Annotated in this window: 47 protein-coding genes; 12 read left to right on the forward strand and 35 right to left on the reverse strand. The window is 54.1% G+C overall.

The genetic code is table 11. The features are described from left to right. Positions 1 to 115: 115 nt before the first annotated feature. Together C812_RS19130 and C812_RS19135 are read right to left on the reverse strand one after the other, a co-directional pair. The gene (locus C812_RS19130; RefSeq protein WP_016314291.1) at positions 116 to 847 is read right to left on the reverse strand and encodes an AAA family ATPase; all 732 of its coding nucleotides are present in this window, start codon (positions 845 to 847) and stop codon (positions 116 to 118) included. Between the two features lie 16 nt (positions 848 to 863). Further along, complete coding sequence (locus C812_RS19135; protein ID WP_016314292.1) at positions 864 to 2,462, reverse strand: glycoside hydrolase family 43 protein; 1,599 nt, start codon at positions 2,460 to 2,462, stop codon at positions 864 to 866. Positions 2,463 to 2,584: 122 nt separating this feature from the next. Between C812_RS19135 and C812_RS19140 the strand changes: the two genes are divergently transcribed. Beyond that, positions 2,585 to 3,625, forward strand: coding sequence for an LLM class flavin-dependent oxidoreductase (locus tag C812_RS19140; RefSeq protein WP_016314293.1), 1,041 nt, complete (start codon positions 2,585 to 2,587; stop codon positions 3,623 to 3,625). Here the strand turns inward: C812_RS19140 and C812_RS19145 are convergent. Further along, positions 3,580 to 5,109 (reverse strand): response regulator transcription factor, encoded by a 1,530-nt coding sequence (locus tag C812_RS19145; protein ID WP_016314294.1) that lies wholly within the window; start codon positions 5,107 to 5,109, stop codon positions 3,580 to 3,582. The two genes, C812_RS19140 and C812_RS19145, sit on opposite strands and share 46 nt — an antisense overlap. A gap of 16 nt (positions 5,110 to 5,125) precedes the next feature. Continuing rightward, entirely contained in the window at positions 5,126 to 6,883 is a 1,758-nt protein-coding gene (locus C812_RS19150) for a sensor histidine kinase (RefSeq protein ID WP_016314295.1), read from the reverse strand. 205 nt (positions 6,884 to 7,088) lie between these two features. Between C812_RS19150 and C812_RS19155 the strand changes: the two genes are divergently transcribed. From C812_RS19155 to C812_RS19165, 3 genes are all read left to right on the forward strand, one after another. Further along, the gene (locus C812_RS19155; RefSeq protein WP_016314296.1) at positions 7,089 to 8,414 is read left to right on the forward strand and encodes an ABC transporter substrate-binding protein; all 1,326 of its coding nucleotides are present in this window, start codon (positions 7,089 to 7,091) and stop codon (positions 8,412 to 8,414) included. A gap of 73 nt (positions 8,415 to 8,487) precedes the next feature. After that, entirely contained in the window at positions 8,488 to 9,369 is an 882-nt protein-coding gene (locus C812_RS19160; RefSeq protein WP_016314297.1) for a carbohydrate ABC transporter permease, read from the forward strand. Continuing rightward, a complete protein-coding gene (locus C812_RS19165; RefSeq protein ID WP_016314298.1) occupies positions 9,369 to 10,199 on the forward strand; it encodes a carbohydrate ABC transporter permease in 831 nt (276 codons plus the stop codon). Before C812_RS19160 ends, C812_RS19165 begins: the two co-directional genes overlap by 1 nt. Positions 10,200 to 10,892: 693 nt before the next feature. Here C812_RS19165 and C812_RS19170 read toward each other — a convergent pair. The 9 genes from C812_RS19170 to C812_RS19210 all read right to left on the reverse strand — a co-directional run bounded on the left by C812_RS19170 (position 10,893) and on the right by C812_RS19210 (position 20,285). Further along, entirely contained in the window at positions 10,893 to 12,011 is a 1,119-nt protein-coding gene (locus tag C812_RS19170) for an IS110 family RNA-guided transposase (protein WP_016310904.1), read from the reverse strand. 165 nt (positions 12,012 to 12,176) lie between these two features. Continuing rightward, on the reverse strand, positions 12,177 to 13,325 hold the full coding sequence (locus C812_RS19175) for a family 8 glycosyl hydrolase (protein WP_016314299.1): 1,149 nt from the start codon (positions 13,323 to 13,325) through the stop codon (positions 12,177 to 12,179). A gap of 177 nt (positions 13,326 to 13,502) precedes the next feature. After that, a complete protein-coding gene (locus C812_RS19180; RefSeq protein ID WP_036626132.1) occupies positions 13,503 to 14,237 on the reverse strand; it encodes an SIS domain-containing protein in 735 nt (244 codons plus the stop codon). Between the two features lie 6 nt (positions 14,238 to 14,243). After that, positions 14,244 to 14,990 (reverse strand): creatininase family protein, encoded by a 747-nt coding sequence (locus C812_RS19185; RefSeq protein WP_016314301.1) that lies wholly within the window; start codon positions 14,988 to 14,990, stop codon positions 14,244 to 14,246. A 13-nt stretch (positions 14,991 to 15,003) separates the two neighbouring features. After that, the gene (locus C812_RS19190; RefSeq protein ID WP_016314302.1) at positions 15,004 to 15,996 is read right to left on the reverse strand and encodes a phosphotriesterase family protein; all 993 of its coding nucleotides are present in this window, start codon (positions 15,994 to 15,996) and stop codon (positions 15,004 to 15,006) included. A 48-nt stretch (positions 15,997 to 16,044) separates the two neighbouring features. After that, a complete protein-coding gene (locus C812_RS19195; protein WP_016314303.1) occupies positions 16,045 to 17,343 on the reverse strand; it encodes a PTS ascorbate transporter subunit IIC in 1,299 nt (432 codons plus the stop codon). A 19-nt stretch (positions 17,344 to 17,362) separates the two neighbouring features. Continuing rightward, a complete protein-coding gene (locus tag C812_RS19200) occupies positions 17,363 to 17,626 on the reverse strand; it encodes a PTS sugar transporter subunit IIB (protein WP_016314304.1) in 264 nt (87 codons plus the stop codon). A gap of 20 nt (positions 17,627 to 17,646) precedes the next feature. After that, complete coding sequence (locus C812_RS19205) at positions 17,647 to 18,102, reverse strand: PTS sugar transporter subunit IIA (protein WP_016314305.1); 456 nt, start codon at positions 18,100 to 18,102, stop codon at positions 17,647 to 17,649. Between the two features lie 23 nt (positions 18,103 to 18,125). Next, positions 18,126 to 20,285 carry a BglG family transcription antiterminator gene (locus C812_RS19210; RefSeq protein ID WP_341860327.1) on the reverse strand — a complete coding sequence of 720 codons (2,160 nt, stop codon included), beginning with the start codon at positions 20,283 to 20,285 and terminating at the stop codon, positions 18,126 to 18,128. A gap of 256 nt (positions 20,286 to 20,541) precedes the next feature. On the opposite strand from C812_RS19210, the gene C812_RS19220 reads away from it, so the two are divergent. From C812_RS19220 to C812_RS19235, 4 genes are read left to right on the forward strand one after another with little or no spacing between them, the layout of a single operon-like run. After that, positions 20,542 to 21,225 (forward strand): GntR family transcriptional regulator, encoded by a 684-nt coding sequence (locus C812_RS19220; protein ID WP_016314307.1) that lies wholly within the window; start codon positions 20,542 to 20,544, stop codon positions 21,223 to 21,225. A 46-nt stretch (positions 21,226 to 21,271) separates the two neighbouring features. Then, entirely contained in the window at positions 21,272 to 22,345 is a 1,074-nt protein-coding gene (uxuA, locus tag C812_RS19225) for a mannonate dehydratase (RefSeq protein ID WP_016314308.1), read from the forward strand. Between the two features lie 22 nt (positions 22,346 to 22,367). Beyond that, positions 22,368 to 23,222 carry an SDR family oxidoreductase gene (locus C812_RS19230; protein ID WP_016314309.1) on the forward strand — a complete coding sequence of 285 codons (855 nt, stop codon included), beginning with the start codon at positions 22,368 to 22,370 and terminating at the stop codon, positions 23,220 to 23,222. Positions 23,223 to 23,276: 54 nt separating this feature from the next. Beyond that, the gene (locus C812_RS19235; RefSeq protein ID WP_016314310.1) at positions 23,277 to 23,912 is read left to right on the forward strand and encodes a polysaccharide deacetylase family protein; all 636 of its coding nucleotides are present in this window, start codon (positions 23,277 to 23,279) and stop codon (positions 23,910 to 23,912) included. 318 nt (positions 23,913 to 24,230) lie between these two features. On the opposite strand, the gene cobA is transcribed toward C812_RS19235, so the two are convergent. From cobA to nirB, 4 genes are read right to left on the reverse strand one after another with little or no spacing between them, the layout of a single operon-like run. Further along, the gene (gene cobA, locus C812_RS19240) at positions 24,231 to 25,004 is read right to left on the reverse strand and encodes a uroporphyrinogen-III C-methyltransferase (protein WP_016314311.1); all 774 of its coding nucleotides are present in this window, start codon (positions 25,002 to 25,004) and stop codon (positions 24,231 to 24,233) included. After that, entirely contained in the window at positions 25,001 to 25,873 is an 873-nt protein-coding gene (locus C812_RS19245; protein ID WP_016314312.1) for a formate/nitrite transporter family protein, read from the reverse strand. Before C812_RS19245 ends, cobA begins: the two co-directional genes overlap by 4 nt. 59 nt (positions 25,874 to 25,932) lie before the next feature. Continuing rightward, positions 25,933 to 26,247, reverse strand: a complete 315-nt coding sequence (nirD, locus tag C812_RS19250) for a nitrite reductase small subunit NirD (protein WP_016314313.1) — start codon at positions 26,245 to 26,247, stop codon at positions 25,933 to 25,935. A gap of 23 nt (positions 26,248 to 26,270) precedes the next feature. After that, positions 26,271 to 28,709, reverse strand: a complete 2,439-nt coding sequence (nirB, locus tag C812_RS19255) for a nitrite reductase large subunit NirB (RefSeq protein WP_016314314.1) — start codon at positions 28,707 to 28,709, stop codon at positions 26,271 to 26,273. Between the two features lie 488 nt (positions 28,710 to 29,197). Between nirB and C812_RS19260 the strand changes: the two genes are divergently transcribed. Both C812_RS19260 and C812_RS19265 read left to right on the forward strand, forming a co-directional pair. Then, a complete protein-coding gene (locus C812_RS19260) occupies positions 29,198 to 29,803 on the forward strand; it encodes an ANTAR domain-containing response regulator (protein ID WP_016314315.1) in 606 nt (201 codons plus the stop codon). 30 nt (positions 29,804 to 29,833) lie between these two features. After that, entirely contained in the window at positions 29,834 to 30,913 is a 1,080-nt protein-coding gene (locus tag C812_RS19265) for an anthranilate phosphoribosyltransferase (protein ID WP_016314316.1), read from the forward strand. 100 nt (positions 30,914 to 31,013) lie between these two features. Here C812_RS19265 and C812_RS19270 read toward each other — a convergent pair whose 3' ends face one another. The 16 genes from C812_RS19270 to C812_RS19345 form a co-directional block, all read right to left on the reverse strand. After that, positions 31,014 to 31,997 (reverse strand): aldo/keto reductase, encoded by a 984-nt coding sequence (locus C812_RS19270; protein WP_016314317.1) that lies wholly within the window; start codon positions 31,995 to 31,997, stop codon positions 31,014 to 31,016. Positions 31,998 to 32,158: 161 nt separating this feature from the next. Next, complete coding sequence (locus C812_RS19275; protein WP_016314318.1) at positions 32,159 to 33,181, reverse strand: endo-1,4-beta-xylanase; 1,023 nt, start codon at positions 33,179 to 33,181, stop codon at positions 32,159 to 32,161. Positions 33,182 to 33,244: 63 nt separating this feature from the next. After that, complete coding sequence (locus tag C812_RS19280; protein WP_009223576.1) at positions 33,245 to 34,204, reverse strand: carbohydrate ABC transporter permease; 960 nt, start codon at positions 34,202 to 34,204, stop codon at positions 33,245 to 33,247. A 2-nt stretch (positions 34,205 to 34,206) separates the two neighbouring features. Continuing rightward, positions 34,207 to 35,172, reverse strand: coding sequence for an ABC transporter permease (locus tag C812_RS19285; protein ID WP_009223575.1), 966 nt, complete (start codon positions 35,170 to 35,172; stop codon positions 34,207 to 34,209). 80 nt (positions 35,173 to 35,252) lie between these two features. Next, on the reverse strand, positions 35,253 to 36,953 hold the full coding sequence (locus tag C812_RS19290; protein ID WP_016314319.1) for a type 2 periplasmic-binding domain-containing protein: 1,701 nt from the start codon (positions 36,951 to 36,953) through the stop codon (positions 35,253 to 35,255). Positions 36,954 to 37,083: 130 nt separating this feature from the next. After that, positions 37,084 to 38,628 (reverse strand): response regulator, encoded by a 1,545-nt coding sequence (locus tag C812_RS19295; protein ID WP_016314320.1) that lies wholly within the window; start codon positions 38,626 to 38,628, stop codon positions 37,084 to 37,086. Between the two features lie 17 nt (positions 38,629 to 38,645). After that, positions 38,646 to 40,442 carry a sensor histidine kinase gene (locus tag C812_RS19300; RefSeq protein WP_009223572.1) on the reverse strand — a complete coding sequence of 599 codons (1,797 nt, stop codon included), beginning with the start codon at positions 40,440 to 40,442 and terminating at the stop codon, positions 38,646 to 38,648. Between the two features lie 18 nt (positions 40,443 to 40,460). Then, a complete protein-coding gene (locus C812_RS19305; protein WP_016314321.1) occupies positions 40,461 to 42,035 on the reverse strand; it encodes a response regulator transcription factor in 1,575 nt (524 codons plus the stop codon). A gap of 180 nt (positions 42,036 to 42,215) precedes the next feature. After that, a complete protein-coding gene (locus C812_RS19310; RefSeq protein ID WP_016314322.1) occupies positions 42,216 to 42,851 on the reverse strand; it encodes an alpha/beta hydrolase in 636 nt (211 codons plus the stop codon). Then, a complete protein-coding gene (locus tag C812_RS19315; protein WP_016314323.1) occupies positions 42,848 to 43,801 on the reverse strand; it encodes a ring-cleaving dioxygenase in 954 nt (317 codons plus the stop codon). Before C812_RS19315 ends, C812_RS19310 begins: the two co-directional genes overlap by 4 nt. A 36-nt stretch (positions 43,802 to 43,837) precedes the next feature. Next, complete coding sequence (locus C812_RS19320) at positions 43,838 to 44,476, reverse strand: nitroreductase family protein (protein WP_016314324.1); 639 nt, start codon at positions 44,474 to 44,476, stop codon at positions 43,838 to 43,840. Positions 44,477 to 44,532: 56 nt separating this feature from the next. Next, the gene (locus C812_RS19325; protein ID WP_016314325.1) at positions 44,533 to 44,931 is read right to left on the reverse strand and encodes a DoxX family protein; all 399 of its coding nucleotides are present in this window, start codon (positions 44,929 to 44,931) and stop codon (positions 44,533 to 44,535) included. Between the two features lie 215 nt (positions 44,932 to 45,146). Then, positions 45,147 to 45,590, reverse strand: a complete 444-nt coding sequence (locus C812_RS19330) for a MarR family winged helix-turn-helix transcriptional regulator (protein WP_016314326.1) — start codon at positions 45,588 to 45,590, stop codon at positions 45,147 to 45,149. Between the two features lie 211 nt (positions 45,591 to 45,801). Continuing rightward, a complete protein-coding gene (locus C812_RS19335; protein ID WP_016314327.1) occupies positions 45,802 to 46,191 on the reverse strand; it encodes a heme-copper oxidase family protein in 390 nt (129 codons plus the stop codon). 81 nt (positions 46,192 to 46,272) lie between these two features. Further along, the gene (locus C812_RS19340) at positions 46,273 to 48,597 is read right to left on the reverse strand and encodes an ATP-dependent DNA helicase (RefSeq protein WP_036626012.1); all 2,325 of its coding nucleotides are present in this window, start codon (positions 48,595 to 48,597) and stop codon (positions 46,273 to 46,275) included. Between the two features lie 110 nt (positions 48,598 to 48,707). After that, a complete protein-coding gene (locus tag C812_RS19345) occupies positions 48,708 to 49,262 on the reverse strand; it encodes a GNAT family N-acetyltransferase (RefSeq protein WP_016314329.1) in 555 nt (184 codons plus the stop codon). A gap of 165 nt (positions 49,263 to 49,427) precedes the next feature. On the opposite strand from C812_RS19345, the gene pdxR reads away from it, so the two are divergent. Continuing rightward, positions 49,428 to 50,942, forward strand: coding sequence for a MocR-like pyridoxine biosynthesis transcription factor PdxR (pdxR, locus tag C812_RS19350; RefSeq protein WP_244268365.1), 1,515 nt, complete (start codon positions 49,428 to 49,430; stop codon positions 50,940 to 50,942). Here pdxR and C812_RS19355 read toward each other — a convergent pair. Both C812_RS19355 and C812_RS19360 read right to left on the reverse strand, forming a co-directional pair. Further along, complete coding sequence (locus tag C812_RS19355) at positions 50,936 to 52,426, reverse strand: FAD-dependent oxidoreductase (RefSeq protein ID WP_016314331.1); 1,491 nt, start codon at positions 52,424 to 52,426, stop codon at positions 50,936 to 50,938. The two genes, pdxR and C812_RS19355, sit on opposite strands and share 7 nt — an antisense overlap. Positions 52,427 to 52,524: 98 nt before the next feature. Beyond that, a complete protein-coding gene (locus tag C812_RS19360) occupies positions 52,525 to 53,217 on the reverse strand; it encodes a copper homeostasis protein CutC (protein WP_016314332.1) in 693 nt (230 codons plus the stop codon). 100 nt (positions 53,218 to 53,317) lie between these two features. On the opposite strand from C812_RS19360, the gene C812_RS22980 reads away from it, so the two are divergent. Continuing rightward, positions 53,318 to 53,443, forward strand: coding sequence for a hypothetical protein (locus tag C812_RS22980; protein ID WP_279626235.1), 126 nt, complete (start codon positions 53,318 to 53,320; stop codon positions 53,441 to 53,443). Positions 53,444 to 53,728: the final 285 nt, after the last annotated feature.

Raw genomic sequence — 53,728 nt, forward strand, 5'->3', positions numbered from 1 at the left:
ACCAGCAAATAAGCTCTCTCATAAGCGTTAGATTCTCATCGCCCCCGTTTTCGGCCCAATAGCGTTTCTGGCAAGCGTTAGACCGCTGGTTCGCTGTTGCGCCCTAACTGCTACGCTAGGAGATGTCTTCGCCCTCGTCTTCATCCTCAAACAACGTGCGAAGGACACTGTTCCGGTTTTCGAGGAAACGGCGCGTAATTTGGTAGTGATCCGTATCCTCGTAACGTATCTGCTCCAGCTGATCGCCATCAAAACTTAAGATGTCCGCGTCCGGATACCCCATCAGAATCGGTGAATGCGTGGCGATAATGAACTGGGCGCGATCCGATAAGTCATGGATAATCCGCATCAAGGACAACTGCCGGGCTGGAGACAGGGCCGCCTCCGGTTCGTCCAGCAGATAAATGCCCCGGCTGCCAAATCGATACTTGAACAAGCTGAGGAACGACTCGCCATGCGATTGGCTGTGCAAGGACACCCCGCCGTAAGCCCGTGTTGCTGCGACATCATCGATATGCGAGGCAAACGAATAAAACGACTCCGCCCGCAAAAAGAAGCCATTCGTGACTTTCGGGTTCCAGGAGAGACGAAGGTAGTCTCCAAGCGCAGATTCAGATCGATCTACCTCGTAGACGTTGTTTCTCCCACCGCCAGCCGGATTAAACCCGCATTGGTAGGCAATCCCCTCCAGCAACGTGGATTTACCCGAACCGTTCTCCCCAACAAAAAAGGTAACTGGACGGCGGAGATACAGCTTGTTCATCTTTCGAACTAACGGGAGCGAGAAAGGGTATGCGTGGAAGGAGGGCATCTTCTCTTTAAGCAGCGTGATCTCTCGTAAATACACCCTCTTACACCCCCTCTCATTTTGAGAATGAATCAAGCTCCTTATAAATAAAATAGTCGAAATCGGCAGGCTTGCGCATCCCGCTTAGATCCTGGGCGCAGACGCCAATAAAGGTGCCGGTGAAGCGCAATCTCTCCGCCGGATCGTCGGACATGTGGCTTACGTCAACGGCTTCGCCTACTGCATGCCAGATCTCCCCGTCCAGGCTGTAGTAGAAACTTGCCAGCTCGCGTTCGATTACGACCCGCAGCCAGCAACGCGAAGCCCCTTCAATCGAGATATCTTCCGCCAGCAGTTCGTCGTAAACGCCGTATTTGGTCTGGATCAAATTCAGGCTCTTGCCCTTCGTCTCATCTCGGGAGATCCGCAGATATACATGATCGTTCGTGTCGTAGAACACGGTCAGGCCCGCCATCTGCTGGAACGTCTCCGGCTCGAACTCCACCACCGTCTCCGCCAGGCAATGGAACGATTGCTGCCGCCGCGCCACCAGGCTCTGCCGGAACAGCGAGTTCATCGACTCGCGGCCATACAAGCGCAGGAAGCCAGGACGCTCGCGCAGTGTCAGCCAATCCTCCGTGGCCGGAACACGCAGGGTGCTCCAATGTACCCCCAGCGTCTCCGCCTCGAAATCGTCCCGTTCCGCCTCCGGTTCAAACGGGTGCGGCGGCAAGGCGGGAGCAGGCACCTTCACTTGCGGCTCATTCCCACCGGTTTCCAACCGGAACCAGCCGTCTTCGGTCCAGACCCCGCGTTGAATCGCCGTTTCCCTGCCAAGCGTACAATAGATGTCCTTCGTCGGCCGTCCAGTCAGATGCACCATGTACCATTCCCCTGTCTGGGTCTCGACCAGCGAGGCATGTCCCGCCTTTTGCAGCTCCAGATGCGGTTTACCCGCCGAGGTGAGAATCGGATTGGTAGGGTCCACTTCATACGGTCCGTCGATCGTCCGCGATCGGGCCATCGTGACCGCATGTTCGTAATGCGTGCCGCCTTCCGCTGTCAGCAGGTAGTAGTAGCCATTTCTTTTATACAAATGCGGGCCTTCGGTTACTCTAAGGTCAGTGCCTAGGAAAATATTTTTCACTGGACCCACCAGCTTCTGCTGCTTCGGATCATATTCTTGAAGCACGATGCCAGCAAAGTGGTTCTTCCCTTTCCGGTGATCCCACAGCATGTTCACCAGCCACTTGCGCCCGTCATCATCATGGAACAACGAAGGGTCGAAGCCGCTGCTGTTCAAATAGATCGGATCCGACCAGGGGCCGCGAATATCCGGGGCAGTAACCAGATAGTTGGGCGTATCCTTGAACGCGCCGTGACGGCTTTTGACATCAGTGTAAATCAGGTAGAACAGCCCGTTATCATAGCTGAGGCAAGGGGCCCATATCCCGCAAGAGCCGGGGTTGCCCAGCATATCCAGCTGTGACACCCTCGTCAGCGGGTGGCCGATCAGTTGCCAGTTCACGAGATCCCGAGAATGATGAATTTGCACACCCGGGAACCATTCGAAGGTAGAAGTCGCGATGTAGTAGTCATCCCCAACTCGCAAGATTGAGGGATCAGGGTTAAAGCCGCGTAAAATCGGATTCGTGATCATTGGACGTTCGCTCATAAGTTCCTCCTATAAAAACTGTTATCGAATTGGTTATTGTTTTTCGCTCAAATCTTAAAATTTCGATTATAATAGAAATTAGGCTTTCGCATCTCATTTCCTGCCTAAGGAGGCTAGTTTTTATGCCTGATTCAAGTAAGACTAACGATTCATCGTATCGTTTATCCCATATTCCGGTCTCGATTCTCGACTTGGCGCCGATTACCGCCGGCAGCACGGCGGCCGAATCGCTGCGCAATTCGCTGGACCTTGCCCAGCATGCCGAGAACTGGGGCTACCACCGCTATTGGCTCGCAGAGCATCACGGCATGCCCGGCATTGCCAGCTCGGCGACCTCCGTCGTGATCGGACACATCGCCGGCGGTACGAAGAAGATCCGCGTTGGATCCGGCGGCATCATGCTGCCAAACCACGCGCCGCTTGTTATCGCGGAGCAGTTCGGCACGCTCGAGTCGCTGTACCCGGGGCGGATCGATCTCGGCCTGGGTCGGGCGCCCGGCTCCGACCCGCTGACTTCGCACGCGCTGCGCCGCGGGCCGGGCAGTGACGGGCAGGATTTTCCAGAGCGGCTCGCAGAGCTGCGGAATTATTTCCAGCCCGTCTCCGGCTCCTCGATGCGCGTGCGCGCGATTCCCGGCGAAGGCTTGCACATCCCGATCTGGCTGCTCGGCTCCAGCGGCTTCAGCGCGCAGCTGTCCGCCCAGCTCGGTCTGCCGTTCGCCTTCGCCAGCCATTTCGCGCCGGATTACTTGCTCCCGGCGCTCAATTTATACCGCACGCACTTCCGTCCGTCGGCGGAACTGGCGAAGCCTTATGCGATGATCGGCGTGAACGTGATCGTCGCCGATACCGATGCGGAGGCTCGTCGCTTGGCGACCTCCCAGCACCAGCAGTTCTTGAACTTGATCCGCCGGCGCACCTCACAGCTTAGCCCGCCAGTGGAGCATCTCGACTGGACGCCGCAGGAGCAAGCGGTGGTCGAACGCCAGCTCAGCTATTCGGCGATCGGCTCACCCGAGACGGTGCGGAACCGGCTGGAGCACCTGCTGGCCGAGACCGAAGCCGACGAGATCATCGTCGCTGCCCAGATCTACGACCACAAGGCCCGCTTGCGCTCTTACGAGCTGTTGTCCGGGTTGTTCGGAGGACAGCGCTCCTTGTAATCCGAAGGGCTGCAGCCCGTGTACTCCTTAAACACTTTGGAGAAATAGTGCTGATCGCTGAATGACAAAGCATCAGACACCTCTTTAATTCGCATTTCCGGCTTGCAGGCAATCAGCCTGCAGGCCTCTTTGATTTTGAGGCCAGTATAATATTGCACGAAGGTGCTTTGAGCATACCTCCTCATGACCCGGCTGACATACGAGGGGCTGACGTGAAATTTCTGCGCCACATCGGCGAGCGAAAGATACGAGTACAGATTGAGCCTGACGTATTCCTCAATCTGCCGAAACAGTTCCTCACCGCTTTTTCGGTTCTGCGCCTGCAGCCATTCGAAGGATTGCTTCGTCCATTCCAACAAGTTCTCGCCAAACCTCTCAAAACAATCCGCATCAAGCAAACGACGTGAAGAAGTCTCGAGCTCCAGCCGATGTCCGGTCTCCGAGTCGCCTCCCGCTTGTGAGAAAGCATCGGTCATGAGTGCAATAAATCGTTCCAGCTCCGCAAACCGAATGTTGTGGCTCGACCATTTGGCCAGCTGCTCGTTCAGCTTTAACAAGAACTGCTCCTTCCTCCGCCCCACGATAAGCTCTGTAAAGGCCGCGGCAGTCGCCCGATCCAGCTCAGAACCCTCCGGCTGAACCAATGTCTGGGGAATCTCCGTATCTACCACGATGCCTTGGTGAACCGGCTGCCGTTCGTCCAAAATGCCTGACATGCGGTGGTACAGTTCAGGCAGGCGATCCGGATCGCCGGACTGCAGCTGTCCGCCAATCGTCGCCGCGAGCCCCGCCGCCTCCAGCGTTTTGCGAACGGACTCCAGGCATTGATACACCGAGGAATAAGCGTCCGCCGCCGTTTTTTGCACCATAGCAAGAAATTGACCAGGCACCTGCGTCGGAAACACCCAGCAGAGCTGCGGAGCAAACATAGCATCCAGTCTGCGCTGAAGCTCCTCCGCGTTCCAAAGCTCCCGCCTGCCGGTAAACGGCTGCCTCCGGATGAGGATCAAGAGCTTACCGTAATGGCGGAATTGATCCCCGAGCTGCAAATCCGCATAAACCTCCGGAGCTACAATCTCCTGAAACAGCTCCGCTTCACTGGGAACCCGGCTGCGGAGACGCTCCAGCGCCCGTTCCATCACTTCCAACAACTGCTTGCGTTCGACGGGCTTGAGTAAATAGTCAAATACCTGCAAATTAATCGCCTTGCGCGTGTATTCGAAATCGTTGTATCCGCTGATCAAAATAAATAACAACTGCGGGCGGATCTGCTTCGCCTCTTCGATAAACGCGAGGCCGTCCAGCTTAGGCATGCGAATATCGGTCAACACCAGGTCCACCGGCTGCTGCCGGATGAGCTCTAACGCTTCCTCGCCGTTGGCCGCTGTAGCCGTCACCTGGAACGGGAGCTCCAGGGAACCCAGCAATGTTCGGATGTTTCGCAAGATCGGCTTGCTGTCTTCCACGATCATGACGTTGTACATGCTGTGCCCTCCTTGTTCAGTAGAAGTCCTTGGTGAGCGAACCGATGATCTGAACCGTGGCGCCTTTTTCCCCATCTGCTTGGTTAAACAGATTGAAGAACAGCCGGTTCTGGTACATTAACTTCAGTCGGCCGACGCTGTTCACAATGCCCATATTGCCAATCGAGGCGGGGCGTTCACCCCCCTCTCCGTCAGCAGCTTCGCTCTTCCGCAGGTTGTCCATGATTTCATCGATCTTCCCGGGCGGGAACCCGTCTCCGTTATCCTTAATTTCCACGGCCCACAGCCCGTTGAACTGCTTCACCGTAATCTCGATCCGCCAAGGAGGGTCACGGTGAATGAACGCATGCTCGATACAGTTCTCCACAAAAGGCTGAAGCACCAACCGCGGCAACTGCACGTTCCGCGCCGAATCGTCCGTATGGATCTCCCATTCGAGATCATCTTCGTATTTTTGCTGAACAAGCGACAGGTAATGCCGCGTATGCTCGAGTTCATCGGCTAAGGTGACGTGCGCATAAGGGGAAGATACGATGTAGCGCAGGCTGTCCGACAGGTGCTTGCACATGTCGGTGACGACGTCGGTCTTCCCTTCCTGGGCCGCGATGCTAATCAAATACAGCACGTTATGGATGAAATGCGGTGCAATTTGGGCCTGGAGCGCGGAGTTGCGCGCCTTGACCTCCTCATGCAAGGCGATCTTCTCCCGTTCAATCGATGCTTGCAGCCGTTCCATCAGATCCTGAAAAGCCTCGTTTAATAGAATTAAATCGTTATTTTGCGTAGGGTTGTCCCATTTGAGATTCATATTGCTATAGCTGATCCGCCATATCTGACTGCGCAGCTTCCGGATCGGCAACAGCAGACTACGCGAAGAAAAATAAATATACACAAAAGATAACAGCATCAACGCCGTAATCAGCAAAATGGACAAATACTTGACCGAGTTGACGGGTCCCAGTACGTCTTGCTTCGGCGTCACTAGATAGGTTGTCCACCCGGTGCTTTCCGACCTGGCGTAAGCCACATAGTTCCCGTGATCGTCCACATGGACGCCGTCAACTGAATGTCGCGTTGTCAACTCGGCATGCTCCTTCGGGATATCTCCAACCACCGGCTGGCCGTTCTGGTCCAAGATGTACACCTGGCCGCTGCCCACGCCTTGCGTGATCCTTTGCAGGTATGCATTATCCAACAGGATGCTCAGATATCCGAATACCGTCCCGTTCTGATTATTGATCGATCGAATAAACGAAACGGCCCCTCCCTGACGTTCCAGAACATAACCGCTGCCGCTCCAGCTTCCGTCGATGAGACTCTTTTTCAGATAACCTTCGATCGAAGCCGCATCCCCTTGTAAACCAATATAGGACACGATTTTGCGTCCGGCCTTATCGTAAATCACCATGTCCTTGATATTCATTCTGGGGCCGATCGCCTGAAACATCAGATCCTTCAGCCTGCGGCTTTGATTCAGCCGTTCGAGGTTAGCGTCGGTTTGATAACCCCGCTCCAGAATCGTAAAAACATCCTTGCTGGACAAAATCCGCTGCGACATTTGGTTCTGACTGTCCACATAATCGTCGAGCTGCTGGCTCACCTTGGTCACTGCGGCCAGCTTGGCCTCCACCGTTTTCTCTTTCAACGGTTTGATGACGACCAGATTGACGTAGACGATAAAGCAACCCAATATAAACAGAAGCAGAGCTACAAAGGTTAAAAAGACTTTATTCTGCAAGCTCAGCTGACTTCTGCGGAGGAAGAAAGGTTTCATGACGTTGGCTTGGCCCCCTTTGGCTATGGCCATGTTGCATTAGGATGGTTTAACTGTACCACTTTGCTTCACGTCATGACAACGGTTACAAGTTCACAATTTTACACCTCATCTGTCACCCTCAGACATGTACCTGACACAGACTGAAAACTATAATCAAGTTGCAAGCGCATTCAAAGACATATCAAACAGAGGGGGATTTGCCTTGAATTACGCACTGAAGAGAACAACCACCGCAGTCATCGCCGGTTTGCTGGCCTTATCGCTCGCAGCCTGCGGATCCGGAGGCGCCAAGTCCAACAACACCGCCCAAGACGGCAACAACAGCGGCGGCGCCAAGGGCGACAAAGTCACCATTGAGTTAGCGATCTCCAAAAGCTCGCAGGACTCCGCCTTCATCCAACAAGATATCCTCGACGAATTTGAGAAGCAGACGAACATCAAAGTCAATTTGCAGCTGATTCCAGCCGAGCAAACGACAACCGTCTTACAGACGAAGCTGGCCGTTGAAGAAACGCCGGACATCATTCAATACAATCTGGCCAGCGCAACCACGGACCTGAATCTGGAGCGCAACTTTGAAATTCTGGATGACGAGCCTTGGGCCAGCCGGATTTTGAACAAAGACGTCCTGTCCGCATACGGGCACATCTACAGCTTCCATGTCAGCCAAGACACCGGGATGCAAGGCGTGGTCTATAACAAAGACATCTTTGACGAACTGGGTCTGTCCATTCCTAAGAACTTTGAAGAATTCCTGGCTGTCTGCGAGAAGATCAAAGCCAGCGGAGTCACTCCAGTATTTATGCCGTACAAGGACAACTGGGCCGCGAATATTTGGCCGGCCGCTGCGTTTGCCAACTTCGTAGCCAAGAGCGATCCGACCTTCTTCGACGATCTGAACAGCAATAAGAAAAAATGGTCCGACATCCCGGAATTCCAAACGTTCCTGCAGCAGCAGTATGACGTGTATAAGCAAGGCTACACCAACGCCGACGTCCTGAGTGACAGCTACGATATGGCGGTGGGGAAATTCCTGAACAAGGAAGTCGCCATGATGTTCATGGGAGACTGGCTGATCGAAGGCGTGCTGAAGCAGGATCCGAACATGCGCCTCGGCGTCTTCCCGATCCCTTCCGAGGAAGATGCCAGCCTGGGTGCCAGCCCGCTGGGCGGCCAGCTGTTCATTCCGAAGAAAGCGAAGCACTTGGCGGAAGCCAAAGAGTTCCTGAACTTCTTAGGCTCGAAAGAAATCGCCCAGAAAATCGTTGACTCCAAAGGGTACGTATCCAACCTGAATGACGTTACGACGCCGGAATTGCCGGACTACAAGCAAGAAATCGTCGATAACTACATCACGCCGAAGAAAACCGTCTTGACTACCGACGCCTACATGCTGGTTGACCGCAGCGAGCTGTACCGGCTGCTCCAAGACCAATTCGCCGGCGGCCTAACCCCGGAAGAGGTTCTGAAGGCTTGGGACGAGAAGTTCAGCCAACTGATGGCAGATAAAGAAATCCCCGGTTTCTAAATCGGAAGAATGGCAGGCAGCATAAGTCCCGTCCGGGGGTTATGCTGCCCCAGTCTATAGTGGGGTGGAAAACATGAAATCAAAAGCATCGGTCAAAAATCTATATTCCTATTATCTCGTATTACCGGCGTTACTCATTTACACGATCTTTTTTGTCATCCCGGCGTTTACGGGCTTTTATTATTCCTTTACCGATTGGCGGCTGGATCGCTTGACGATCAAATTCATCGGATGGGAGAACTTCCATAAGATCTTCTCCGATAAAACACTGCTCCTCGCGCTTAAAAACACCCTAATCTTCGCCGTCGTCACCGTGGTTGGGAAGAACCTGATCGGGATCGTCCTTGCGGTGGCTCTAAATATGCGGCTCAAGACGCGGAACTTGCTGCGGGCGATTTTTTATTCCCCGTCCATTCTGAGCATCCTGGTTATCGGGATCGTGTTTACTCCAATCTTGCGCACGGAAGGCGCGATCAACCGGATGTTCAATGCGGTGGGGTTGCACGCATTAAGCCAGGCTTGGCTCACCAATCCGCATATCGTCATCTGGACCATCGCCGTGATCTCGATCTGGCAGCATGCCGGTTTTCAAATGGCGATTTATTTGGCCGGATTGCAATCCATTTCCCAGGAGTACTACGAAGCGGCAACCATCGACGGGGCCGGATCCTGGAAAAAGTTCACGAATATCACGCTGCCGCTCCTGCTGCCAGCGATTAATATCAACCTGATGCTCACCCTCATCGGCGGGCTGAAGGTCTTCTCGGAGGTCTTCGTCCTGACCGGCGGGGGCCCGGGCAATGCTTCACAGGTCGTCGGCACGATCATCCTACGGTCCTTCGGCGAAGGAAGCTGGGGGCTGGGGACAGCCATCAATACACTGTTGTTCGTGGCAGTTACGATCATTGCCATCCCGCTGCTCATCTTCATGCGGCGTAAGGAGGTCACCGAATAATGGGATTTACACGCAAACTCGCCATTCGTAACTATATTGTCGAAGGCCTTCTGCTGCTGGCTTCATTGCTGATTCTTTTGCCGGTGTTAATCATGATCTTCGGTTCTTTTAAGACGAGCGCCGAAGTAATGGATTTCTCGATCAAACTGCCCGAAAAGTGGATGTTCTCCAACTACGTGCGCGTCTTTGAAGAAGGCGGGCTCGCCCGGTCGTTCTGGAACAGCGTGTTGATTACCGGTGTATCTTCGATCATCAACATCGTGGCTTCTTCGGCGGCCTCCTTTATTCTGGCGCGTCGCGAGACGAAACTCGCCAATACGCTGTACATGTTTTTCTTTATGGGCCTGATCGCCCCGATGTCGACAATTACGACCATCCGGATCGTGCAAGCGCTGGGCTTCTACGGCAGCATCACCAGCGTCATTCTGATTTACGCCTCGCTGAACACCGCCTTTAGCGTGTTCCTCTACAGCGGGTTCATCAAGACGATCCCGAAAGCGCTCGACGAGGTGGCGTTCCTGGAAGGGGCCAGCGTGCTCGGCGTATTCTTCCGGATCGTGACGCCGCTGATCCTGCCAGTGAATGCTACCGTTGCGATTATGGTGTTCATGTCGGTGTGGAATGACATCACGATTCCGCTCTACTTCCTGACCGACAGTTCGACCTGGACAATGCCGCTGTCCATTTATAATTTCTACGGCAAATACAGCCGGGAATGGAATCTTATTTTTGCCAACCTCGTGCTGACATCGTTGCCGGTATTTATTCTCTATCTGTTCGGCCAAAAATACATCGTCAGCGGCCTCACCGCCGGCGCGGTGAAGGGCTGATTGCAGCGGATACGCATTTAATGAAGTGAGCCTGGGAGGAATTCCGGGCTCGCTTTTTTGGGGCAAAGGCCGCGTCTGAGTTAAACGAGCCGGCGACTTGGCAACTTGGCGAATCCCTGCTGTAACGGACCGTAATGACGTTAATCCACGATTTCCCGACGATTTCCCGGTTTAACGGACACTCCAGCCCTTATTTGCCATTTCGCTATGGTACTAGGCAACGATTTGCCCAAATAACGTCTTCTCAATCCGTTAGAACTCGATTCCCCACGAATCAACGGAACTAAGAGCACTGGAGTCCGTTGCTATGAACGTTTTTGTCAAGCCCTCAGTTTAAACCTTGCCTGAGCACGTGGCGCGAGAGCAAAAATGCGAGCGACGGTCGGCACGCTGCTATCCGTGGGTTGGTTACCACATGTTATGCCTTCGTCAAGGAGAGCTTTTGCAAGCTAGAAACGCACGTTCAGTCCCTTCCGAAACTTAGTGCAAACGGACAACGCAATTTCTCTCCCAAACCTTCGTTTGCTCCCGGGCCTCGTGCTCAGGCGTGAGCTTGTCAAGCGTCTTCCTTGACAAGCGGGTAGTTACAAATCAACACTTTTGCAATTCCTCATCGAAGATGAGGAACGCCACACGGCGAGTGTGGGGGTGCAGGGGGCAAGGTCCCCTGCGTCCTTCATCATCGAAAAGCTGTTAGGATGCGGCGGGCTGTTCCACGGTTCGGGCAACAGCCCATACAAACCCAATCAGTTCCCTGGCCACCGCACCGACGGCCACATTCTTGTGTTTGTTCTTTCCAAACACAAGATGGCGGTATTTGGAATGCAGTCTTTCTTGGGCCTTCCAGGACAACAGTTGTACGTCGGCCGGCATGCCATCTAGTCGTTTGGCGAGATCGCCCTTCACGGCAGGACGATGACGGTAACTCCAAGCGGACTCCACTAAAGTCCGGCGCAAGCGGCCGTTTCCGGCTTTGGTCATGCTGCCTCGACGAGTACTTAGGCCCGTGGAATACTCACGAGGGACCAGTCCCAAGTACGCCATCAGTTGGGCTGGGGAGCGAAAACGCGCAAAGGTTCCGATTTCAGCCGCAAGGGTGATGGCTGTGAGCAATCCAATCCCGCGTAAGGACTGAAGAACTTGAATTAGCGAAGCCTTGGAGCCGGTCGCCGCTTGCTCTACCAGTGCTTTTTCTAGGCGACCCATGCGCTGCTCGATCTCATTCAAAGCATGAAGCATCTCATCGAAGGCCACCTGCATGGGCTCGTACGGGAATACCAGTTGCCCCAGCCAGACGCGATACTTCTTCGTCCAGCGACGCTTGATTGTGGCCGGTGGCTCTATCTGGTGACGGAGCAAGAACTTCAAGACCCGCTGACGAGCCCGGTGGGCATCTTCCTTGGCAGCTTCACGGGCGCGAACCAATTCCCGTAGAGCCTCATCTTCCCGTTCGGGGACGTAAACGGGAGCGAGCTCTCCTGCACGATACAAACGCGCGAGTTGCTCGGCATCCCGTCGATCTGTTTTCACTTGGTCGCCGGGGCGTTTGGGAATGAGCGATGGAGCAATGACGACACAGTGGGCCCCCATGGAGGTGATCCAGCGATAGGTTTCGTAACCTGTGGGTCCTGCCTCGTAGCAAAACGATAGCGTTTCGGCCGCTCCCAGCTCTTTGATAAGCTTGCGTAACGCTGCCGGTGTGTGGGGAATGGTTCCGTAATAGCGTGGAGCTTCCCCGCTCACATCTGCAATCGCAACCGAAATTTTTTCTTTGGATACATCTAAACCGACGAATTTTGTGGTAGACTGCATAGTATCAGCTCTCCTTTGCTATGTAGCTCTGAAATGGTTTGGGTTAATCACTATCCATTTTAACCTACGAGATGTAGCAATTTGGAGGGCTGTCTTTGTTTTACGTTCATCTTAGCTAGATCAACGGCCCTCGACCCTTCCCAGCCGCCCACTCCCGATTCAGCCTTACGCCTCACCCCTCGGCATCCATATCCGGTAGTTCCCGCTCAACGCCAACAGCGCAAACAAATAGAGGCAGTTGTCGTAGTAGCGGCGCTTTCCGGTTCGGACGGGAGTGTTCCAGAACAAATCAACACAGGCCTTAGCTTGGGGGCCGTCGGCCGCCAGTGAGGCCATCGCGTTGGTTGCCAGCAACCCGACCGGATGCAAAGCCGGTTCCTCAAACGGCTCCCCTGAGATCGTGTAGCGGCGGTAGTCCTCCGGCTCTTTATCAGCGAAAAACGCCTGAATCTTGCCCACCGCCTCCCGTTGCCAAGGATCGGCGGCAAACCATTCCCAATCGAGGCCAAGATTGGCCGCGACTCGATACGCATCGCTGAAGAAGTGGCCGTACCCCCGTTCGTTATTTGGCGTTCCATCATAATATGCATACTCCGGTGCAAGACCGGTAACCGGGTGGCAAGCCAGGTGCAGATATTGCCGACTCGCCTCAGCCGCTTCCTTCCAGAACGCTCGATCCTCCGGGTAGGCCCACAGCGCAAACAACTCATAGAAATGAGGAAGATGATAGGAAGGATCAGAAAACTCACAGTTTGGAACAAACTTGATCAGCTTGTTGTCCGGATTCCACATCGGATAACCTGGTCCGTCCTCCCCTTTATGCAGGCAGGTGCGCAGCAAATCCCGAGCCTGGGTGCCGTAGTTGAACGGCGCCTCCCGGTCGCCCCAACGATGAGACGCAAACAGCAGCGCCAGCGCAAAATACTCCTCGCCATCCGGTGCCGGCCCGTTGGATAGACGCTTGCCGTCCGGTGCACAGGACCAGGCGAAGTACCCGGCGTTATCCCCTTCGGTCATATACATATAGGTTACTGTCCATTTCCAGATCCGATCGAACACATCCTGGCGGTCGTATTGAACGGCCATCATCATCCCGTAGGACATCCCCTCCGTTCGTACGTCCAGGTTGCCGGTATCCAGCATATAGCCCATATCTTCGCCGGAAGGGTAATAAATACGCGTTTCTTCGTCTCCTTCAAATAACTGCTCCCATGTCTCATCCAATCGACGCTGAATCGCCTCTTCCCCGTAACCGTATTCAGCCAGCAAGTTCCGGTACGTTCCTGTGCAGTAAGCCCCTTGATGCTCCTTCATTCCTTCGCCTCCTTCTCGAGTACAACTGGTCTTATCGTGATTTCAACGTTAAGGTAACACGGTACCCAGCACATTTCCATGTGCATTTCGCGCTTCTATTTATCCAAATCAATCCATCACGACAAAAATCCGCACAGCCAAGGCCGGATCCATGCCAACCTTCACTGTGCGGTTCAATTAGGACAATAAAGAGATCCGATCGCGGTAATGAGCGATCAACTGCCTGTTTCGCTCATCCGCCCCGTCGATATTTCCACTTAAGAATACAGGAGGCTCATAACCCTCATCGGTCATCATCACAATCGCCCCGGCAAAGATACTGTTCAGAATAACAGCCCCGATCACCGTTGACGTCGGTGCGAACGGTACCGGCACTCCCGGATAAGACAGCACCGCGTCTCCCTTCACCGCATGATTATCGATGACCAAGTCGACGGCATCATATAAATGTTTCCCGCTGACATGCCGAGACGGCCAGCTCTGCGAATACTCGAGCGAAGTGATGCCGATCGTGTAAGCCCCTTTCGCCTTCGCGATTTGAGCGACATCCACCGGCACCGGATTCCTGCCGGAAGTCGATAACACGATCATCACCTCTCCCGGACGAATGTCCTGATTGTGCATAAACGACTCAGCCAGCCCGTTCTGCCGTTCCAGCTCCGACGAGCGAACCGCTCCTTCATGCAGCATCAACGGTTCGACCAAAATGGGATGAATCGGTGCTAATCCTCCCGCGCGATAGAACACTTCCTCGGTGAGAATGTGGGAGTGTCCGCATCCAAACAAGTGGATCACGCCTCCCTGCATGATCGTTTCCGCCGTCCTCCGAGCCGCCTGTCTAATGCGCTCTGCTTCCCGTTCCTCGATCTGGTCGAGGCTGCGACGGATCTGCTCCACATACTCATGCAGCATCATAGATCACGTCTCCTTCCTGTTTGGCAAACGTTGCTTAGCCCCTTCAATCATAGCGGCCATCGCATTCAAGGCGGCTTCGATGATCTGTTCGCCCTTTTCTTTGGTTGCGAGCTTCGCATCGCCAAGAACCGCGGTGGACGTAAATTCCTCCCAGGGCGTTGGCGTGCAATCCGCTTCCAGCCCAATGTGAGGAATATCCGTTACGGCTTTATCCATATCGACATACTCTCCCGCCAAATAGAGCATGTAGGAGGTCTCCAGCTCACAGGCATGGAAGTAGGATGCGTGGGACGCCGGCGTTTCCCTCACCTGCTCAATCACCTGTTTCGTTCCCGGATAGAAGAAATAGTAGACCTTCAATTCGGGAATGTCCTTATAAAGCAGGCGCGCAGCCTCCTTCAGCGCTACGGCGTTGCCGAGATGTCCGTTCAGCATGACATAGATTCGCAGGCCTTGTCGGTATAAACTCTCCCCGATGTCGTACAGCATCCGGATCAGCGCCTCATTGGAGACGTTAATGCTGCCAGGGAAGTTCTGCAGGCTCCACACTTGGCCGTACGGTAACGTGGGGAGCACCAAGCTTTCCGTCCGTTCAGCCAACCGGAGCGCCAGCCGCTCGGCCAGCAGGTTATCCGTGCCAAGCGGCAGGTGGGGGCCATGGGCCTCCACCGCACCGATCGGCAGGATTGCGCAGGGCATGCGCTTGATTTTTTCCGCAATGTCATAGGCATTTTCGTATTGAAAGATCAATCACCACGCCCCCTCATCGCTTGAAGCTAAAGCAGTTCGCCGGATTTTCCACGAAAAATTGATGCACCAGCTGCTGCCCGTCAAATCCCGCCTGTTCCGCTTCGGCCACAAACCGCGGAACCCATTTGGCAATAATGTACTCCAGTCCCAGCCCATAATCGTAATGCTTGTAATACGATTTCCGGGCGGTATCTCCGCTGATGAGGATCTGATTGGCATAGCCTTTGCGGACGAGATCGAGGATCAGCCCAATGCGGGTACTCTCAGGGCCGTACTTGATCTTGCCGATGCCGTCGAAGGAGAGATAAGCACCGGTCTTGGCAAGTTGCTCATGGTAGTAAGGATCTGGGTTGCGGTCCATGTGACCCAAGCTGACGAAGTGAAGATCAACCCGCTCGCTGCGAAGCAGCTCAAGTTGTTCCAAGCCCATCGTCCCAACCTCGGTATGGGAGTGGATCGGGGCCTTGGTTTCGTGATGGGCCCTGGCAACCGCCCGCAGCGTTTTCTCCTCCAGCGGCGTAATCCGGTTATACCCCGTCCCGAATTTCACCTGGCCTGCTTTGAAGGGCGTACCTTCTAAGCCTTCCTCAACCTCGCGAATCACGAAATCGGCTAATTCGTTGATGCTCTTCGCTTCAATCCATTCGTAATACGTGTCGTAATTTCCGAGGATCGGCTTCAGCTCATCCTTGATCTGGGCATCCCAAAGGAAGCTCTTGTTAAACCCGGCGGTCCCAATAACGCGCACCCTAGTTTCCTTCATGATGTCAACTACCGCCTGCACATCTCGACCGTAATCAATCGCCGTTGCGTCGACGATCGCCTCCCCGCCATGCCGCTTAAAATCAAGCACGTCACGTTTGGATTTCTCCGGATCATCCAGCAGCAAATCGTCTTCCCCGCGCTCCGACCAGTAAGCAGGCCGGCAGACGAGATGTTCATGCGAATAAGTAAACCCTAGCTGATCTTTGGGGATATCCCCGTCCAGCGTACGTATGAAGCTCATCTCGGCGTTCCCCCCAGCTGATTTGTAACCTTCCGATGGATCACATCCTTAGAACAGGAGCTGCGACAGCAAGCGAATGATCGGTCCGAGGATGAACATATCCGTATCGGCTGCCCACATGGCTGTGTCCGGCACCGTCGTGGAAATCAGATAACGAACCATGATGAATTGGCCCCAGGCCACGATCGTTGCGGTGATGAAACCACCCAACAATGCCCCTCTGACTCCGCCGGTGGAGTTCCCGAACACCCCAGCCGTAGCCCCGTGGAAGAACAACACGATCATCGTTGGGACGAAAATGTACGCCACCGTGTTCCCGAGCACAACCAGCCAGATTAATGCCCCGACGAAAGCGCCAAGGAAACCGAGAATAACCGCATTGGGTGCATATGGATAAACCACCGGGCAGTCGAGCGCCGGTTTTGCACCCGGGACGAGCTTGGTCGCAATTCCGTTAAATGCCGGAACGAGCTCCCCGATAAACATCCGGACCCCAAGCAGGACGATGGCAATCCCGCCCGCAAAGGTCAGCGATTGAACGATCGAATAAATAATGAAGTTTTGATCTCCGGACTGGGCCACCAAGTTCTGCGCTTCCGGCGTTCCTTTTAACATGAGCACAACCGCGCCTACGAAGAACAACAAGCCCATGCACAGTGCCGTAATGACGTTAGAATCGCGAAGAAACTCCAGCCCCTTCGGCACCTTGATTTTTTCGGTATCATTCTCTTTGTTCCCTAACCATTTCCCTAAGAGTGCCCCGAGCAGACCGGCTGCTGCCGACGTATGCCCTAGTGCGATATTGTCATTCCCCGTAATTTTGCGCATGAATGGCTGAGTCAGTGCGGGCTGGAAGGTCCAGTAAACCCCCAGGATGATCGCGATGAACAGAATCAGCCCCCACCGTGGAACCGAATCTCCAGCAGTATGAATTACGATTCCGGTAAAAATGGTGGACGTCCAGAACATCATGTGTCCGGTCAAGTAGATGTACTTGAACTTCGTGAACCGGGCCAACAGCACGTTGATCAGAAAACCAAGCAGCATCGCCATCGTCACAGAGCCGCCAAACTGCGCATTAAAGGTCTTCTGACCAAGGAAGTTCGACAGGCTTTCCGACTCCAGCCCGAACACTTCTTTCCACATGGGCTCGAAAACGTTCAATGCCCCAACGATGACGCCGGAACCGGCGGAGATGATGAGGAACCCAATCACCGCCTTAAATGTGCCGCTGATCACTTGACTGGTCGATTTCTTTTGCAGCAGTAAACCCAATAAAACGATGAAGCCAAGAAGAATTGCCGGTGTCCCAAAGATGTTGTTGGATATCCAGAATAAAACATCCATTGTCCCTTCCTCCTTCTTTTTACATAGCTTCTTTCAGGTTTTGCCGAATCTCCTCTAAGTCAAAGTAATTGTTGACGATGATGATTTGTGCCCGATGGTCAGGCAGGCTTCGAGCCAGCTCATTGTTCGTAATAATATAATCTGCCGGCATACTCGAGGCCGAAGAGACATCCATATGATCCACCTCAGCCTGGATCCCCATCTCCCTTAGCACCGTTTCCACATTCATGCGTAAAATCAAGCTGGTTCCTTGTCCTAAACCGCAAACGCAGATGATCTTCATGGAGATTCCTCCCGTGTTGGTTATTCTCCCTGCTCGATAATTGAGGATTCGATCAATCCCTCGATATCCTCAGGGGTTCTCGCTGCTTTCAACGCCTCAATATTCGTTGGTTCATTGAGTAAAGTGGTTAATCTGCGTAACAGATCGATATGCTCCGAGCTTGACGAGGAGCCTAGGGCGAACACGAGCTCGACGGGATCATTCTCGGGATGTCCAAAGGCCACGGGCTGCTTCAGCCGGACGAAGGAAACCGAGGCTTCATGAACACCGGACTCCGCTTTGGCATGAGGGATTGCAATGTGCGGAGCGACCACGATATAGGGCCCCTGTTCTTGAAAAGCCGTCAGCATCGCTTCCACGTAGCTGTCCTCAGCCGCCCCGATCTCAACTAATAACTGCCCGGCAGCGCGAATCGCCTCCTGCGCGTCCTTCGCTTCAACATCCAGCGAGATCAGACTTGTATCCAGAAAACGCATCGATAATCCTCCTTAAATATCCGTCAAGCATCAGAATAATGTTGGAATAACTGCATTATTTCGGCTTTGTCATCCGTGCTCCCCAGAACGTGACGGTTCCTCTCTTCCATCAATAGGTTCGCCAACTGGGTGAGCGCCCTTAAGTGGAACTGTCCATCGATGCCAACTACGACGAATAGCAGATTGACGAGGTGATTCGGCTGATCACTGAAGGGAACTCCATCTCGAATGACTAGCAAGGATATGGAGGCCCGAACCGCCCCGTCCTCGGGCCTGGCATGCGCGATCGCAACCCCCGGCGTGGCAATTATGTAGGGCCCGTATCGATCGATGTAATCGATCATCGCTTGCACGTAACCGCCAGTTATAGTTCCTTCCTGCAGCAACGGCTGGGCTGCAAGCCGGATTGCTTCACGCCATCCCAAGGCCTGTTCCCGAATCGTAATGCGTGAAGGCTTTAACAGATCAACAAGTGTTGGCTTATTCTCCTTCGATTTAGGCGGCTGGACTTTAGTTGATGACAGATACCGCTGGATATCCCTTAGCAGCGCCTCTCGATCGGGAATGGCGACGTGTTGGCTCACCAAATCCACAATTTCCTGCGCCGCAGGAAAGGCAGAGCTGCCCTCAGCCACCCCCAGATAAGGGTTCACCCGACTTAGCAGATGCGTCTTCTCGGCGTCGCTCATTACCGCGTTCAAGATAAACACCGGAACCTGACAGCCCGACAAGGGAACCGTTGAGAAGATCAGGTCGACGGGATCCGTGAATTTCTCAAATTCTCGCAGGGACAGCACTGCCACTAAATCCAGGGAGGGGAAGAGCTGCTCCAGCTGATTTTTAAGCAGCCTTGAAGCCGAAACTCCGTTTACACAAACGACAGCAGCCCGTTTCCGATGCTCCGTTTTCGCTTGCTCCCTTTTGAGCCAGCCCCCAAAATGCATCGTCAGATAGGCGATCTCATGACGGCCTAGCGGCTTCTCGAATAACCTCTCCAGCGGGGAAGCGGATTTTCGAGTCAGCTCGTACACTTCCCGGTACTCTTCTAGGATTTTGTCCGTCAGCGGGTTATCGATGGTGAGTCCATATTTGATGCGATAAAACATCGATTTGACGTGAAGGAACAGCTGCTTAACCAAAGCCTCCCGGTTCTGAAAATAGACGCAGCCGTTCTTAGCGAACTGGTCGATAACCTCCTCTGTCGCTGCACGCAGTCGCTTCGTCTCCCAAGTATCGGATTCCACCTCGACCCGATTTACTTTGGCCGCCAGCAAATAAATCGCCAAGTACCCGATCTCGTCTTCTGGTACGCGAAGGTCAAACCGTTCCCCAAGCTCATCGGCGATTTGCGTCGCCGCCTTGAACTGGAGCGTTTCGCGTAAGGCCGCCTTCTCTTCTTCCTCCAGCTGTACCGTTCGCCCTTGCTTCATACGGTTGGCGGACAACCAAATGCGCAGGGTCAAATGCAGAATCGTCTCATCTGTCCATTCCATGCCAATCCGCTGCTCGGTGGAGACGATGATCCGGTATACGGAGGCCAGCTCCTCCTCCCGGAACGCTGGGAAGTGGCGCCGGAATAAATCCGTGTGAATAAGGCCGTCAAAGGCAGGAGACGAAGGATTCCAGTCAGCATACGACAGCTGCTCAAACAAGAAGCGAGACAAGACCGCCCGAATGTCTTTCTCATTCCCTTGAATAAAATAGCCTTGTTTTCGGTCGAACTGGATGCTTAGTGCATAATCCTCCAGTTCTTTCTTCAGACGCTTGAGCTCCGCATGGGCGGTTCCCCGGCTTACCTGAAGCAAAGCCTCCATATCATGCAAGAACAGGGGGGTACTCCGGTTGACGAGTCTCAGGCAAAGCAGGGCTTTTCGCTCACCGCTGGATAGATAGTATTGCTGCGGCTGTACGGATTGGGCCATGCTCGGAAGCTGGGATCTCGATGCTTCGGGGAGCAAGAAGCCCCGGCCGCGTACATATTGCACGGGAGCCAGCCCGCCTTGGCGAAGCCAGTGATTGATTTTGTCCATGTCGTAGTAAATCGTCCGCTTGGAGACATGGAAGACATCCATCAATTCTTGCACTGAGAGGTAGCCTGGGGTCTGTTGAACCAGGGCAAGGATCGAAGAACTTCGCTCGTCAAGGATGTTCCACCACCCACTTTCATCGATAGGTACTTCTATCCTATTAAATTGGAATCCAGGGGTATTCCTACCTCAACCGCGCAATTGTTGTATTTTTGAAGTTTGCAAATTTATACGGTAGAAAATATGCGGGTAAATCGATTTTGCCTCTTGCTAACCAGCAGGTTCCATACTACCATACAAGTATGGCAGTTAAATGGATCTGGGAAGAGCACCAAGACAGAGGATGGACATTAGGCAAGATGGAACGAGAACAAATGCTAGAGCTGGGCCCCGGCCCAAAGGAGGTGAATGGATGAGCGACAAATGGCTGACACAGACGGGTTCGGCGGGTAACGTCGTATATGCCAAGCTGAAGGAACAGATCGTCACGCTGGAGCTGCCTCCGGGGACTACACTATCTGAAAAAGAGATGTCGTTAGCCTTTCAGGTGAGCCGCACCCCGGTTCGGGAGAGCTTCGTACGGCTGGCGCAGGAAGGGCTGGTGGTGGTCCTGCCGCAGCGTGGTACGCGGGTATCGCTGATCGACCCCGAGCTCGTGGAGGAAGCGCGGTTTATGCGGGAGCAGTTGGAACGCGCCGTGATCCGGCTCGCCTGCGAACAGTTCCCGGAAGCGTTGCTGACCGAGCTGGCCGACAACTTGGCCCGTCAGCAGGACAGCATCCGCCGGCACGACAACCACGCGATGTTTGCGCTGGACGAGGAGTTCCACCGCATTCTATTTGCGGGCTGCCGCAAGCTGGGTACCTGGGACGTCATCCAGCAGATGAACGCCCACCTCAATCGGACGCGAGTGCTTTGGCTGACAACCGATCCGCATTGGGAGAATCTCTACGAGCAGCACCAAGACATGTATGAGGCGATTGTTGCCCGCGACGCCCATCGGGCCGACCGGCTGATGATGGAGCATTTGCAGCTCAGCATCTCCAATTTACCGGTGTTGCAGGAGCGGTATCCGGACTATTTTAAGCAAAGCTAACATCCAGCTCTCCCCCAAATAACCAGATAGGCGGTGAAGGTAAAGTATGCGTATGACATTTCGTTGGTTCGGCGAAGGCAATGACACGGTCACGCTGGATCAGATCAAGCAAATCCCCGGAGTCGAGGGTCTCGTATGGTCGCTGCATGACGTGCCTGCCGGAGAAGAATGGCCGATGGACAAAATCGAAGAGGTGAAGCGGCAAGCTGACCGCTATGGGTTTCACCTCGATGTGGTGGAAAGCGTCAACGTGCATGAGGATATCAAGCTGGGTCTGCCATCGCGCGACCAGTATATCGAAAACTACAAGCGTACGATTGAGAAAGTCGCCAAAGTCGGCGTTAAGGTGATCTGCTACAATTTCATGCCGATCTTTGACTGGCTGCGGACGGATTTACATAAGGCGGGGGCGGATGGTTCGACAGCGTTATTTTATGAGAAAGCCCGCATCCACAATATCGATCCGTTTGAGCTGGTGAAGGTGATCAACCAGAACAGCGCGCTGACGATGCCCGGTTGGGAACCGGAGCGGCTGGAGCACTTGACCTCCCTGTTTGAGGCGTATCGAGGCGTCACGGAGGAGGACTTGTGGCGCAACCTGGAGTATTTCCTGAAGGAAATCGTTCCGGTGGCCGAGCAGCACGGAATCAAAATGGCCATTCATCCGGACGATCCGCCGTGGTCGATCTTTGGGCTTCCGCGTATTATCACGAATCAGGACAATCTGCGCCGCTTCCTGAAGCTCGTCGACAGTCCATCCAATGGCATTACGTTGTGCAGCGGCTCGCTGGGGGCGAATCCGGAGAACGATATCATTGCAATGATCCATGAATTCCATGACCGGATTCCGTTTGCCCATATCCGCAATGTGCGCGTGTTTGATAACGGTGATTTCATGGAAACGTCACACCGGACTCAAGACGGCACCGTCGATATCGCCGGTATTGTGAAAGCGTATTATGACACCGGTTTCACGGGGTATGCCCGTCCCGACCATGGCCGCCACATCTGGGGCGAAGAATGCCGTCCGGGATACGGCCTGTACGACCGAGCGCTTGGCATCATGTATCTGTGGGGCTTATGGGACGCCTATGCCAAGCAGGCCGGTCAGCTAAACTAACCCAAAAGGAGTGAAGCAACCGATGAGCAACTTGCCAGTACATCCTGCATTGGCCGGCAAAACAGCCGTCATTACCGGCGGCGCCGGGGTGCTGTGCCGGGCAATGGCCCGTGAACTAGGCCGTCAGGGGGCGAAAGTGGCGATCTTGAACCGCACGCTCGCCAAGGCCGAAGCCGTGGTGGAGCAGATTCGCACCGACGGCGGCGTGGCTGCGGCATTTGCCTGCGACGTGACGGATGTCGAGAGCGTGAAGGCGGCGGAGGTCGCAGCACGGGAGCAGTTTGGCCCGTGCGACATCCTCGTCAACGGAGCCGGCGGCAACAATGCCAGCGCCAATACAACCAACGAGATTTTTCGGGCGGAAGATGTCGCGAATCCGGAGGTCACCAGCTTTTTTGATCTCAGCATTCCCGGCGTACGCGGCGTTCTGGACTTAAACTTCATGGGGACGTTGATCCCGACACAAATTTTCGCTAAAGCAATGATCGGGCGTCCCGGCGCGACGATTATCAACATCTCCTCCATGAGCTCGTACAGTCCGATGACGAAGGTCCCTGCCTACAGTGCGGCCAAAGCGGCGATCAACAACCTGACGCAGTGGCTGGCCGTGCATCTGGCGGAGTCCGGCATTCGCGTGAACTCGATCGCCCCGGGATTTTTCCTGACCGAGCAGAATCGCAGCTTACTAACGAACCCGGACGGGTCGTTAACGGAGCGCTCGAACAAAATTATCACCCATACCCCGATGCGCCGCTTTGGCGTACCGGAGGATTTGCTGGGTACGCTATTGTGGCTGGCTGATGCGGAAACGTCTGGCTTTGTGACCGGCACGGTGATTCCCGTCGATGGCGGTTTTATGGCTTACTCGGGGGTTTAAAAGGTCGCGGTAGTCGTACGCGGGACTTCGATAAAGAAGGAGATGCGTTAGAAAATGGCTGATTTTCAAGTGATTAACGAGCTGCCTATCCAGGATAAAGCGGTTGCCTTCACGTTCGACGACGGCCCCAATCCGCTGTACACCCCGCAGGTTTTGGAGATTCTAAGGGAGGTACAGGGCAAAGCAACGTTCTTTATGATCGGCACGCAGATGGAGAAAAGCCCGGAAACCGCCAAGGCTGTGCACGAGCAAGGCCATGAGATCGGTAACCATACGTACACGCACCCGCACTTGCCGGATCTTCCCCCGGAGGAATGCCGCCGGGAACTGCAGCTGACGGAGGAGCTGATCGAGCAGGTCACCGGCGCGAAACCGAAGGTCTTCCGCCCGCCTTACCTCGCAACCTCCGAGGAGGTGGCCGCCATCACCGCCGGTGAATTCGGCTATCCCGCGATTGGGGCGGTGAATGGCGCGGCGATGGACTGGGAGATGCCCGGCGTGGCGCACATTGTGGAGAAGACGCGGGAGCAGGTCCGCCCGGGCAGCATCCTGCTGTTCCACGACGGCTTCGACGACCGTTCCCAAACCGTGGAAGCCGTGCGCATCCTGGCTGCCGAACTGACGGCTGCCGGATACCGGCTGGTGACGGTCAGCGAGCTGCTGTCGTTAAGCAGAGCCGCGTTGGAATAAGGCAAAAGGCCAAAAGGAACCTCACGAATGAGGAGCTCCTTTTGGCCTTTTTTCTGTTCGGATGGATAACGAAATGTAAAAGTGCAGGCGAATCTTGTCGAATGTACCTTGTATCGATGGATGAAATGCAAAAGTACAGTTCATTTAACCGCCTAGAGCCCATTTCTCATCAAAACCCGCTTACTCAACTGCACTTTTACACTTAATCTCGCAGAAAAGCCGATTTTCCTCAAAATGAACTGCACTTTTGCAGTTAGGCTATAAACAAGGGACAGTGGGGTGGTTGTAAGTTAGCAACTACCTATGACCTCCCTCGCTTCACGACCCGTAGTACACCTCCGCCTGATGCTCGAACAACTGCAGCTGCTCGCGGACGCGCACCACCTCGCCGACGACGATCAGCGCCGGGTTGCTCAGCTTCACGGCGGCGGCCAGCTTGTGCATGTCGTCCAAGGTACAAGTAAACGTACGCTGCCGGCAGGTCGTGCCGCGTTCGATCAACGCCACCGGCGTTAAGGCCGGCTTGCCATGGCGGAGCAGCTCATCACGGATGGCGCCGATTTGGCTGACGCCCATGTAGATCGCGAGTGTGTCGACGCTATGCGCCAGCAGATCCCAGCGAATCGGCGTCTGATCGCCGTGGCAGCGGCTGCCGGTCACGCAGGCGAACGAGGCGGCCGCCCTGCGATGCGTCAGCGGCACGCCGGCGGAAGCCGCCGCGCCCAGCGCTGATGTGATGCCGGGAATCACCTCATAGGGGATTCCCGCAGCGGCCAGCGCCAGCGCCTCCTCCCCGCCGCGCCCGAAGACAAATGGGTCGCCGCCCTTCAGGCGCACGACCCGCTTCCCGTCCATGGCGTAGCGGATCAGCCAGCGCTCGATTTCCTCCTGCGGCATCGCATGGCGTCCCGGCGCCTTGCCGACGTACACCAGCTCCGCGAACGGCCCGGCGTACGCCAGCAGCTCTTCACTGACGAGGCGGTCGTACAACACAACCTCGGCTTCCCGCAGCCGGTTCATCGCCTTGACCGTGATCAACTCGGGGTCGCCGGGCCCCGCTCCGATAATACTAACCGTTCCGGGCTGCTTCATAGGCGTTCCCCTGCCACGGACAACGCGCGGCCATCCGGCTCAGCCATTTCCGCTCCGGTAACCGGTGCCTTCGCTCCGCGCCGCAAGCTGCCTTTTTGCGCCACATACAGCATCAAACCGGTGAACACGACGCCGCCCAGGAAGTTGCCGATCAAGACAGGAATTTGGTTCCACAGCCACCAGTCGGCCATACTGACGTCCGCTCCCAGCATCATGCCAGCCGGGATGACGAACATATTCACGACCGCATGCTCGAACCCTTGTGCAAAAAAGATCAGGATCGGCAACCACATCGCTGCGATTTTGCCTGCCGTCGACTTCGAGGTCATCGCCATCACCACGCCCAGCGTAACCATCCAGTTACACAGAACAGCCTTGATGGTGACCAGCGCGAGACCGCTGCCGCCCATCTGCTTGTAAGCCAGCGTCTTCGCTTCGCTCGTCTGGATCAACATCTGCACAAGCGGGTGGGACAGGTCCGTGCCCATTTTCGTAATCGTCAGCCCATAGAGAACAGCATACACAGCACAGCCGATGAGATGCCCGAGGATCACCCATCCAAAGCTGGACAACATCCGCCCCGGCGAAGCCTGCCGTTCCATCACAGCCAGCGGGATCAAGGCGAAGCTGCCAGTGACAAGCTCCAGGCCCAACAGGACGATCATCACAAAGCCAACCGGGAAAATCACCGCCCCCACGATCCCCAGCGAGGTCTGTTGCGTCGCGGTAAACGCCAAGGTGGTGGCGAACGCCAGGATCGCTCCGCCCAAAAATCCTTTGACCAGCAGCTGCAGAATGCTGAGGTTGGCTTTATTTTTCCCGGTCTCAATCATGCTCCCTAGTACTTCTCCTGGTTTGACGTAATCCATGGTTCGTCCACTCCTTTATTCGCACTGCGATTCTCTATACGCTCTATACGCCCTATACGCTACAGTGAAATATATATAGCTCCGGTCGCTTCATCCACTTCGATCTCATAGACCGTGACCTCCCCGTGGTCGGGCTCTTGGACACGTCCGCTCCGCAGATTGATCTTCCAATCGTGCAGGGGACAGTGCACGGCTGCACCGCACACCATCCCTTCCGACAGCTTGCCGCCTTTGTGCGGACAGCGGTTTTCAATGGCGTGAACACTGCCGTCGCTGAGGCGGAAAATCGCAACCTCCTTCCCCTCAACAAACACCGTGCGCGAACCTCGCCGATCAATGTCGTCCAACCGTGCCACTTGAATTTTAGTCATCATGGTATCTGCCCCCCAAAAAAAGATCACGAATTTTGCAGCTGTACGTCCTGCAGCGGTTCGAAGTTTTTGCGCAGTTCCCGATTTTCAATAATCTCTTTCCACGGGTCTGTCGTCCGGCTTAAGGTGTCTTGAATCCGCTCAGCCAGTGCTTTCCGTTCATCGGCTTGCTCCAACACTGCCTTGATGGCGTCCAATCCTACCCGCTCAACCCACTGCGCTGTCCGTTCGTTCCAGCTGGCTTGCTCACGGTAATGCTGCAAGAACGCTGCGGTCCATTCGACCACTTCATCTTCGGTCTTCACTACGCAGAGTAAATCTGCCGCCCGAACTTTCACACCGCCGTTACCGCCCACATAGATCTCCCAACCGCCGTCAATAGCCACAACGCCAAGGTCCTTAATCGTGGCTTCGGCGCAGTTCCGCGGGCAACCCGATACCGCCAGTTTGACCTTGCCTGGGGTGTTCAGGCGTTCAAACGCTTTTTCCAGTTGAATGCCCATGCTGATGGAATCTTGGGTGCCGAACCGGCAGAACGTGGAGCCGACGCAGGTCTTCACCGTCCGCAACGCCTTGCCGTACGCATGACCGGACGGCATATCGAGCTCTTCCCACATTTTCGGCAAATCCTCCTTCTTTACGCCCAGCAGGTCAAGCCGCTGTCCGCCGGTGAACTTCACCATCGGCACTTGGTATTTCTCGGCAACCGCCGCAATTCGCTTGAGTTCAGCCGGTGAGGTTACACCGCCGTAAATCCGAGGCACCACGGAGAACGTTCCGTCCTTTTGAATGTTGGCATGATAACGTTCGTTGGCGAAGCGCGATTCTTTCTCATCCACATACTCAGCCGGCCACAGCATCCCCAGGTAGTAGTTCAACGCGGGACGGCACTTCGAGCAGCCCTCCGGCTCGCGCCATTCCAGCACGTTCATCACCTCGCGCACACTCTTGAGCCCCATCTCTATGATGCGGGCGACGATCTCGTCGCGGCCCAGAAGTGTACAGCCGCAGATGCCTTCCTTCACCGCTTTGACATCGCCTTCTGCATATAGATGCAGCAGTCCCTCGACCAGCGGTTTGCAGCCGCCGCAGGAGCCGGACGCCTTCGTGCACGCTTTGATCTCGCCGACGCTGGAGCAGCCGCCCTTCACCGCTTCGACGATAGTGCCTTTGGTGACGCCGTTACAGCCGCAGATGATTTCGTCGTCCGCCATTGCGGCCAACCGGGCATTCGGGGACGAGGCCCCTGCCCCGGCTTGACCCGGAGTAAACCCAAGCAGCAGCTCCTTCTCTTTCCCGGCTACGGATTCACCGCTTTTGATCTTGGCGAATAACGATGGGCCGTCCGTCGTGTCGCCGAACAGTACCGCGCCGATGAGCCGGTCGTCTTGCAGGACGATTTTACGGTACGTGCCTTCCAGTTCGTCTTGAATGCGCAGCGAGCGCGTGCCTGGCGCATCATTGAAATATCCCGCTGAAAAAACATCCACTCCCGACACCTTCAGCTTCGTCGAAGTGACAGATCCTTCGTACGCGGCGGTTTCGACACCAGCCAGCCGCTTGGCCAGTACACTGCCTTGCTCATAGAGCGGGGCCACCAGCCCGTAGGCGATGCCGCGATGCTCAGCGCATTCCCCAACGGCATAAACCCCCGGTGCGCTGGTTTCGAGATAATCGTTGACGATAATGCCTCGCGCCACATTAAGGCCTGCCTCTTTTGCCAATTCAATGTTTGGTTTGATGCCGACGGCCATCACGACAAGGTCCGCTTCCAATCGGCTTCCGTCTGCGAATTCCAGCCCCTCGGCCCGCCGTCCGCCGTAAATGCTGGCTGATTGCTTTTGCATGAGGAACTTCATGCCTTGCGCTTCCAGCTCATGTTGCAGCATCCGCGATGCCGGCTCGTCGAGCTGACGCTCCATCAAGTAAGGATGGATATGCACGACGGTGACGTCCATGCCGAGATTAAGCAACCCGCGGGCCGCTTCCAGGCCTAAGAGACCGCCGCCGATCACCGCGGCTTTTTTATGTTTGCGGGAGGCCTCCATCATCAGCTCGCAGTCCTTGATATTGCGGAACCCAATGACGCCATCCTTACGTGCCCCGGGAATCGGTAAGATATATGGATTGGAGCCCGTGGCCAAAATCAATGCGTCGTATTCTGCTTCTACCCCGGAGGCCGATACGACCTTGCGCTTATCGGTATCGAGCCGAACAACCTCATCGCCCAGATGGAGGTTGATGTGATTTTCCTCGTACCAGGCCAAATCGTTAATTACAATCTCCTTCATGTCTGCCCCGCCAGCCAACACCGAAGACAGCATAATCCGATTGTAGTTCGGATACGGCTCTGCACCGAATACCGTAATCTCGTACGCCTCCGGAGCCAGCTTCAGCACATGCTCCACCGTGCGGATTCCCGCCATCCCGTTACCGACCAGCACCATCTTTTTCTTTTGGTTCATCTCCATCTCCCCTTTTCCCAAATTACCAAGAAAACACAAAAAGCCTGCTTCGCCCCTAGAGACACGCAGCTACACCACGTGATTTCTACGGATTGCGAAGACAGGCTCCATTGCCGCTTCTAGCGGGCACCCCATTGTACCCGGCATGATTACGATCGAATTTTTGAATAAACAAATTTGAATCAAGTGTAAGTTGACATTAACTATAAAGGAGGTTGGAGGCTATGTCAATATACATTACATAAAATTGTGTGATTTAAAATTTATATGTCAGTTTTCATTACGTTTATATTGATTTTTCAGAAAAAAGGCGAGAAAATACATTTATCCTTTAAAATTTGAAATATGATGTGAGGTTTTCTTTCCTCGCTGCAATTTCGCAGTTGCAGTTGTTGAAGTTATCTTGTATCTCAATCCTTTATGACTTTAAAGCTAAACACCGCTTGGATTATGAAACAGATCGTTATGGATAGGAGGGATCCCTCTCGATGCGCTTCTTATTGGTCATTCGCGAAGCCGGTTTACCCGGGACTGCCCCGACAGATCCCCTGAAGTCTTTGCCCTTGGCTGATCCCGAAACCTTCCTCAAAACGAGCGGGTATCAAGTCTTCGCCTCTTGTCAGGAGCCGCAAATTCGCAAGCGGATCAAGGAGGTTGACGCTGCGGTGCTGGATACGCCGCTGGAGGGGATGCAGCGCTGGGGCAACACGCTGCTCAAGTGGAAGCCGCTCCCGCTCCTCTGGTGGTGTAGCCCCGAGACGGCAAGCTCCTCACTGGAGGCATGTGAGACGGAGGTCCCCGTTGACGGCCTGCTCTCCCCGTCCATGACGGCATCGGAGCTGCATTGGGCGCTGCATTTCAGCGCTAGGCATTTTTTTGAGAGGCAAACCTGGCAGAATGAACGGGCGCAATTGGTCTCCCGGCTGGAGGAACGGAAGTGGATCGACATGGCCAAGAGTATCTTGTGCGACGTGAACAAAGTGTCCGAAGCCGAGGCTTACGACATGCTGCGCAAGCGGGCGATGAATGAACGGAAACGGATGGTGGATGTGGCGACTTCGGTCGTCAAAGCCCATCAGCAATTAAAATTTTGAACCGATCTTACAAACAAAGGAGGGCTCCCGATGACGATGACAGAAATCCTGAAGGAAGTAGGACGAGGCAAAAGAGGCGCCCGCGACTTGACCTATGAGGAAGCAACCGAAGCCGCCGAATTGATGATCAGCGGCCAAGCGACTCCGGCGCAGATTGGTGCCTTCTTTATGGCACAGCGGATCAAGCTGGAGAGCGTGGCGGAACTGAAAGCATTTGTGACCGTCTTTCGCAAACATGCCCATCGCTCGCCGATACCTCAGGGACTCGACTGTGCCGGACCTTATGACGGCCGCACCACCTCCTTTATGGCGACGTTTGCCACCTCCTTTCTGCTGGCTGCAGGAGGTTTACCCGTCACGCTGCACGGCACCCCATCGCTCCCGCCCAAGTGGGGCGTGACCCTGACCGATCTGCTTGACGAGTTGGGCGTGGACAGCCGCTTGATGGAGTGGGCGCCGGCAGCCCGCCCGGCAGACTTCTCCGGCGTCCGGTTCGTGCCGTCTGAGGTCTGGTGCCCGCCGCTGGAGAAGCTTCGTCCGATCCGCGAAGAGCTGGGTCTGCGGACGATCTTGAATACGATCGAGAAGCTGCTGGACTTCAGCGATTCGCCTTATTTGGTGTATGGTGTATACCATAATACTGTGTTCGACCGGATGGCCCAGCTCATCGAGCAGCTGGATTACCGGAAAGCGTTGATCGTCCAAGGGGCACAAGGCTCAGAGGACCTGTTTATCGATCGGCCGACCCGCACCTATGTGGTGGGCAACGGTGAAGCGAAGCTGAACATTATCGATCCGGAAACGTACGGGCTGGACACCCCGCTGCCCGAAGAAGACGATACCGCCTGGAACGCAGCCAAACAACTGCACGTTACCGAACAGGTGCTGCAAGGGCAAGCGCACCCGGCTTACGTAAACCAGGTGCTGCTGAACGGAGCGGTTCGCCTGGAGCTCGCCGGGCGCGTCGATTCGATCGAAGAGGGCATTTACACCTGCAAGGCCCTTCTGGACGACGGCAGTCCATGGGCGACTTACTGCAGTTGGCGCGACACGCTGCGCTTGGAGCAATCGGCCGCCGCAGAACGCGCAAAAGCCCCCCATCAAGCCTGATTTCAAGGCGAATGATGGGAGGCTTTCTCGAATCATTCACCTTATTCCCGGGAATCACGCCAATTTGATGGCCACGCTCGGTGAATAAGGTGATTTCGCTTTAATACGCCCCGCGGATATGCTGCGCAACTTCGTTTTGGTAGAAGTTGGCCAGCCGCTCTAACTCTTCCTTGCTGAAGGAAGGCACGTCGATTGCGCCGAGGTTGTCCTCGACCTGACGCACGTTGCGGAAGCCCGGGATCACGCAGGAAACTTCCGGCTGGTCTAGAATCCAGCGCATCGCCGCGCGGGCCATGTCCCCGCGTCCTTCGGCGATCCAGCGGAGCTGGGCCGCCAGCTCAACACCTTTAACGAACGGCAAGCCGGCAAACGTCTCACCGACGTTGAACTGCTCGCCGTTCGCGTTAAAGTTGCGGTGATCGTCGGCCGCAAATGTCGTGTCCGGCGTGAATTTACCGGTCAACAGGCCGCTGGCCAACGGAAGCCGCACAAGGATGCCTACACCGGCTTCGTGTGCCTTCGGCAGCAGCTCTGCGAGCGGCTTCTGGCGGAACAGGTTCAGGATGACCTGCAGCGCCTTAACTCCCGGCACTCCTAGGCAGAACAGCCCTTCCTCCACCGTCTCTACGCTTACGCCGTAGTGGCGGATTTTCCCCTCTTGTTGCAGCTTGTCCAACACCTCAAAGACCCGGCCGTCCTTCAACACAGCCAACGGCGGGCAGTGGATCTGATACAGGTCGATACGCTCGCGCTCTAACCGTTTGAGGCTGGCTTCGCAATAAGCCCGTACCCGCGCTTCGGAATACGTCTCCAGGTCATGAATATCGCCGGCCCGGCAAAATTTGGTCGCGATATAGATTTCGTCTTCCTTCCCCTTGGTCGCTTTGGCGAGCAATTGTTCCGCATGTCCGTCACCATAGACATCCGCCGTATCAAAGAAGTTAACGCCTTCTCCAATCGCTTTATCCAATCCCTTTAGGGCTTCATCATCATTCGTGTTGCCCCAGCTTCCGCCGATGGCCCAAGTGCCGAAGCTCACTTCGCTGACTTGAAGACCCGTGTTTCCAAGCTCCCGATATTTCATCGAATTTCCCTCCTAAGGTTCGATAGGTCCAGATTCTGAACAGGTTCTGTATACTTCAAAAGAGGCCCTTCCAACCAGAAGGGCCTCTCTCATTTTACACCGAAAACGCTAGCAGAATAAAGCGTTTTCCTTATATCGTTGCTTTCCCTGTATGCGTACCGTTATGCTCGTTGCTCCGCAGCCAATGTCGCCACACGGTGATAAGCTGCCTTCGGCTGGTGCTGGGCGTCGAACAGAAACGGCCAGTTCTTCCGGCCGCGCACCGGAAAATTGTCCAGCCAGGTATAATCATCCGCTGCTCCCCAGAAGGTAACGCCGCTAATGACGTCACGATACTCCAGCAACAGCCGGAACACGGCTTCATAACGCTCGGCCTGTTGCTCCAGCATCGCCGGCTCTGGCGCGGTCAAATCGGTTCGCCGGTCATCGAAGCGGAACATCGAGATATCCAGCTCCGTCAGCTGCAGCTGCAAACCCAGCGAAGCATACTTCTCAATCGCTGCCTTAATCTCATCCAACGATGGATCGTACAGGTTCCAGTGCGCTTGTAATCCGATGCCATGGATCGGCACCCCTTGCTCCAGCAGCGAACGAACGAGTGTGTAAATTTTATCGCGTTTCAGAGGATTCGATTCGTTGTAGTCGTTATAAAACAACAGCGCCTGTGGATCCGCCTCATGTGCATACTCGAACGCTTTAGCGATAAATTCAGGTCCCGCGATTTCCGTCCATTTGGAAGTGCGCAGCAGCGCCTCCCCTTCGTCCGCGATGACCTCGTTGACGACGTCCCAGGCGTAGATCTCGTTCTTGTACCGGCCTACTATGGTATGAATATGCTCCCGAAGCCTGCCGAGCAGCACTTCCTTGCTAACCGCCGCGCCTTGGCGATCCTGGAACAACCAGTCAGACGTCTGATTATGCCACACCAGTGTATGCCCCCGCATGGCCATGCCGTGCTCTCGGGCGAAATTAACCAGCCGATCCGCGTCCTCGAAGGTATAGGTCTGTTCCTTAGGATGCACGCTGACGAACTTCATCTCGTTCTCCGCAGTCAGGCTGTTGAAGTGATACGCCAGCAATGCCTTCTGCCTCCGGATCGTCGTCGGATTGACCGCCGCTCCAATTTTGAAGTCCGCCGCAAACAGTTCCTTTAATGCCGGTACGGAATGGAACGTTGGATTCATGAAGATTCCTCCTCTGCCACGCTTGGGAAAATACTCGTACGAACGGTTCACGAAATAAAACAACTATTCTTTAACGCTCCCGACATTCAGGCCAACCACGAAATATTTCTGCATGAAAGGATATACGAGCAGAATTGGAACGGATGCCACCACGGTAACCGCGGCCCGAATCGATAACGGTGTAACCATGGAAGCCGCCGTATCCTGGGTCATGCCCGCCCCGTTAGCCACCGCCGGATTGCTGTTGGCATTCATGCTGGAAGAGAGCAATTTCATCAACTCATATTGCATTGTGCTGAGCTCTTGTCTCGAAGACGTGTACAGGAACGCATCAAACCAGGAGTTCCACGCGCCGACAGCCACAAACAACGCAATCGTCGCTAATACCGGTTTGCACAGCGGGAAGATGATGGTCCAGAAGATTTTGAAGTCTCCTGCCCCGTCAATTCTCGCCGACTCCACCAAGCTTTCGGGAATGGTGCCGATATACGTCCGGATAACAATCAGGTTAAATGCGCTGATCATCGTAGGAACGACATAAACCCAAAACGTGTTGATCAGATGTAAATCCTTCATCAGGAAGTACCCGGGAATCAACCCCGCATTAAAATACATCGTAAGCACGAAAATCAACGTAATTGGCTTGCGGAACACGTATTCCCTTCGGCTCAATGTATAGGCGAGCATCGTTGTCAGGAAGATGTTCAGAATCGTAGATAACACCGTTCTCGCCACCGAGATCAGGAAAGCATCGTAAATCGTGCCGGAAACAAAAATCGCCTTATAGTTCTGCAGCGTAAATTGTCTCGGCCACAGGTAGAGTCCTCCGCGAATCGTATCATTCCCCGCGTTAAGCGATACCACAATCGTGTTCAGAAACGGATACAGCGTCACGACGACGAGAAAGATCATGAAGATCGTATTCAGCGTATGGAAAATCACCGGCTCCACCTTGCCGCGTCCGACCCGACGTGGCAAAGCAGCTGCAGATACTCGCTCTGGGGTAATGGATTGGTTTGCCATCTCTATAACAGCCTCTCTTCCCCTAGTCGTTTGGCGGTCCAGTTTGCAAGGAGCAGCATGGTTACGCTAACGACCGTTTTGAAGATCCCGCCGGCGGTTGCCAGGGAGTAGTTGCCTTGGGCAATCCCGTATTTCAGCACGAAGATATCAATCGTCTCTGCCCAGTCCACCACCAGACCGTTCCCGAGCAGGTATTGCACCTCGAAGCCGGCTTCCAGGATATGTCCGATGGACATAATCAGCAGAATGACAATCGTTGGCTTAATGCCGGGAAGCGTGACATGCAACATCTTCCGGTATCGGCTGGCTCCGTCGATATCCGCAGCTTCGTATAATGACGGGTCAATCGCCGCCATCGCCGCCAAATAAATGATCGTGTTCCAGCCAACCTCTTTCCAGACATGAGAGGCACCAACGACGCCCCAGAAATACTTGCCTTCACTAAGCCATAGAATCGGCTCCTTGATCAGATGCAGCCGCATCAGAACATCGTTGATAATGCCATCGGAAGCAAGTGAAGTCGCAACAATCCCTGTGACGATGATCCAGGATAGAAAGTGCGGAAGATACGAGATCGTTTGAACCGTTCTTTTCCAGAAAATGTTCTTGATTTCATTCAGCAGCAAGGCCAGAGCGATTGCGGTGACAAAGCCCAGCACCAGGTTGATGATACTCATCCCCAACGTATTGCGCAGCACCCGAAGGAAGCTGTCGTCCGTAAACAGGAACTTGAACTGCTTGAACCCGACCCATTCCTGCTGACCAAAGCTTCTTGCCGGCTTGTAATTTTGAAACGCCATCGTCCAGCCCCACACCGGGACATAAGCAAACAATATAATATAAGCCAATAACGGAACCGACATGAAGATCAACTGCCGTTGACTCTTGATCAGGGACCAGGTTATTTGCTGTTGTTTTCGTCTTTTCGCTTTCGGGACGGCGTGTTTGTCCATTAAGGTCTCATCCATATTTTGTTCTCCCCACAAAGCCTAAGATTTCGAAGAATGGAAGGCTTAGATGCCTTCCATTCTTCGATTGAATCCCTGGATTATTTCACGGACCAGTTGTCAATTCTCCATTGCAACACTTCGTTAATGCGGTCTTCGTAAGCTTTAATGTTGAGCTTGCGGATTTCTCCCACGTATTCATCCCATACCTTATCGAAATCAGCCGGGTCGGCCAAAATCGCTCTAGGCAGATACTTCGTAGACAAATCATTCTGCTTGGTGTTCACTACCTTGGCTTCCGAACCTTCCACTAAGTCAACCGACCATGCCGGATAAGAAACTTCGTTTTCCGGTGCTGGTGTAAAGAAGTCAACATAGCTGTTATATCCATAAGCGGCCAAGAATTTTTTATCGTACTCTTCCAGCCCTGCTTGGTATTCTTCAGGTTGGGCTGCCGCATCGGTAGCATTCCCATCGCTGAAATACCCTTCCATTTTCGGACTGAATTTGTGCAACGTATCCGCTTTGTTCGCCAGTTTCCAAGTCGCATCCGTAAACTTGTCGCGTTGCTCTTGGGTTTTCATGAAGCGGCCTTCTTCGGTAACAATGTAGTCTTCGCCTTCAATCCCCCAAGACATGATTTTTTGCCAATCTTCCTGGATCAGGCGATCCCAGAATTTAAGAATTTTGATCGCCTTATCTTCCCCAGCATTTACGCTGATCCCAAAGCCATTGTTCAGGTTCAGTGCCGGGCGATCCAGATAATGGTCTGTAATGCTTGTATCGTAAACCAGCGGCAAACCGACATAGGTTCTTTCATGCTTCTTCGCCGTAATTAACACATTCTCGGCATCTTGGAAGTTCCAGTGCTGGTCAAAAAATCCGAGCACCGTACCGCTGGAAATTTTCGCTTGATACTGGTCATAGTTTTGTGTAAATGTCTCTTTATCGATCAGACCTAAGGCATTCATTTCATTCAGCTTCTTGTAGTACCGTTTGGCATAATCCTTGTCGGCGAAAATCTCCGCTTTGCCGTCCTTCACGACAACGCCGCCGTCATTCGGGTGTCCGATCAGATGCTGCGGCGCATTAAACAGTCCCCAGTTTCTCCAGTCATAGTTCAGAATTTCGAAACCAATCGTTGGGCTGCCATCGATCGTTGGGTGTTTCTCCTTGTACTTGATGAGCAGATCAAAATATTCATCAAGCGTTTTGACTTGAGGATATCCCGCTTCCTCCAGCACAGCCTTTTGGATCCAGAAAGCCGGACCCGAATACCAAGTTGTGCTGACTTCTCCGTTATATGCCCCGTAGTTTGGCAGGATGTAAATATGACCGTCATTCGGGTCCTTCATCATGTTCCAATATTTCTCATAGTGCTTCTTCAAATTCGGTGCATGTTCTTCAATCAGATCTTCCAAAGGGATATAAGCACCTGCTGCCGTCAACTTCGTATTGCCGGTCATAATATCGGGATAATCAGAGCCTGCGATCATAACGCCAAGCTTCTGGTCAATGTCCCCGGCAAGAAATTCAAATTTGAATGTGACGCCCAGCTCATCTTTAATCTTCTTGTAAATCTTGTTGTCCGGCGTCGGCTGTTGGCCGGCTTCGCCGATAAACGCGGTGATTTCAAGCGGTTCGACTTTATCTCCGGCATTGTTCCCTGTAGTCCCCGTATTGCCGGTGTTGGTTTCGGCTGTGGTAGTTTTGTTACCGCCGCCACATCCCGCTAGGATGACGCTGAGCGATAAGAGCAGGATAACGCTGAGCCGGAGCATTGATTTGGTCTTGCCCCCCATGTAAAGCACCTCCGTAATGATTTGTTGATGTTTAAGCTATTTTGTAAGCCCTTTCATCAACTTATCTTTAATTCTAAGAGCGCTACCCCGCCACAACTAGTTCACAATTAAAGGTTCCATCTTCAAAATTTCAGTTCCTGTTTCTGTACTCATTAGGCGACATTTGTAATCTTTTTTCAAATTGCTTCAGGAATTGGCCATAGTTCGCGTACCCCACTCGCTCGGCAATCTCCCCGTTATTTAAGCTTCCGTCCCGGAGCAGCCCAACGGCTTCTTCAATGCGAAAGTTATGGATCATTTCGTTAAAAGAAACGCCGTTCTTCTTCTGGAGTAATTGGCCCAAATAAACCGGATGAAGGTAAAACACCTCCGCTAACTTTTTAATCGTCAAAGGCTCACGGTAATGCTCCCGGATATAGGCGTTGATGTCTTGAATGACTCCCTGGGACCGTTGGGCTTTGTCCATCAGAAGCCCATCGATGCACTCTATCCCTAACGCTTGGATCCGGTCCATTAATTCCCGCAGGGTTGGCACCGCCGAAACTGTACCGGGAATGTCGTATTTGCTTTGCAGTTCCACCGCCTTGCCCGGGAGTTCCTCCAGGTGTTCCATCATGAGATAAAACAAATGAATCCCAAATTTACGCACGATGTCCGGCGTAAGGTAAAGTTCCCGGAACCTACGCTCCGCCTCGGACAGCCCTTCCTCCAAGCCCGCTTTGTCCAGCAGTTGAATCGCCCCTATAATGCGATCCACCAGCTCGGTTTGATCGTACCTGCGGTGGAACTTCAGCGCAGCCACGTTACGATACTCCATAATCCCGGCAGGGCCTTCCGCATAAAACTGATGCTGCATCGCTGTCTGAGCCTGTCTGAACGCAGCTGGAATCTCTTGCAGGCTTGTCACGCCCTGCCCCGCCGATGCGACGACTCCAAGACTGCGGCATAATCTCTCCAGTTCGCTGATCCATTTAGCGCCGTCCGGCCCATCCTCGCCGGGATGAAATCCGTACACCAGGGCCAGAAGGCCCTCATCCAAGCCGCTATAGTCCAGATCGATGAGATACATGGCTTCCCTCTCCCCGACATAGGCGGCAACTTGCTCCCGGGTCTCGGCAAAGCAGCTGTCTCTTGGCTGAATGAGACACACATTCCACGCCTTCCGCAGGCTCGAAAGCGCAGCGATCCGCCCCGCATCCCGAGGGAGCCCCGGCGAGGGATGGAGCCATCCCTTAAGCAGACCCACTGTCTCCTCATAGGAAGCGATCCGGCTGATGCGTTGACGCTCCTGCTCCTCCACCAGCTCCTGATAGATCGCCCCGAGCTCTTCGGCGGCGATCTCCTCGTCAATCGGCTTCAGCAAATACCGGGTGACACCAAAGCGGAGCGCTTTTTGTGCATATTGAAATTCACTGTATCCGCTTATGATCGCAAAGCTGACCTGTCGGGTATTCTGCTTCTGCCACGCCTCGATCATTTCCAGTCCATCCATTCCCGGCATCCGCACATCGGTAACAACTAGGTCCGGCTGCAGCTGGCCGATCTTCTCCAGCGCCTCCGCGCCGTTGCTGCTAGTCCCGCATATCTCAAAGCCCAGCTCCGGCCAGTTGATCCACAGCTGCATCCCCTCCAATGCTGCCGGCTCGTCATCCACCAATAACACCTTGAATCTCATGGCTCTTTCCCCCCTGATTATCCTCCCTGGTGTTGAAGCCGTTTGACCGGAATTTCGATACACACTTTTGTCCCTTGTCCCGGCTTGCTGTCGATGTTAAAGCGAACCTGATCGTTGTAGTACAACTCGAATCGGCGATACACATTGCGAATGCCAATGCTGTTCCCGGACGTGTTCTCGCTCCGTACGGTTAGCAGCATTTCCCGCAGCTGCTCCGGTTTGATGCCTTTGCCGTTATCCGAAATGACGATGCGAAGCCGTCCGTCTTCCACGCGGGCTTTAACGGTAACGAGCCCATTGCCCTGCACCGCTTGAATTCCGTGCTTGCAGGCGTTCTCGACCAGCGGCTGGATGCTCATCTTCGGAATCGTATAATGCAGCGCTGCCTCCTCAATGTCGAAGACGTACTCGAATTTATCCCGGAAGCGGAATTTTTCGATTTTCAAATACATGTCGATAAACCGAATCTCCTCTTCCAGCGTAACGAGGTCCTCCTTCCAGCGGAGCAACCGGCGCAGCAGCTTGGACAAGTTCTTAATGATGTCCGTAACGTCGGAGTAGTTCTTTTTCGTACAGACCACTAATATCGCGTTCAGCGTATTAAACAGAAAATGCGGGTTCATCTGGCTCTGCAAGAAGTTCAGCTCTGCCCGCACGCGCTCGGCTTCAAGGCTCTTCTGCTGGATTTCCAGCTTGTAGACGTTGTTGATCAACGCGTTGATGCGAGCGGTCATCATGTTAAAGTTGCGGATCAGACCGCCGATTTCATCGCGTCCTTCATCGATGTTAATCAAATCGAATTTCTCATTAGTAACCTTCTGCATATGGCGCGAGAGCCGCTTCACCCGGTAATGATAGGAGCGGAGCATGACGAAAATGAAGATCGACGTGAATAAGGTGATTGCCGCAACCAACATCCCAACGAACAAGCGCATATCGAACATCGCCTTGGACAACCGGGTGCCCTGCGGGATCCCGATCAGCCGCCAGCCTTTCACGTATTTGGCATTCCCGATGACTACGGACTCCACCCCCTTCTCCCGATCCTCGGCAGACAATTCAAGCTTGGGATAACCCACACTTGTATCCTGCCGATAGCCGCTGTCCGCCGACACGATGATTTCATCGTTCCCGTTGACCAGATACAAATCCAGGTAGTCCCGCTCCCGGACGATCACGTCGTAAATTTTGCTGAGATCAATATCGATCCGCAGCAGCTTGTCGAAGGTGTTATAGGAATCGTAGTAGTCCATTTTCTCAATCACGCTGAAATAAGGCTCGGTATTCGCTCGGTTCGTAGCTTGAGATGCGCGGTACGCTGCGACAACCACCGGGTCCGACGAACTGCTCCAGATCCGGTACCATTCGCTACCCTTCACCTCATCATTGATCATATGATAATTGCCCCCGGGGACGATCGTCGGATTGGTGGTGTATATCCCGATTCGCAGAATCTGATTATTGACCGGAATGTAGCTGGTCACCCGATTGCGCAGCTGCTCATCAAACGTTTCGTAAAAATCGACCGGGCCCGAGTAGATTCGGTCCATCTTTTCATACAGCGTCTTATCGGTGTTCAGGGCATGACTAACCGCTACCCCGCCGTCGATAAAATCGAGAATATCCTTACGGGCACGCTCCATGGAAATCTCCAGGTTCTGCTTCTCGCGCTCTTTAATAAAGTCAGTCATCCGCCCCATGAACACCAGGTTAATAACCAGGATCGGCAGTAGAACGCCAATCAGGTAGATCAGCATAAATTTCGTCTTCAGCGGAATATCGTTCACTCTTCCCCGGAATCTCCATCTTCCCATGCTCGCACCACCTCGGGCTTATTCGGCCAATCTGGGCCCCTTTACTTTCTGGGGACCGTCATGTTGAAACTCGGATTTATAGACTGAGGGCAGCATACCAATCGACTGTTTGAATTTGCTGATAAAATAGTCCGTATTCGGATAACCCACCTGCAGCGCAATATCGGAAATTTTCATCGAGGTGCGTTTCAGCAGTCGTTTGGCTTCCTCCAGCCGTTTCTCGTTGAGATAGTCGTTAAAGGTTTTGCCTGTTTCTTTTTTGAACACCTGTCCTAAATAGGTCGGGTTCATATGAAACTGCTTGGCAAGGGTTTGCAGCTTCAGCTTGCTGCGAAACTCCTCATCCACGTACTGAATGACCTGAAAAATCGTGTTATTCTCGTTCTTCCGGCGCAATCCGGCTAGCAGCAGCGAGGCTTCCCGGCACAGCTTTAGGAGATACGGCTTCAACGCGGCGTAATCGCTGATCCCGTTCGATTCTCCTTCGTTCCCCTGCACACGAACCATAAAAGCGTCGGCATCGCCGCCGGCCTTCTTGATCCTGCGGCATAACGTGAGCTCCACATTAGCTGCGAAAGCTCGTAGGGTCTCCAGACCAATCTGGCTGCTGGCAAGGGCGCCAAACACTTCCTCTACCACTGCTCCCGTTGATCCGGGATCCCCTTGAAGCACGGCGGCCAACAGCAGCTCAACCTTGCCCTTCAACACATCCTCCGAACTGTAAGGCTGCGGAAGATGGCATAGCATGAAGAAGCCAGTTTTCCCCTTCTCGCGCTTTGCTTTGACGGTCTCCAGCGTTTGCAGGTACAGCTCCCGGATGGAGCGGATGCCTTTCCCGACACGGCTGACGGCAATCACTGCCGGCGACCCTATCTCCGATAGTTCACTGCTGATCGCCAGTCCCATCTCTTCGATCCGCGGCTGCGGCATTTCATCCGTCCGCAGGATCATTCCAAACCGGCCTGAGCCGTCCATGAAGGAACGATCCGCATCCGCGGGTTTCGAGAAATAACTGAGTACGCGTTGCTTTAGAGGTTGCGGATCCATCCCGGCGTCGAACAGCATACATTGCAGCTCCGGCTCACCCCCGAGCTGAAGCGCGACGGCCGCCTCCTGCTCCAGCTGGAGACCATCTTCCCCCTGAATCAATCGGTTCAGGAGGTTATTTTTAAACAACGTCTGCTTCCGTAACTTGGACTGCTCCAGTTCCCGTTCCTCGGCAATCATGAGACCGAGACGGTCCAGAATGGCTCCGAACTCGTCTTCGTCAATCGGTTTCAGTAAATACTCCGCCACCCGTTGCCGCATCGCCGTAAGGGCGTAGTTAAAGTCGTCGTAACCGCTTAAAATCACGAATTTGGGGGGCCTTGCGAACAGCCGTTTACTCCGTTCAATCAGTTCCAAGCCGCTGATGACAGGCATATGAATATCCGTAACGACCAGTTCAGGTCGCAGTTCCTGCATTTTCGCTAAAGCTTCCGGACCGTCCAGCGCTTCACCGCAGACTTGAAAGCCGTGCTCTTCCCAATTCACCATGGTTCGCAGACCCTCCAGCACCCAGGGCTCATCATCAACTAGAAGCACTTGCAGCATGACTGCCATCCCTCCCCTTTTGCGAAACTTCATCCATGTATAAATCAACCATTATCCCCCATGTAAGCGTACACATTTTTATGCTAGCACAAAATCTTTCATTTGTGGGACTTAATTTATCCAACAAACAAAGGCAGTTCAGAGCAATGTGCTCCGAACTGCCTTTGTTGATTGTTGGGATTATTGATTTAGAAGATGATCTCGAAACCACGCTGCCGCTGCCTGAACCTCGGTTTCGGTTAACTGATGCCCGTAAGGCTCCCAATGCACATGCACTTGGGCCCCGGCACCTCGGAGCACCCCCGCCAACTCCTCGGTTTCCTCCGGTTTGCACATCACGTCGTTCCGCCCCGCCCCGATAAAGACAGGGATTCCTGTCATCTCCGGCAACGGCACGCCCCGCCGAGGCACCATCGGATGGTGCAGAATCGCCCCGCTGAGTGCAGCCTCATAATGGAACAGGAGGCTTGCAGCAATATTGGCTCCGTTGGAATACCCCACGGCCACGAGGCGGCTCCGGTCGAAGCCATATTGCGCCGCCGCCTCGTCCAGGAATTCGTGCAGCTCCTTCGTGCGCAGCACCAGATCCTCCTCGTCAAATACGCCCATTGCCAGCCGCCGGAAGAAGCGCGGCATCCCGTTCTCCAACACGTTCCCACGGACACTAAGCACGGCGGAAGTCGGGGAGATGATCTCTGCCAGCGGCAACAGGTCCCGCTCCGTACCGCCGGTTCCGTGAAGCAATAGCAATGGAGGTGCCGCCGATTCACCGCTAGTCGTCGTTATCCCCGGCTTGTAAATATGTTTTAGCTTCATCCCTGCAGGTCCTCCTTCAGCACCCGGACTTCAAACGGGGTGAGGTTTTGTTCAATGGCTTCTCGATGCGGTTCATACCAAGCGGGAAGCATCAACCGTTCCCCTAAATGCTCCGGCGACTCATCATTGGCGAACCCCGGCGGATTTGTAGCGATTTCGAACAAGATGCCGCCCTCCTCCCGGAAATACAGCGCGTGAAAATATTGCCGGTCCACAATGGGCGTCGGATGATAGCCGTGCTCGGCAACCCGAACTCTCCAGGCTTCATGTTCCGCAAAGTCCCGGGCTCTCCAGGCGATGTGATGCACCGTCCCGGCTCCGCCCGACCCGTAATCCAACGGCTTGATGTTGACGTCGATCACGTCGCCAAGGTCACCCTCGGCTTTGAAGCGGGTATATTGGCCCTCTGTTCCAAGCTTCTGCAAGCCCAATACGGTTTCGAGCAACGCAGCCGTTTTCTCTGGGGCCATGCTGTAGAGCACCGCACCGCCAAAGCCTTTGATCGCCCGATCGGCCGGAACGCCGCCAAACGACCACATGTTAAGCGGACCCGCAGCCCGTTCCACCAGCTCTAGCTGGAGTCCGTCCGTGTCACGGAAATGCAGATAGGTTTCGCCGAATCGGCGAGTCTCGGTCGTGGAGATGCCAAATTTGCCCAGGCGTTCCCGCCAGAAGTCCATCGCGCCAACCGGGATGGCGAAGGTGGTGATTCCAACCTGGCCGCCGCCAACCCGGCCGCGCCGAGCCCCGGGCGTCGGGAAGAAGGTCATAATCGTTCCCGGATTCCCGTCCTCATCGCCGAAGTACAAATGGTACACCTCCGGGGCATCGAAGTTGATCGTTTTTTTGACTAATCGGAGCCCCAGCACTCCTGCGTAAAAATCGACATTCGCCTGCGGGTCGGTTGCAAATGCGGTGATATGGTGAATCCCTGAAGTTGGATGTACCATGTGTAACTCCTCCTTAAATTTGGACTGTGGACAAGCTCAAAAACGGTTAATGCTGACGAACTCGCCAACCGGCTTACGATAACCGCGCGGGCGGAAGCTCGAGCTGTCTTCTTTGCCGATCGCAATCAGCATCACCGGGATGTAATTGTCCGGCACATTCAACAAGCGGCGCAACGCATCAGGATCAAACCCGATCATCGGGCAGGTATCCCAGCCGCGGTCCTTCGCGACGAGCATCATCTGCATGGCCGACAGGCTGCCGCTGCGAATCGCCTCTTCCCGCATAAACGCTTCGCCCCGGCTCTCATAGAACCCGATCGTATCCGACACAAGAAAGTCATACTCCTGCTTGCTGAGAAAGCCTAAATTCAGCAGGCCTTCGTTCATCTCGCCGACATCCTTGTGGGCATCCACTTTCCCGAGTACTAGAATCACCGCGGAAGCGGTCCGAATTTTATATTGCTTTGCCGCAGCCTCATACACTTGCTCCTTCAAATCAGGGTCCTTCACTACTACATAATGGGTATGCTGCAAGTTAAACGCCGAAGGAGCGAATTTCGTAAGATTAAAGATTTCTTCCAGTTCCTTGTCTTGGATTTCCACGCCCGGGATAAATTTATTCACTGATCGGCGGGTTTTGATAATCGTAGTAAAATCATGCTCATTCGAACTCATCCCTAACTTCCTCCTAAATAAAACCCTAAGTTACGTTTGCGATCTCATTTGACGGCTCATAGCAGAGCATCGAGGGAGTAATCTCCGGCACCGGACAACATCAAGCCAACCAAAACGGCAATCAGCAGCAAATTGTATTCAAAGCCGCCTGATGTCGACCAGTACCCGTTCTTCCCATGAACGGAAACGATGGCCACGATCATCGTAAGAATCAGCAGTGCCGCGCCCACGTGCGTAAACAAGCCAGTTGCCACCAGCAAGCCGCCGCCAAACTCAGCGAGACCTGCTAACACAGCCATCAGCACCCCAGGCTTCATCCCGATGGATTCAAACCAACCGCCGGTTCCTCTAGGCCCGTGACCACCAAACCAACCAAACAGTTTTTGCGCGCCATGCCCCATCATCGTTAATCCCAACACCAAACGAATAATTAATAATGCCAATTCCAGATTCATGTTATATAACTCCTTGCTTTTTATTTTTTTTGAGTGCGTACCTTCACGCACGAATCGCATACCTCTAAGCATTAAGAATCTTTATATTAAGATATTTGGCCTGAAAAGACGTCCTTTGACGCCCTTTCCCGCCGCCTATCGGATCTTTGTCATGAAATCAATTCCTTTGCTAGCGATGATTCTAGGTCCTCCGGCTGCCCCTTGCCCCCTTGCCGCTACTTAAAGCCAGCCTGCGCCGATTTCCCAAGCTTCTTCAGCAGCATTCCCGCGATCTGCTTCTCTTCCGATGAAAGACCGCTGACGGCCTCCTCGATGATATCGGTAATCCGCGGGAATACCTCTTCGATGAACTCGCATCCCTGCTCGGTGAGTTCTGCGTAAACTAACCGCCGGTCTTCCGCGCAATCCTGACGGGTGACGTACCCCTTCTTCTCCAGCTTATCCACGACATACGTAATGTTGCCGCTGCTCATCAACACTTTAGAGCCAATTTGCTGAATCGGCTGTCTGCCTCTATGGTACAGCAAGTCTAATACGCTAAACTCAGTCCGGGTTAATCCGTATTTCCGAATCTCCTTATCTGCATGCGCATGTACCCACTCGTTGGCTCGGGACAAGACGATAAACAAATGCAACGCCTCACGCTTTGATGGATCCATCTATGAGTTCACCTCCCTGCCGTGATCTAACTATGACAACTATTGTATAAGGTAACCTCAAGCTTCTTCAACAATTCTTAATTTGAGATATCTTGATATTAAGATATATGATATCGAGATAACTGTCAACCCATTTATGCAAAAAAATAACCCCCGCAAATCTTTCGGGGGGCTAATGAAGGACAGATGCGCCTTTTTTCGCTTGCGAATGCTACTTTCTGCCGCGCGCCGACGCGCTGGTTCGCACGTTCGTCAGCACGTTAACCGCAAACAAGATCACGCTGAATACGACCAGTGTTCCGCCGATCGCAACCAAAGGCTCCAGCTGATCGGAACCATTCAGCACCAGAGATAAGCTGATCATCATGACCGGAAGTCCGATGGAGTACGTCCAAAACTGGATTTTGCTCAGCACGCTTTCCCCTGCTCCTGGAAACAACACATAAATGACACCAGCCAACGCGAAGGACGCCCACCCCAGCAAATTCACGTGAGCATGAACGCCCGATAAAGTATAGTCATGCTGCATGGACATGTACATGCCTAGCAATACACCGATGACAAAATAAACGACCGACACCTTAATATACGTGATCCCCAAACCGTCGCCTCCCCCAACTGGAACAAGTGATCCTTACATGTTCAAAATATGTCACAATTAAGGGGAATATTCGGACGTTGACTAATGCCATTCCTCCGGCAACAGCCGGGCGTAATGCGGTTGAAGATATCGGTCGTCGATCAGGGCCAATCGGCCATAATCCGTCTCCGAGCGAATCAGGCGCCCGCCGGCCTGCAGCACCTTATTTATGCCGGGATACACATAAGCATAATCGAAGCCATCTCGTCCGGTCGCCTGAAAGTAGTCGCGGATCAAGTTGCGTGCCGGACCGATTTGCGGCAAGCCAACGCCGACAATCGCCACGCCTGTCAACCGGTCGCCGACTAGATCGATGCCCTCCGAGAACAATCCGCCCATGACGGCAAACGCGATAAAGGTCCGACCTGGTTCAGGGTTCGGGACAAACGCAGCCAAAAACTGCTCCCGCTCCTCCTCCTTCATCCCCGCCTGCTGAAGCAACAGCTCCGTCCCATCCTCCTTGGCAGCGGCAAAGTCCTCATAGATCATGTTCATATAAGCGTAAGAAGGGAAGAAAAACAAATAATTCCCCGGCCGTCCGCGGGTTACCTCCTGCAGCGCACGAACAAGCGGGCCTCGCGTCTGTTCCCGGTCCTGATATCTGGTGGACAGCGGCACCACAACCACTTCCAGCTGATCCCGAGAAAAGGGGGACGGCAGCGTGATCGAATAATCGTCCGGCCCGGCGCCCAACATGTCGCGGTAATACCCCATCGGTGATAAGGTCGCTGAAAAAAAGATCCGCGAGCGAAACCCTTTGCTCATTTCCTGCAGTAAATGAGAAGGATCCAGACAAAACAGCTTCACCCGCACGTCCTCCCTGGTGATCTCGGCATAGGTGACGAACCGTTCATCGTACAGCTTACCCATTCGGCTGAAATGCAAAGCGTCAAAATAAGCCTGAAGCAACAACTCCCGCGTCTCGGCCTCTGGACTGCCTGGAGCATATGCTTGTCCGGCGGCGGAGGGATCGATTGCCAACTCCCGTTCGGCCGCCTCGGCAAAAGCCTCCACCCGCTGCAGCAGCACCTCTGGCGCGGTCCGATCCCCCCAAAACGATCCTTCTGCCTGCTTCCGCAGTGCGATGAACTCCGCGTTCACTGCCTTCGCCGCCTTCGCAACAGAGGGATTCTTCGCTTTATAGGTTCGTTGCAGCTCTAGGAAGCTGGATTTCAGCAGCTCGGCCGAATACATCTCCCGGCCCCGGTCGACCAAATTATGCGCCTCGTCGATCAGCAACGCAGTTTCTTTCTTCTGTTCGGCGAACATGCGCTGTAAGGACACTTTGGGATCAAACACATAATTGTAATCACAGATCGTCACATCGGCGGCATAGGAGAGGTCCAGCGAAAATTCAAACGGGCACACCCGGTGCTTCCGGGCGTATGCCTCAATGACCGGTCGGGCTAGCTGGGTCTCGTTCGCCAGAATATCCTGAATCGCCCCATTGATCCGATCGTAATAGCCGTCGGCATAGATACAGTCTTCCTTGGTACAGCGGACTTCTTCACGGAAGCAGATCTTCTCCTTCGCGGTCAGTGTAACCACCCAAGCTTGCAGCCCCTGGGCTTCCATCAGCGCAAAGGCACTCTCTGCCGCAGTACGGGTAATCGTCTTGGCGGTAAGGTAATACAGCTGATTCAACTTGCCTTCCCCCATCGCCTTCAGCGCCGGAAACGTGGTGGAGATCGTCTTGCCAATGCCGGTTGGCGCCTGGGCAAACAAACCGACAGCTTCCTCGATCGTCTTGTATACCGCGCCCGCCAGCTTCCGTTGCCCGGCCCGGTATCCCGGAAACGGAAACGCCAGCTCTGCGATGCTCCGGTTCCGCTCGCGCCGATGATTGCGAAGCAGCCGGGCATACGGGGCATATTGCTGAACGACGTCATACATAAATGTCTCCAGCTCGTCGATCCTGGCGCGCGTCCGAAACTGCTTCCGCTCTCCCGTATCCAGCTGGACATACGTCAGCTGAATCCCCATCTCGCTCAGTCCGTTGGCTTTGGCGTACATGTAGGCATAGCATTTCGCCTGGGCCCAATGCACGGGATAGGTGTCCTCGTCGATGGCCGCCAGATCCCCGGCTGTCGATTTGATCTCGTCCACGGTTAAGCTTCCATTCTCACCGACCAGCAGCCCATCGCAACGCCCATCCACGACAAAGAGGAGATCCCCGCAGGGAATCTCCGCCTTGACATACACTTCCTTCTGATCTCCTTCGCCGTACTGCTTCTGTATCTGTTGATGCGCCTTCGTGCCTTCCGTCAGCGAAACGGCGGCGCGAAATCCGCCTTCCAAGCTGCCGCTGCGGAATACATGCTCCACCAGAGGGCGCACCGCGATCGTAATTGTGGACTCTTTTGCCATAAATCTATGTGTCACCCGCCGATATCCCTAGAGAACATTTGTTCCACTAGTATATCACGAACTGACGAGGATCGCTATGCAAAGCGGTTTGCCCAAGACTCTGACAAGAGCTATTGACGTACGTGCAACGCCCGGAACTCGTCCTCCAGAATGCTCATCAGAATCGAATCATGGTACTTGTGATCGTAGAACAACGCTTCTCGCTGCACACCCTCTCGCTTGAACCCCAGCTTCTCATAGACGTGCATCGCCCGGGCATTGTAGTCGAACACATTCAGCTCAATCCGGTGAAGATTCAGTACGCCAAAGCCGTAATCCAGCATCAGCTTCATGGCTTCGCTGCCGTAACCCTTCCCGGTATCCGACGTCTGGTTAATCGCAATGCGAATGTTGCAGCAGCGGTTGCTCGGATCGATATCCTGCAGCGCAATGTCCCCGATAGGCCGGTCATCGTCCCGTCGTACAATCGCCAGCAGTACGGTGAAATCGTCCTGACTTTTCCGCTCCAGATAGGAGGCGATAAAATCCTTCGTGAAGTGACGTTTCGTCCCCGTCCATTTTCTCACTTCCGGCTCATGCAAATTCAAATAATACCACTCCGCATCCTCCACGTTCATCGGGCGGAGATATACTTTTTCACCCATTAGAAAACCCGCGTTACTCATCGTTACGTTCCCCTTTTTCATCTCTTGGCTTATTCTCTCTTACTGCACATGTTCATCTTGCTGCGTTGTTCTTTTCGCATCTTAACACGGTACTGTATACTGAAAAATATACAAATCGAGAAAAAATCAAAGGACAGTTTGCCATCGAAGGAAGGGGATCCACGAGTGTATATCATACCGCACCAAAATGACGGACAAACTGGGAAGGCCGGGCGTTCCTACCGGTACGTCGAAATTTATGAGTCGTTCAAACGGGACATCATCGCCGGTTCGCTTCAAGAAGAGCAACGTTTGCCTTCGATCCGCAAGCTGGCGGAGTTCCTCGGCATCAGCACTACGCCCGTCGAGCTGGCCTACCAGCAGTTGATCGCCGAAGGGTTTATCGAGAGTCGGCCGAAACGGGGATACTTCGTTGTCAAACTGCCGGAGCCCTATAAGGCACTTGAGCTGGGACACGAGAAGCCGGAAGGCCGGGACCGGGTGTCGTCGAAGTCCGCTGCAGCTGCTGCTATGCCTCAAACGAAGCCTGCACCAAACGAGAAGAAGGCGGGATTCCCACGATACGATTTTCACCTGTCTAAGAACGATTTCAGCTTGTTTCCTTTTGCCCTATGGAAAAGACTACATAACCAGCTCTTACGCCCGGAATATGCAGACCTGCTGTTCTACGGAGACGCTCAGGGGGACCCGGGATTACGACGTGCCATCGCCGGATATTTAGGCCGGTTCCGCGGGGTGAAAGCCTCACCGGACCAGATCGTTATTGGGGCGGAACAACATCTGCTGCTTCTGCTGCTAGGGCAAATGCTGAAGGGGGAGATCGATTCCATTGCCGTCGAGGAGCCCGGATACCGGATCGTTCCCGCTACGCTGGCCGCCCTGGACTTCACGGTCCATCCGATCCGCCTTGACGAGCACGGGCTGCGCCCCGATTTGTTGCGGGCCAGTGGAGCCCGGATCGCCAGCGTGTCTCCGTCCCACCAGTTTCCGACTGGTCTCGTCATGCCATTATCCCGCCGACTGGAGCTGCTGGAATGGGCTAAGGCGGTGGACGGCTACCTGATCGAAGACGATTACGGAGGCGAGTTCCGCTATCAAGGCAAACCGGTGCCGGCGTTGCAAGGACTGGTCCCCAACGACCGCGTCATCTATCTCGGCGGCTTCTCCCAGGTGTTAGCCCCGGATATCTGCATCCATTATCTCGTGTTGCCCGAGCATCTGGTGCCCCGGTTCCACGCCTTGCGGCGGCATATTCTGTTTGAAGCGTCTGCGTCGGGGATACATCAGCGAACGCTGGAGCGGTTTATTCAGGAAGGACACTTCGAACGGCATATCCGGCGAATGCGGAATCTATATCGCAAAAAAAATCGGCAGCTCGTCGCCTCCCTCACATCACATTTCGGGAAACAAGCTGCCGTTACCGGTGATAGCGCCGGGATGCATGTGATTCTAAACGTCAAATCCCGCCTGCCGGAAGCACAGCTGCTGCAGCTGGCTGGACAAGCCGGCGTACGGATCGCCTCTGCCGCCTTCTATTGGGAGGCACCGCCGGAAACGGAGCTCAAATCGTTTATGCTCGGATTCGGCGGCATCCCGTTCGATCGGATCGATGAAGGCGTGGCTCGACTCCAGGAGGCCTGGTCGACCTGGCTTCAGGAACTTCCGCATACAGATCATTGATCGACCCGGATGTTGTAATCCTTCTTCAAATATTGGTGGATTCGGCGGAAATCCGCCGCGGTCAGCTCGCTTAACCGCTTGTGCCCCTTCTTCCATTCCCGCGCGAGCAGGATGCCCATGGTTTCCGCGGCCAAAGCAGTGGTGGGGATGATACGGGCGCTGCCGTAGGCTTTGATTTCCGCACCAATATTTTTACCAGCTACCAGGACGTTGTCGTAGTTCTTCAGCTCAAAGGAACGCAGAGGAATCCCGTAGCGGTCCGGCTTGCCGAAACCAATCCCCTTCTTCAACGCGCGAGTTGCCTGTAAATCGACGGGATATCCTCCAAGCGTCACGTTATCCCAGAACATCCGGCTCGACATCACGTCTTTATAGGTCAGCACGTATTCCGTTTCATAACGGTTATAGTCGCGAATGTACAAATAATCGGGATATCCATTGAGCTGCGCTTTGCTGAACCCGGGAATATGTTCACGTAAAAATTTGGCGATATACGGGGCTTCGGCCTTGCCCTTAGCCACGGCAGAGCGGACCGATTTCGGATCGGCCGGATCGACATCGTAAATCAGCAAGCCATTAACGATCACTTCACCGTCTTTCTGATAGGTGGCATTTAATCCTCTCAGTAGTAGCTGGGAGTCCCGCGGCTTATACTGGTAGGTTATGTTGCTGAAGCCAGTGGCGAAATCCCAATCAACATATGTATTGGGGCCGTATTTCTTGACGACATTCGTCAGCGGATAATCCTCTAGCACCGCTTGATGCAGCTTGCCCCAGTTAACTCCCTTGAACCGAAGCATATAGGTAGCGGCCATATAATCCGGCTTCTTGCCGTTGTACAAGCTTTCCATCCCCGGGATTCGTTTGTTGCCAAGATGGACGGTGAGTGCGTTAAAGTCGGTATTTTCCACAAAGTATCCCGCCTGTACTTGATACAATTTGCCGTCTTTGGCCAGGTAGGTGATTGATTTCAGCGTCTTCCCTTGATTTGATTTGCCGGTTCCATTAATCTCCACGCTGTCAATGACGATGCCGCTTCGCATCGGAATCCCTCGGATCATCTTACGGTAATAGTTTTCAAAAGCAGACAATTTACGAATTGTCCCGGCATTGTAGCCGTCGTACAAGGATTTCATTTCGCCTTGCACCAAGCTGCGCTTACGATTGTCGTTGGGTTCGTCCAGCACCAGCATCTGTCCTTGGATCAGCTCCCCGCCCGGCTTCTCGCGAGGATCGAGGATCAGTACGCTTAGCCCGGCATCATGCGCCCGCTTTGCCAAGAGCACCCCTTCAATTTCACTGCCAATCATAACAATGTCATAACGTTGACAACCCGGACCGCAGGATACGGGGGATGCGGTTGAAGCGGACGCTGCGATCACCGGAGTTGAAGCGCCCACCGTTTCGAGCAGCAGCAGTATGCACAGGAGTGCCAATGCACAACGTTTTGTTAAAGTTTGTTGGTTATTGGGATAAATATGCATAAATTCAGGATCGCTCCTCTATATGGGATTTAATGACATGTTATCTCCCGAAGAGGTGTCGTATCCAGTAAATTTTTGTTATATTATGCTGTTATCTGTTATTTTATGCCATGTAACAAACGAGATAAGCTCTGCAGCTTGGAGGGATCAAGGGGAGCCAGTCCGTTCCCGTTGATTCGAACCGCAGAGCCGCAGTGTACTTCGCTCACGCCTGTGTCGGCAATGACTTGGGAGACCGTCTCCAGGGTTAAGCCGTGTCCAGCTAAAATGCGCAACGAGCTGCCGCGTGCCATCTCCACCAGCTCCCGAATCTCGGAAACCGCCTGCGGCGCCGGGCGCGGTCCGCCCGAGGTCAGCACCCGGTTCACCTGCGGGTACTGCATGAGTGTGCGCAAACCGGACGGCAGATCGGCCAACTCGTCAAACGCCCGGTGAAACGTAACGTTCAGCTCCCCCGACAACTTTAAGATCCGCTCCAGCGCCCCCTCATCAATTTGCCGATCGGCGGTCAGCGCGCCAAAGACGATCCCCGCCGCCCCCGTTTCGGCGATCGCTCGCACTTCGGCTTCCATCGTCAATAAATCGGCTTCCCCATATACAAAAGATCGGCTATGCGGGCGCACCATCACATGAACGGGAATAGACACCGCCTTCACCACTTGTTGAACCATGCCAATCCCAGGGGTGAGTCCCCCTTCCGTCATCGCTGTAATCAGCTCCAGCCGGTCCGCTCCATTTGCCTCCGCCACGACGGCGTCCTCTACACAGGTTGCGATAACCTCTAGCAGCATCAGATAACCTCCTTCACCTCGAGGATAACAATTGTACCCCTATGTTAGCGGGTCTCGGTCAAAATAACAAACCATTCGCCGAGCCCGCGGCTTAAGCGGCTTGTTCGCCGAGGCGCTGGACCTGGATGAACGTTTCGTACGACTCCCTCTGTCGAGAGAGGTGCTCCAGAGCGGGCCGCATGCGGTAGCGAGCTTGCTGGAGGGCGTGATCCGAAGACATCTCTAGTGGAGGATGTGCGAGGCGGCCACCCGCTTGTCGCAAGCGTGTTGCACCGCCTTGACACGAAACACATTCACGAAATGCAAAAGTACAGTTCATTTGCACCAAAACCGATCATATTTGAGGCTTCAAATGTAAAAATGCAGTTCATGAGCCGGCAATCGGCTGGATTCTACTCTAATCATTCCTTTTCAACTGTACTTTCCCTAAGGCCCCCTAAATAAACTGGAGTCCTCCCCTACAAGGATTTACAATGGAAATAAGGGAGAGGATTCAGTTATGGGAAAAGCC

This window comes from Paenibacillus barengoltzii G22 (assembly GCF_000403375.2).
Lineage (GTDB): Bacteria > Bacillota > Bacilli > Paenibacillales > Paenibacillaceae > Fontibacillus > Fontibacillus barengoltzii.

Coding starts and splice junctions, on each gene's coding strand:
- C812_RS19135 (WP_016314292.1), bottom strand. CDS start 2,462: ATGAGCGAACGTCCAATGATCACGAATCCGATTTTACGCGGCTTTAAC.
- C812_RS19140 (WP_016314293.1), top strand. CDS start 2,585: ATGCCTGATTCAAGTAAGACTAACGATTCATCGTATCGTTTATCCCAT.
- C812_RS19145 (WP_016314294.1), bottom strand. CDS start 5,109: ATGTACAACGTCATGATCGTGGAAGACAGCAAGCCGATCTTGCGAAAC.
- C812_RS19150 (WP_016314295.1), bottom strand. CDS start 6,883: ATGAAACCTTTCTTCCTCCGCAGAAGTCAGCTGAGCTTGCAGAATAAA.
- C812_RS19160 (WP_016314297.1), top strand. CDS start 8,488: ATGAAATCAAAAGCATCGGTCAAAAATCTATATTCCTATTATCTCGTA.
- C812_RS19165 (WP_016314298.1), top strand. CDS start 9,369: ATGGGATTTACACGCAAACTCGCCATTCGTAACTATATTGTCGAAGGC.
- C812_RS19170 (WP_016310904.1), bottom strand. CDS start 12,011: ATGCAGTCTACCACAAAATTCGTCGGTTTAGATGTATCCAAAGAAAAA.
- C812_RS19175 (WP_016314299.1), bottom strand. CDS start 13,325: ATGAAGGAGCATCAAGGGGCTTACTGCACAGGAACGTACCGGAACTTG.
- C812_RS19180 (WP_036626132.1), bottom strand. CDS start 14,237: ATGCTGCATGAGTATGTGGAGCAGATCCGTCGCAGCCTCGACCAGATC.
- C812_RS19190 (WP_016314302.1), bottom strand. CDS start 15,996: ATGAGCTTCATACGTACGCTGGACGGGGATATCCCCAAAGATCAGCTA.
- C812_RS19195 (WP_016314303.1), bottom strand. CDS start 17,343: ATGGATGTTTTATTCTGGATATCCAACAACATCTTTGGGACACCGGCA.
- C812_RS19200 (WP_016314304.1), bottom strand. CDS start 17,626: ATGAAGATCATCTGCGTTTGCGGTTTAGGACAAGGAACCAGCTTGATT.
- C812_RS19205 (WP_016314305.1), bottom strand. CDS start 18,102: ATGCGTTTTCTGGATACAAGTCTGATCTCGCTGGATGTTGAAGCGAAG.
- C812_RS19220 (WP_016314307.1), top strand. CDS start 20,542: ATGAGCGACAAATGGCTGACACAGACGGGTTCGGCGGGTAACGTCGTA.
- uxuA (WP_016314308.1), top strand. CDS start 21,272: ATGCGTATGACATTTCGTTGGTTCGGCGAAGGCAATGACACGGTCACG.
- C812_RS19230 (WP_016314309.1), top strand. CDS start 22,368: ATGAGCAACTTGCCAGTACATCCTGCATTGGCCGGCAAAACAGCCGTC.
- C812_RS19235 (WP_016314310.1), top strand. CDS start 23,277: ATGGCTGATTTTCAAGTGATTAACGAGCTGCCTATCCAGGATAAAGCG.
- cobA (WP_016314311.1), bottom strand. CDS start 25,004: ATGAAGCAGCCCGGAACGGTTAGTATTATCGGAGCGGGGCCCGGCGAC.
- C812_RS19245 (WP_016314312.1), bottom strand. CDS start 25,873: ATGGATTACGTCAAACCAGGAGAAGTACTAGGGAGCATGATTGAGACC.
- nirD (WP_016314313.1), bottom strand. CDS start 26,247: ATGATGACTAAAATTCAAGTGGCACGGTTGGACGACATTGATCGGCGA.
- nirB (WP_016314314.1), bottom strand. CDS start 28,709: ATGAACCAAAAGAAAAAGATGGTGCTGGTCGGTAACGGGATGGCGGGA.
- C812_RS19260 (WP_016314315.1), top strand. CDS start 29,198: ATGCGCTTCTTATTGGTCATTCGCGAAGCCGGTTTACCCGGGACTGCC.
- C812_RS19265 (WP_016314316.1), top strand. CDS start 29,834: ATGACGATGACAGAAATCCTGAAGGAAGTAGGACGAGGCAAAAGAGGC.
- C812_RS19270 (WP_016314317.1), bottom strand. CDS start 31,997: ATGAAATATCGGGAGCTTGGAAACACGGGTCTTCAAGTCAGCGAAGTG.
- C812_RS19275 (WP_016314318.1), bottom strand. CDS start 33,181: ATGAATCCAACGTTCCATTCCGTACCGGCATTAAAGGAACTGTTTGCG.
- C812_RS19280 (WP_009223576.1), bottom strand. CDS start 34,204: ATGGCAAACCAATCCATTACCCCAGAGCGAGTATCTGCAGCTGCTTTG.
- C812_RS19285 (WP_009223575.1), bottom strand. CDS start 35,172: ATGGATGAGACCTTAATGGACAAACACGCCGTCCCGAAAGCGAAAAGA.
- C812_RS19290 (WP_016314319.1), bottom strand. CDS start 36,953: ATGGGGGGCAAGACCAAATCAATGCTCCGGCTCAGCGTTATCCTGCTC.
- C812_RS19295 (WP_016314320.1), bottom strand. CDS start 38,628: ATGAGATTCAAGGTGTTATTGGTGGATGACGAGCCGGCAGCATTGGAG.
- C812_RS19300 (WP_009223572.1), bottom strand. CDS start 40,442: ATGGGAAGATGGAGATTCCGGGGAAGAGTGAACGATATTCCGCTGAAG.
- C812_RS19305 (WP_016314321.1), bottom strand. CDS start 42,035: ATGCTGCAAGTGCTTCTAGTTGATGATGAGCCCTGGGTGCTGGAGGGT.
- C812_RS19310 (WP_016314322.1), bottom strand. CDS start 42,851: ATGAAGCTAAAACATATTTACAAGCCGGGGATAACGACGACTAGCGGT.
- C812_RS19315 (WP_016314323.1), bottom strand. CDS start 43,801: ATGGTACATCCAACTTCAGGGATTCACCATATCACCGCATTTGCAACC.
- C812_RS19320 (WP_016314324.1), bottom strand. CDS start 44,476: ATGAGTTCGAATGAGCATGATTTTACTACGATTATCAAAACCCGCCGA.
- C812_RS19325 (WP_016314325.1), bottom strand. CDS start 44,931: ATGAATCTGGAATTGGCATTATTAATTATTCGTTTGGTGTTGGGATTA.
- C812_RS19330 (WP_016314326.1), bottom strand. CDS start 45,590: ATGGATCCATCAAAGCGTGAGGCGTTGCATTTGTTTATCGTCTTGTCC.
- C812_RS19340 (WP_036626012.1), bottom strand. CDS start 48,597: ATGGCAAAAGAGTCCACAATTACGATCGCGGTGCGCCCTCTGGTGGAG.
- C812_RS19345 (WP_016314329.1), bottom strand. CDS start 49,262: ATGAGTAACGCGGGTTTTCTAATGGGTGAAAAAGTATATCTCCGCCCG.
- C812_RS19355 (WP_016314331.1), bottom strand. CDS start 52,426: ATGCATATTTATCCCAATAACCAACAAACTTTAACAAAACGTTGTGCA.
- C812_RS19360 (WP_016314332.1), bottom strand. CDS start 53,217: ATGCTGCTAGAGGTTATCGCAACCTGTGTAGAGGACGCCGTCGTGGCG.